A 57671-nucleotide genomic window follows, 5' to 3' on the forward strand; every position below is an offset into this window, starting at 1 on the left:
AAACAACAAATTTAGCGCCTGAAACTTCCTGTAACGGCATTCCAAACTTCCTTTTACGATGGGGAGAATACTGGCCAGTGTACACATACGCATCCTGGTAGGATTTGGCGAGATCTGCAACACCATTAAAATCTGAATAATAACCTTCTTTTACCTGCCCGGTACAAACCCGGAGCGCGTGGTGGAATTCATCTACCCACTGGGCGTCCATGCCATAACCGTATTCACTTTGATGCCTGATATAACGCTCATCATTCAAATCAAGCTCAGCAATTAATTGATATGGCCTACCGGTAGTTTGTGAAAGTTTCTCAGTATAGTTTTTAATGTCTGCCAGAATATGGACCGGACTAAAATCTTTAATGGCATGTACCGCATCCAGCCTAAGCACGTCGATATGAAAATCTCTAAACCACATTAAGGCATTTTCGATAAAAAAATTACGCACGGCATCGCAGCCGGCATCGTCAAAGTTAATAGCCTTTCCCCAGGGCGTTTGATATTTATCGGTAAAATATTCGCCAAAATCGGAGAAATAATTCCCTTCAGGCCCAACATGATTATAAACAACATCTAAAATAATGGCCAAACCTTTAGCATGGCAGGCATTAACCAAATGCTGCAAGGATGATGGCCCGCCATAAGTATTTTGCACGGCAAAGGGAAATACACCATCGTAACCCCAGTTTCTATTGCCCGAAAATTGTGCAACGGGCATAATTTCGATAGCTGTAATGCCTAGTTCAATCAGATAATCGAGTTTGGTTTCGATAGCGGCAAAATCTCCATTTGGTGTAAATGTTCCGGTGTGAAGTTCATAGATGACCAGATCATTGAGGTTTACTCCTTGCCAATCGGCATCTGTCCACGAAAAAGCATTTAGATCGAAAGTAGTAGATGACCCGTTTGGTCCTTCTTTCTGCAATAAAGAAGCCGGGTCTGCCCGGTATAACGTTTCTCCATCGGTTAAGGATGTAATTTTGAAGCGATATTGATCATGTTTTCTGATCTGGTCTGTTTGCAAATACCAATAACCATAGCCTTCATCAAATAGCTGTAAAGTCAATTCGCCCACTTCTATTAAAATAGAAACCTGCGCTGCGAATGGTGCCCAAAGCCTGATTTCGGCTGCCCCGTCTTCATTAAAGTTTAATCCTATTTTTCGCTTTTGTATATCTATTTCCATTGAAGAACTTTAGAAAAAAAACAAGAAAAATGCGCTAAAAGTTTTAGAAGTGGCCAGCTCATTTATTAAAGTTCAAATAAGCCAAACCATCTAAAATTTTATCTGGTTATATCTATACCTATTAAAAACATCATTATGGACGGAAAAAAAAATGTTACACGACGTGAGGCAATTGGAGGTCTCGGAATTGGATTGGCTAGTATGGCCATTGCACCCGCACTATCTGCCGCAGAAGTAAGCCAACACCATTACTCACCTATTGTCGCGCTCGAAGACCCCACCACTAAATATCCGCGACCACCTTTTAACCATCAAAACCAGCCCTGGCCGGCATTGGCCAGCAAAATGGTACCCCGACCCGATCATGGCGAAACCAGTTATAAAGGCTCAGGGAGATTAGCGGGAAGAAAGGCGTTAATTACGGGTGGCGATTCTGGTATGGGTAGAGCGGCAGCCATTGCCTATGCCAGAGAAGGTGCAGATGTTGCCATTAATTATTTACCACAGGAAGAACCAGACGCTAAAGAAGTTATTGAATTGATTAAAAAGGCTGGTCGCAAAGCAGTTGCCATTCCTGGCGATATCAGAGATGAAGCCTTTTGCAAAAAGCTGGTCGATACGGCTGTAAGTCAGCTGGGTGGCCTGGATATATTGGTTAGCAACGCTGCAAGACAACAGAGTACACCTTCGCTTGCTGATTTAACAAGCGATCAGTTTGACTGGACCATAAAAACCAATATATATGCGCCATTCTGGATTATTAAAGCAGCCTTACCTCATTTAAAACCAGGCTCATCTATTATTGGAACCACCTCTGTACAGGCAACCGATCCTTCGCCTGATCTTTATGATTATGCACAAACAAAAGCCGCTACCACCAACTTTGTAAAATCACTTGCCAAGCAACTTGGCCCTAAAGGGATCAGGGTGAACGGTGTTGCTCCTGGCCCGATATGGACGCCATTACAGATGGGTGGTGGTTCAACCCCTGAGAAACTTAAAGAATTTGGTAAAGATACTGCATTGGGCAGACCAGGCCAACCTGCTGAGCTGGCATCTATTTATGTTCAGCTTGCTGCAAATGATGCCAGTTTTTCTACCGGCCAGGTATATGGCGCTGCCGGAGGAAACGGACAACCTTAGGGGTAATTTTGATTGGAAGTTAAGAATCAATCATTGCGAGAAGACTTTTTCAGCCGACGAAGCCTGCCTGTAGCAGGCTTCGTCGTTTCTTCTCGCAATGACGATCACGCTGGTGGATTTTGTCAATGGTAGCGTAGTGGAGATTTTGTTAGATACATCGAAAGATTTCTCCCCGCCTGTACGGACAGGCGCTACGCTTGCTTCGGTAGAGATGTCGAAATCTATCTGAAATCTAATTTTGATAAGGGGATAATATTATGACTTATCCACCGGCTCCTGTTGCTTACCGGTCTGCTCTGCCAACATACTATCAGGCGTTACATTCCCCATGGCTACCTGGAATTTATTCTTAAATCCAGAGATGACCATATCTTTCCCGGCAATCATCGCCTCGTAACCATCTTTGGCCACATCTGCAGGATCTGCAAGTTCACCTTCCTGTACCGCTTTAGAATCGAGCATATCCGCTTTCCTGAAAAAATCGGTATCTGTAGGACCAGGCAATAAAGAGGTTATGGTAACGGGTGTATCTTTAATTTCAGCACGGACAGCCTCATTAAATGAATGCACAAATGCTTTTGTTCCATGGTAAACTGCCTGATAAGGTCCCGGAACTTTTCCTGCAATAGAGGCAACGTTTAAGATCTTACCAGTTCCACGGGCTACCATCTCCCGTACATACAATTTGGTTAAGGTTACCAAAGCCGAAATGTTGAGTTGGATAATGTTGAGTTCCTTACTCAGATCGGTATCTAAAAACTTGCCATAAACACCCTGGCCCGCATCATTCACCAATACATCGATCTGTATATTTTTTGCCTGTATTTGTTCATACAGATCAACCGCTGCATTAGGTTCAAAAAGATCCGCAGTAATAGTTATCACCTCAACCCCCTGTTCTTCAAGCACAACTGCAGCCCGTTGTAGGCTGGCCTCTTCCCTGCCTACAATAACCAGATTAAAGTGATCTTTTGCAAAAAGCTTTGCCAGTTCATAACCAATACCGCTACTTGCTCCTGTAATCAGGGCAAAATGTTTTGTATTTTCCATAATATCTGTTCTTCAGGTTAATCATCCCTTATTCAATCGACTGTCTTTTAATCAGTATTGCTTTTATCAGTCTGTTCATCACTATCCGAATCAGACTTTGTAGCTTGTTCGGCCTGTTCCGCTGCTGCATCATCATCCTGGTGAGCAGTATCGGCATCACTTCCCTCTAGTTGAGAGACCGGAATAACGCCTATTTTATCCTCTTTATTCGTTTCGAGATCTGTTTTCTTGTTTTCCATAATTTTAAGCTTATTTTAAATTGATATTTAGCTGGCAGATGAATTTGCCTTAATGGCTATAAATGATATTCCGGCCAAAATGCCTTCTTAACTATAGAACCTGTTAAAACCTTTGGCAGTTTGGTTTATTTCAAAAAAAACAACCAGGCTAATGATAACCTGGTTGAAATGATATTAAGAATACGATAGAATTATTAGTCTATGCCGGAATTTTTCTTGGCACCTCCCGATCCCAGAATCTGTGCTGGGCAATCATGCTGATAAATAATTCTACCAATGAAGAAAGATCATCAGAAACCATAATACCTTCGCGCAGAACGGTTTCCTCCGAATATTCGTCCGGAAGTTTCTTATAGAAATAGGTGGCCTCCAAAACCTGTATTGCAGTAGCATCCGCAGCTATTGCCTTACAGTGCTTAAAGGCTTCATTCAGAAAATGTACGGCATTAGCTTCTGCTTCTAACGTTGCAGAACTGTTTGTTCCTCCCGGAAGATAAACGGCATCATAAAGTACAGATGCGGCCGTTAGGAAACTTTCATCTACATCGATCTGCTGATCATCCTCCGAAAGAATAGTACCCAGCTTTGGTGCAATAATATGCACAATTGCACCCTGGGCAACCAGTGCATCTTTTACAGTACTTAAGGATTTACCATCCACACCATCTGCTGCAAGGATGGCGATTTTTCTGGTAGCGATCGAATCCTTAAGTGTACCAGCCATACTCAATGCTTCCGATTTTGCAAGTTCTCCTTCTTTCTGTTCTGGGGTATAATCTGCCGGATCAGCATCTGCAGGTATACTTCCATTCAATTCTGCTAAAGGAATAGTTGGAACATGAAGACCAAGTGCATAAGCTACAGCTGCTGCAAGTCCTTTATCCACATGATTAAGCAAGCCAAGCATACGTTCTCTTACCGCAACCATTTTTACCTTGCCCAGCTCAAAACTAAAGGCATCAATCAAGTGGTTTTTTTCGGCTTCAGACTGACTGTTAAAGAATAATCTGGCCTGCGAGAAGTGGTCGAAAAAACTTCTGCTTCTTGCGCGGATTTTCTTTGCATCAATACGTTCGTTATAACTAACAAAACCACCTTCAGCTGCTTTAGCCTGTTGAGGATCGTTTGCAGCTATTCCATTAGGACCATAACTGGTTTTGCCACGGTTTATGGTTTGGCGCATATAACCATCGCGCTGGTTATTGTGTATAGGTACCACAGGTCTGTTAATCGGAATCTCATGAAAATTTGGTCCGCCCAACCTGATCAGCTGTGTATCAGTGTAAGAAAACAACCTGCCCTGCAAAAGTGGGTCGTTAGTAAAATCTATTCCTGGCACAACATGCCCAACGTGAAAAGCAACCTGTTCCGTTTCGGCAAAGAAATTATCGGGATTGCGGTTTAAGGTCATTTTTCCGATGCGCTGCACAGGAACCAGTTCTTCGGGAATGAGTTTGGTTGGGTCCAGTAAGTCGAAGCCAAACTTAAATTCATCCTCTTCGGCTACAATCTGTACACCGAGTTCCCATTCCGGGAAAGCACCCGCTTCTATGGCATCCCATAAATCCCGTCTGTGGAAATCGGGATCTTTTCCCGAAATATTCTGTGCTTCATCCCAGGCAACCGAATGTATACCTAACAGTGGTTTCCAGTGGAATTTCACAAAACTGGCCACACCAGACGCATTCACAAAACGGAAAGTATGCACACCAAATCCTTCCATCATGCGGTAACTTCTAGGAACGGCCCTGTCGCTCATCAACCACATAATCATATGTGCAGATTCGGGCATAAAGGAAATGAAATCCCAAAAAGTGTCGTGTGCAGATGCAGCCTGAGGCATTTCATTGTCTGGCTCCGGCTTTACAGCATGCACTAGATCAGGGAATTTAACGGCATCCTGAATAAAAAACACCGGCATATTGTTACCTACGAGGTCGAAATTACCCTCCTGGGTGTAAAACTTTACCGCAAAACCACGAACATCGCGGGCAAGGTCAGTAGAACCTCTTGATCCTGCTACTGTTGAAAACCGAACGAAAACAGGTGTTTCCTGGCCCGGATCGCAAAGGAAAGCTGCTCTGGTGACATCAGACATATCCTCATATACCTTGAACACGCCGTGTGCACCTGACCCTCTGGCATGCACAACCCGTTCAGGGATTCGCTCATGGTCGAAATGGGTAATTTTTTCCCGTAATATAAAATCTTCCAATAATGTGGCACCCCGATCGCCAGCCTTAAGCGAATTCTGATCATCGTTTATTTTAACGCCGTGATTGGTGGTAAGTTTTGTATTGGTATCATCTGCAACAAAGGCCTCCAGCTTTGCTGTTTTATCATTATCCTGTTTTACCGGACTACTATCTTTTACTATTGTTTTTTTTGCCATTTTCTTTCTCCTCTCCTAAGCCTCTTCGGCTGCTTCATAATTAATTTCACTTTCAGCAATATCGGTCAGCTTGGTATCGGCAAGTTTTTCTTCAGCAAGGGTCTGTTCAAGCAAATCTGCGATTTCTGTTAAACCCAATGTTGTAGCCAGTTGAAAAAGTCCACCATAAGAAGCAATTTCATAATGTTCTACCTTTTGGCTAGCCAGTATGATACCTACATCACGTGTCGCTGTTCCGGCTTCTGTTTCCTCAATAATACTTTCACCCTCCTTACTTAATCCTTCCATCGCATCGCATTTTTTTGCAATTGGCTTTTCGCCAAGCAGTTCAAATACCTGTTCAAGCCTGGCTACATGCCCTTTAGTTTCAGTAAGATGAGATTCGATTGCACCTTTAAGTGCTGGTGACGTGGCGCTAGCCATCATTTTAGGCAAATTTTTAACCAAATGATTTTCGGCCCAGTAAAGATCACATATTCCATCTTTAAAGAGTTCTTTCAATGCTGGAGAAGCCGCTACAGTGGTTTTAGCGCTAAGTTTTGGATTACTGCCGCTGTCTTGTTTTTTCATGGTATGTTTTGTTTAAGGATGTTTCTTTGTTAACCATCATCTATTATAACCCTGTATTTCACTATATAGTTTCAGTAATTTATCCGTGTTTAAATACGCATTCTTAAAGAAGCCACTTTGTACGGAAAACCATTTGTAAAAACACCGTGTTCTTAGCGTACAAGCCCTTTAATCAAATGTTAAAAGCGCTACTAGCCAGATTAAGCATATGAATAGTGACAAAATGGATGCCCTGGGCAAAATGCTCATCAGTCAAAACTTAACAATTGCTTTGCAGAAAGTGCAACCGCAGGCCGGCTTTCTGCAGAATTTTCAATGATCGATCATGCTGGAGAATTTCTTAAAGGTGGCATTGCCTGTTATGATGCTCAATTAAAGGAAGATCTTTTACAGGTTGACCACGCACTTATTAAAACCTATACCCCCGAATCAATGGAAGTAACCCGCGCAATCAGCATTGGGCTTTCAAAACTGATTCCCGCCGATATTCATATCGGTATTACCGGACTTACCGCTCCGGGAGGAAGCGAAACCAAAGAAAAACCAGTAGGTACCGTGTTCATTTATGCCACCAATAAAGGAGCGCTGGCATTTTCGGAAAGATTTAATTTTACCGGAGAACGCGAGGAAATCGTTTCCGCTACGGTTGAAGCCTGTGCAACCCTACTCCTCGATTATCTTCATTCCATTTAAATACGTAACCGCATCATGAAAACTAAAAAAGTATTTCCTAAAAAACCCTGGTTATATCGAAACGGACTATCTCTTGTCTTCATCAGCCTTTTTTTATTAACCCTTTTGGCGCAGGCACTTACCGGATGGAATGAACACAACAACGAACTCAATGAACAAGGCGCACACAGCCTGGATTTTGGTAGTTACCTGCAGTCGGGTCATTTTATCTCCGCTACGTTTGAAAATTTTGAAAGCGAGTTTTTACAAATGATGCTTTATGTTTTGTTGACGGTAAAACTACGCCAGATCGGTTCTGCAGAATCAAAAAAGATTGACGAGGAGGAAGAAGTAGATCGGGAACCCATCCCCTCCAAAGATGCGCCATGGGCCGTACGCCAGGGTGGGTGGATTTTAAAACTATATTCCAATTCACTTTCCATTGCCTTTATCATTCTTTTTTTCCTTAGCTGGTACCTGCATCTTTATGGAAGCTGGCAAGACCACAACATAGAACAGGCATTAAAAGGAAAGCCTGAAGATACAATGTTTGCATATCTGGGGCAGGCCAATTTCTGGTTTGAAACCTTCCAAAATTGGCAAAGCGAATTTATGTCTGTTGCGGCTATTGTCATATTCACCATTTTTTTAAGGCAAAAGGGTTCACCTGAATCAAAACCTGTTGATGCACCACATATGGAAACAGGGAAATAAGCTGAGGGGCTGAAACCGCCAGTTTCTAACAAAAGACATAAACAATAAAAAAAAGTCAAAACTATCATAAATTTCACCCTGTTCTATACATAAAGAACCTATAAAAATATAATTATGGCAACTACAAAAAAAACCGAAAAGAAAAACGCAAAACCTACAGGAAAAACAGGAAAAATGGAGAATTCAGAATTCCATGAGTTTTTTATTGATGAATTAAAAGATATTTATTGGGCAGAGAAACACCTTGCAAAGGCGCTTCCGAAAATGAAGAAAGCAGCTACAAGCCCAGAATTGGCTGCCGCTTTTGAAAAGCATGCCGAAGAAACGGAGCAACACATCAGTACGCTTGAAGAAGTGTTTAGCCTTTTAGGTGAAAAAGCGACAGCTAAAAAATGTGATGCAATGGCTGGTTTACTGGAAGAGGCTGATGGAATTATCGCTGATACCGACAAAGGTACTATGATCCGTGACGCCGGACTTATTCTTGCTGCCCAAAAAGTAGAGCACTATGAAATTGCAACCTATGGAACTTTAAGGGTATTTGCAGAGAATATGGGCCACAATGATGTAGCCGAGCTTCTTACACAAACTCTTGAAAATGAAAAGGCAACAGATGTGGCCTTAACAGAACTAGCGGTTAACACCGTTAACGCGGAAGCGGTAGCAGAATAAATAACAAAAAAGGCTCTTCGGAGCCTTTTTTGTTATCCTGTTTTATTCCCTTATCGTCACCCTGAAATAAATCCGATAGCTAGCTATCGGATTTATTTCAGGGTCTTTTTTTTTGCAAAAAGATAATTCAGCAGATCTAACTTCAGCAGAACTAACTAATGTGCAACTAAAATACTGATTGAAATAATCGTTGAAATTACGGCCAAAAAATAAAAATTCTTCATTCATTCACAATGATAATTGAAAACCAGAATGACATAGTGAAAACCTTTTATCTACAAGCACAGTTATATTTACATGGAAAATTTAGACCTATTAATCATACCCGCAGCAAGACAGGGAGAAACCGAAGTATTAAAAGAACTGATCAGCAGGGGTGCCAATGTAAATTTCAGGGATGAAAAGGGATATACGCCACTAATCATCGCCTGTTACAATAACCGTTTATCGTGTGCAGAAATACTCTTAGAAGCAGGCGCAGACATAAACGCGGCAGATTATGGTGGCAACACAGCACTAATGGGTGTTTGTTTTAAAGGTTACCTGCCCATTGCAGAACTACTGATTGCCGAAGGTGCAAAACTAGATCTTCAGCACGGAAACGGAGGAACTGCCCTAATGTTTGCAGCCATGTTCGGCAGAAACGATCTGCTGAAACTCTTACTGGAAAACGGTGCAGATAGTTCTATCACCGATATGCGCGGACAGCGAGCTGCAGAACTTGCAGCCATGCAGGGCAATGAAGAAGGACTTGCCATGTTACAACCTTAAGGTCTGCCGTCAAGTAGTCCTTTTACCAGCAACTTCCATTGCGGATAGGATAAACCCAGCTTTGCACTAACGCCAACAACCAGGTTTCGTGTCCTATCAATCAAATTCCCATCATTAACATTTGCCTGCTCATTCCTGCCATGTTCTTCTGCCCGTACCGTAATCCGATCCCTGCGGATAATAAAGGTAGAAGTAGCATGGTCTTTTAAAAAATGAGCAACCTCTTTATCCTGATTTAAGGGCGAAGAACAAGGACGTACACACATACTGATCATTTCATAATTACCTTCATGCACTCTTTTAATTTCTTCAACCAGCACCCAATCAAAACCATCACCAGATAATGGACCGGGACCGGGGATATCAATTCTGATAAAATCTCCTTTTTGAACTGAACGCATCGCTTCTTTTCCATCAGGCGAAAAAATTTTAAAGTCCGATAGTCCAGAGATTTTGCCCCACTCATTCACTGCAAGCAACCTTTTTTCAGCTGCTGCGAAAAATTCCTGAGCCTGAATCAGGCTGCTTAATTTACGTTCTTCAACTGCATCCATCTGGCTTCCAACAAGCTGTTGGGGAACCAAATCGTTCGTTATTTTTTCCATAGGTCTTTTTCTATAAAAACCATGTGTCTCTCTGCTTAGTTTCGTTATTTATCAAACAGAATGAAATCGCTAAAAAAAACTACCTCAAATCTGTCGAAACTAGCGTTTTGATATCCACGAAGCAGTTAAAATGAAATTCTAAAACCTTTAGGTTTGATAACTGGTTATTTATTTATCAAACTAATTGAAAATGAAAAACACCGGAACAGAGACAAATATGAGGGATGGAGCCAATGCCAGTATCTGGCAATCTGCTTTAGTAGACCATACAGCAACTAACCATTCTGATTACCAAGAGGTATACGATGCATTGATTATCGGAGGTGGAATTACAGGATTAACTACCGCATTGTTGCTGCAAAAACAGGGAAAGAAATGTGTATTGGTAGAAGCCAAAAATCTTGGTTTCGGTACTACTGGAGGCACCACGGCACACTTAAATACTTTTCTCGATACCACTTATCCCGAAATAGATAGCGATTTTAGCAAAGAAACTTCCAGCCTAATAGCCGAGGGCACAAAGAAGATGATCGAAATGATCAGGACAAACATACAGGACTTGGAAATTGATGCCGATTTTGAGTTTAAAATGGCCTATCTTTTTTCGCAGAATGAGAAAGAAACCAAAGAGCTTCAATCTATCCTGGAATCATCGCAAGCTGCTGGCGTAACCGTAACTGAAGCTAGTGAAAACGGTGTTCCTATCCCTTTTGAGCGTGTGGTGCGTTTTGACAATCAGGCACAGTTTCATCCGTTAAAATATATTCACGGGCTTGCAAAGGAATTTGAAAAACTGGGTGGTCAAATTATCGAACAAACATTTATCGAGCGTACCGAATTGCATGAAGACATCCACCACGCAAAAAGCGATCAGCTTATACTAAAGGCAAAAAATATTGTTTATGCAACCCATATTCCGCCCGGTATAAATATCCTTTCGTTACGCAACGCACCTTACCGTAGTTATGTGCTTGCTGTAAAACTGAACAGCGGCGCGTATCCCGATTGCCTGGCATACGATATGCAAGAACCCTATCACTATTTCAGGAGCCATGAAATTGATGGACAGAAATACCTGATTATTGGCGGTGCTGATCATAAAACCGGACATGAAGATCCCTTAAAAGCATTTGAAGCACTCGAAGAGTATGCTAAAAAATATTTCGACATCAGCGAGGTTAGTTACCAATGGTCTTCACAATACTATGTACCTGTTGATGGACTTCCTTACACTGGCCATTTACCCGGTGGTGATAAAGGGATTTATGTGGCAACCGGTTTTAATGGAAATGGCATGATACTGGGTAGTCTTTCGGCACTACTGATCAGCGATCTTATCCTGGGAAAAGAAAACCCTTATGAAAAATTATTTAGTCCTTCAAGGTTAAAACCTATAGCTGGATTTAACGAATTTGTAAAGGAAAATGCTGATGTTGCTTACCATTTTGTCGCAGACCGATTTGGCGCAGAAATCATTAAATCTACCCATGAACTGGCGAAAAATGACGGCAAAATAGTGGAATTTGACGGAGAAAAACTGGCCTTATATAAAGATGAAACGGGAAAAGTAACAGCCCTTAACCCCGTATGTACACATGCTGGTTGCATTGTAAACTGGAACCCTGCTGAAAAAACATGGGATTGTCCATGCCACGGAGGACGATTTTCCATTACAGGAAAAGTACTTAATGGGCCGCCGCAAAAAGACCTTGAGTCTGTTTCATTGCATGAGATAGCATCGGGCAATAAATAAGAAGTAGCCATGATTTAAGTATCAGTTTACTTATACGAAGACATAAAAACACAAATATGAACGATATACCTATGAATACCCCGAAAGAAGATTTAAATAAATTAAAGGAAAGGTTTGACGACGGGCTAATAGAATCTTTATGGAGTGAAAATGGCGAATTGATGTACATCATTAAAGATGGGCTCGACCTAAATGAATACGCTTTGCTTGCCAAAAAAATTCTTGAAAGCGAAGGTGATATTGCACATGATTTTACCGGCAAGGTGACCAATAAATCTAAAACCGAATTCGCTCGCTTTGAGTATAGATCCGGGTGGTTTTTAGATGGATTGGCTGAGGGTGAGATAGAATAGCCTATAAACTAGCGGAAGGTATTTAAATTATAATGGCAAATGAAATTAGGTAAAGCTTATATTGGTACATCAGGATGGAAATACCGCCATTGGGAGGGTACTTTCTATCCATCAGATCTTAAAAAGAAAGATCAATTGCAATATTTTACGGCAAATTTTGATACTGTAGAACTCAACAATTCTTTTTACCGCCAGCCAACGCTACAAAATTTCGAAACCTGGCAGGAACAAGCTCCTGAAAATTTTATTTACGCCGTTAAGGCCAACCGCTATTTTACCCATTTAAAAAAACTGAATGTTACGCAAAACGAAATCGTAGAATTTTTAAATGCGAGCCTCGGGCTGGGAAAGAAATTGGGACCAATTCTTTTTCAGCTGCCCCCAAAATGGAACATTAATATTGAGCGCCTGGAAAGATTTTTAAAAATGCTTCCACCGGAATACCGTTACACGTTTGAATTTAGAAATCCAGGCTGGTATCAGGAAGAAGTATTTGGGCTTTTAAAAAAATACAATTGTGCTTTTTGCATTTATGATTTAGCCGGCCATCAATCACCTATTATTGCCACCGCCGATTTTATATACATCAGGCTGCATGGACCTGGAGATAAATACCAGGGATCTTACAGCCACAATGCTTTAACAAAATGGGCTGAAATGTGTAATGACTGGATGAATGAAAAAAATGATGTTTACATCTATTTTGATAATGACCAGGAAGGTTATGCAGCTTTTAATGCGATTGAACTAAAGAAAATGATTTAAGGAAGTTAATATTAATTATGCCTTTTAAGGTGAGTTAAATTCAAACTCATCACGCTGATCCGATAGCTAGCTATCGGATTCATTTCACAAGTGAAAATAGTATTTTCAAATGCCTTGTAGCTCCTTTGTGGTCAGCATCTTTTTTGCACAAAAGACCTGAAATAAATGCGATAGCTATCGGATCTCAGGGTGACGACCGTCTTAAACAAATCATCAAAAAACAAAATTAGGCATCAACTTCTCTTAATTAAGCAGGGCATTAACGGAATCTAAAATATTGTTTAAATCAAAAGGTTTGGCTATAAATTGATTGGCTCCTGCGTCATTGGCGATCTGTTCTCCATCCCTACTGGCTGAAATTACAATAACCTTCAATTGATTATGGGCGGAGTGAGTTCTTAAATGCTTCAATACCTCCTGCCCGGAAAGCCTCGGCATCCACAAATCAAGGATCAATAAATCTGGATGCTCCTTATCAATAGCTGCCTGTACCTTTAAACTGTCATTTACCGAAATCACTGTATGTCCAACATCGTCCAGAATCATTTCCAACACATCAATAATCCCCTCATCATCATCACAGATCATGACTTTCTTTTTATCCATTCATTTCCTTTCCAGCCTTCGGTAAAGTAAAACTAAATATAGAACCTTTGCCTATTTTGCTCTCTACCCAAAGAGTACCATTATGGTTTTTTATAATTTGGTCGCAAATATAAAGCCCTATCCCCATCCCTGGAAACTTCTTTTGAATTTCTACACCACGGTAAAAGCGTTCAAAAACTTTTTTCCTGTCTTCGGGACTCATTCCCAAACCAAAATCCTTAACCGATACCTTTACATAATCACTTACATTGGCAATATTCACTTCTATTTTCTCCGAATCAGGTGCATATTTAATGGCATTTGACAGCAGGTTGCTCACGACCTGGGCAATATGCGACTCATCTGCAACTACTTTAGCTCCTGTTTGGCCACTCAATATAATTTGATGACCGGGAACCGTCGTGCGCATGCCTTCAACAGCTTCAGTAATCATGGCATCAAAATCAAACTTTGCCATGTGCAATTCCATGTTACCACTTTGGATCCGTGAAACGTCGAGCAATTCACTAATTAACGAGTTTAACCGCTCTACATATACAGATACTTTACCAAAAGTTGATAAAAATTTATCACTCGCATTTTCTGGCATTGCACGTTCCAGTAGTTGTACATAACCTTTTATTGTGGTTAACGGCGTACGGAGTTCGTGACTGGCAATTGATAAGAAATCATCTTTTCTGGTCTCTACTTCGCGCTTTTCAGTAATATCTTCGATAGCAAGTAATATCTGGTCTTTAAATTGTCCTTCAAACTCTACCCTGTAAGCATTCAGCAACATCAGTTTCTTTCCGATGTGTGGAAAATCATGTTCAACCTCAAAATCTACAACCGGATTATTAGTTGGCAGAATTTTAACGAGCAGCTCTCGTAGTTTTGGAATATCCCACTGATGATTACCTAAATCATATAACTGACGGCCAACTGTTTCTTCCTTGCTTACCTTAAAAGTCCTTAAAAAATGATAGTTAGCGCTTAACACATTAAAATCAGGATCGAGCACTAAAAGTCCTTCGCGCACCGTTTCAATAATACTCGATAGGAATGCTTCGCTTTCCCGAAGTTCGCTTGTGCGCTCCCTAATACGCTTTTCCATCACCAACTTTTGTTGACGCAGGTCTTGCTCCGCATTCTTTCTAGCGGTTACATCATTCTGTACCCCTATAAAATGGGTTACTTCTCCATCCTCATTTTTAACCGGCGACATATAGAGTTCATTCCAAAATAGATCGCCATTCTTTTTATAGTTTCTAATTTCTACCCGGCATTCTTCACCTTCGGTAATACATTTGGCCAAAATTGCCCGCTCTTTTTGGTTTCGGTCTTGTGCTTGCAGAAATCTGCAGTTGTGGCCAATAATTTCCTTTCTGGAGTATCCGGTAATATTTTCAAAAGCTTTATTACAATAGATAATCGGATTATCCGGCTGAGTATGATCAGTGATGATAATGCCAGAAATAGAGGCGTCCAATGCCATCGTCATCAGCTGGAAATTAGTGGCGCCCGCATTTCCTGAAAGTTCAAATTTTCGATTGTTAGATGTTTCCAATTGATCTGTATAATATTGTGAGTGGCTGACTTATATTTTAATAGTGATTTTAATTATCTAATTTCCTTTTAATGAATAAAATTCATCATATAACCCCTTAAGCAATAATTTGTTTTATTTCTTTACAACTAAAATGTGGCAACATTGCGAAAGTGTAGACGATTGTTTGAGATCATGACTGGTTTAAATATCATACGAAAATAGCTTTTTTTAAAACAATTCTGATTAAAACAATTCTGAAACTGCAGCTGTTACCACACCACATCTACCTAAAAAACTATATAATCGGTTAGTTGAAATCGATCCAGGCTGCCAGTAAATCTGGCAGCTTTTTAATTTCCGGGCAAAGATATATTCCACATCAAATCCTCTGAAGCCTTTGTTTGCCGGTTTGGCACGGTAAAACCGGTTAAAAACGTGGGCTTGTCTTTTTTAACTGCCCGTTATAACACTGAAAAACATTGAGTTAGCCTAATCATTATTTTTTTTATCCTCACTTCAGGAGGAGCTAAAACATTTTCCAAAAAAATGATGTTTATCTGCAAATACTCCCGCTCGAGGAGAAGCAAACACTATTATCACGCACAGATTGGAAAAAATAATCAACAAACCTGCAACAGGAAAACTTATTTACCGGATTTTGCTGATCCTTGCATTGGGCATACTGCTTGTTGCCGAAGGCTTTTTTGGTTTAAGGCTCCATGAATTATCGGAAAAACAGGAACAGATTAAACACGATTATTCCAGGGTAAATAACATCACTTATGGGCTTTTTTCTGTACAACAATGGAAAGACAAAGTTGCAGATATTGTTCACCACCAGGTTTCGGGTCTCAAAATAACCCGCAAACAAAAAAAGGTACTGCAGGGTGAAGTTGAACAGGTACTATTAGCACTTATTGATAAGGCAGAAGCCCTGGTGAATAAACCCAAAAAAACCATCAGTGGGAAGATTCAAAAATTTGCCATCAAAAACTTTGTTAATTCAGATAGTATCCGTGCTGAAGTGCCCACCTTTGCCAGAAAAATAATTGCTGAAATAGATAATCCAAAAAATAAAAAGCAACTGGGCAAAATGGCCTTAGGCGAATTTAACGAGATAGCCAAAGAAGAAAGTCAGGATACGGCATTTGTTGCCAATAACGCCCTAATGAAAAAAATTTACAATCGTTATGGCGTATCGAACAATCAACAGTTAAACCAAAAGCTAACGGGTTCATTAAGAACCATTCGGCAACAAACCTACTATTACTGCTTTGGCATGTTAAGTTGCGTAATTGTTGTATTGGCATTCTGGTGGCTATTACGCAAACGTACTGATCTGCACACCACGCTTTTTATCCTATCGTTACTTTTCGCCTTCATCCTCCTAGCTGTGGGCCTAACTGCATCTATGATTGAAGTAGATGCCCGAATCCGCTCTTTAGATTTTGTTTTACTTGGAGAACATGTAGTTTTTAGCGATCAGGTACTTTTTTTCCAGAGCAAGAGTATTATGGATGTTGTTCGGGTATTAATCAGCCAATCGGCAATAGATTCTGTGCTGGTTGGTGTACTGATCCTGGCCTTTAGTATCCTGTTCCCGGTAGTTAAGTTAACTTCAACAGGCATTCACCTGCTGGGCGGCAAAAAGTGGGCAGAAAACGCCATCATTCGGTATTTTGCTTTTCAATCAGGCAAATGGAGTATGGCCGATGTAATTGTGATTGCTATTTTAATGGCATACATTGGTCTTAACGGACTTCTTGAAAATCAGCTGCGCGCACTGAACATCAATAATGATTCGCTTACGATCCTTACAACCAACAACACTGCCCTGCAACCGGGCTACATTATTTTTATCTGTTTTGTACTTTATGGATTGATCCTTTCGACCATCCTTAAATCTATTACTCCGCACAAAGTGCATTAAATCCGAAAATGAATGAGCGAATTGCAAAAAGATAACATCCATACGAATAATCGGATTAGACCAAAACAATCCAGATCGGCATCTTTTATCCTGATTGCCGCGCTTTCATTGTTATTGGTCGCTGCAGCCTATTGTGGATACCGTTTCCGTGACCTTGCTTATGAGCAAAAGCATATTAAGGAAGATTATAGCCTTTCGAACAACATTACTTTTGGTATATTTTCGGTAGACCGCTGGGGAGATAAAATATCAGCAGTGGTTGATCGAAAGGTAAAGGAATTTAACCTTACCAAAAGCCAAAAAGCAGATATGCAACAAGAGGTTGAAAAACAGCTGCACGGTATGGTTAACAAAGCTGTGGCTGAAGTAACGAGGCCTCAGAAAGGACTTGGTGCAAAACTCAAAAAACTTGCCTTCAACACATTTGTAGATGTAAAAGAAATCCACGCATTGGTTCCATCTTTCTCCCGTACCATTGTTACCAAAATAACCAGTCCTAAAAGCCTGAAAAAGTTAAAATCTGTAGCCACTGGAAAACTTGATGAACTGGAAGCACAGACTTACGACCGAAGCAATGAGACCATTTCATCGGTTGAGCATAGCATCTTTCAAAAGTACAAAGTAGACAATGCAAATGCTTTTGAAAAGGTTATCAATTCAAAGCTCGACAGGATTAAGGATTTAAGCTACCAATATGCGATTGGGATGACTGCCTGTATCCTTATTGCCCTAATGCTCTGGCTATTATTGCGCAAGCGGGTAGATAGTGAGGTGACCCTTTTTGTAATCTCCTTACTTTTTGCTTTTATTTTACTTGCAGTTGGTGTATCTTCTCCTATTATTGAGGTAGATGCCCGTATTAAAACGCTTGAATTTGCGTTGCTGGGCGAAAAGCTTGTATTTACAAATCAGGTACTCTTTTTCCAGAGCCAAAGTATATTAGGTATTATTGGCACCCTGATAGAACAGCCTAAACCAGATGCCATATTGGTAGGCATACTGCTGATGCTATTTGTGGTTATACTGCCTTTATTACGTCTTATTGCCCGGGGATTGCTCGTATCATGCGGTACATTACTGGGCAATTCGAAATTTATCCGTTTTTTAGCGTTCGACCTGAGCAAGTGGGACATGGCGGATGTGATGGTAGTTGGTATAGCCATGACATACATTGGTCTTAACGGGATCTTGAAAAGTCAGCTATCGGGGCTAAATATCGATACCGAAGCCCTGAAAGTGGTTACTGTAAATAATTCTGCGCTACAGCTGGGTTTCTTCATATTTGTAGCCTATGTGGCTTACAACATTATTTTATCTTCTATTTTAAAACGCATAGACGAACAAAATGGCCCCTGCTAATAGTGGTTATTGAGGTGTTGGTATAAGATTAAACATCACACCAACACCTTTTATTGGCTCTTATTTTATCCACCAAACACTAAGACACTCCACGCAAAGTTTTAAAAATATTGTTACGCCGGTAAATTATCAAAATGATTACTTTTGTATTAACGGAATATCATCAATGCTAACTCCAACCCATACGTCCAATTTTATAGGCCTTGCACCGATACCAATATTTACGATTGATCCTGATTCTCTGCAACTGGAATATGCAAATGCGCGATTTTTAGCTGTAATGAATAAAAGTCTGGATGAAATACTGAAACTGAATTTTCATGATATTTTTGGTCAAAATCTATCTTCAGTTACCTCTGATTTCCTGCTGCAGCTGAAGAATACTTCAAACCATGATACCATACCCGTACAGATTCCTGATTTAGAAAGCAGTATAGCACCATTTTCAAATTATAGTTATTTTGCCAATAGATTAGTTGAGGCAACGGGTAAGCTAAAAATTGCCGTTTGGTTAATTGCTAAAAACGTCCCTGCTACGAAGCAGGATACATCCATAGCTAGTCCAACTCCAGCATACCAGGAGCCTGGGAAAGAAATGCCATCAACGATGGAACCTGCAGTAAAGCCCCCTACAATAGAATATGTACAAGTTACCGAAGAAAGCCCGGAGATAACAACTGAGCCTTTACCCATTGCTAAAGAAGATGTTCAAAAAAGCGAAGCGGAAGGAAAACAGCAAACTTTAGCAGAAACCTGGACACAACTGGAAGCAAGCCGTGAATGGTTTAAAAATATGGTTCGCTCTTCTCCTGTTCCTATGTTGATTACTAAGGGTGAAGACATGGTTTTTGATGTGATTAATAATGCCATGCTTCATTTAATTGGTAGAGATAGCTCCGTTTTGGGTAAGCCCTGGTTTGAGGCTATTCCCGAATTGGTTGGACAACCCGTAATAGATGAACTGTTTTACGCCTACCGCACGGGGCTCACCCATCATGTACCAGGCGTTGCTATATCACTAATCAAAAATGGCGAACCTGCGCTAGGCTATTACGACCTGACCTATACCCCTTTGAAAATAAATGGAAAGGTAATCGGGCTGATGCAAACAGCCACCGACATTACTGAGCATGTAACTTCAAAAGAAAAGCTTTTAAAGGCATATGAACAGATCAGGCTATCTAAAGAGGCTGCGCAGTTAGGTACTTTTGACATGGATATGGTTACCGGCCATTTACAATGGGACGACCGGTGCAGGCTGTTATTCGGGATAAGCCATTCAAATGAAGTTGATTTTGAGCGGGATTTTTTACAGAACCTCCATCCGGAAGATTTAGACAGGATTAATGCAGTTTTAGCCTACGTTTTTGACAAAAAGGCTAGCAACGGTATTTATGATGTAAAATATCGCACCATTGGATCTGAAGATAAACGCCTGCGTTGGATAAGAGCCAAGGGGCAGGTTTATTTTGATGCCAACGATAAACCATTGCGTTTTATCGGTTCAGTACTGGATATTACCGAACAAAAGGAAGATGAACAGCGCAAAAATGATTTTATTGGCATGGCAAGCCACGAGCTGAAAACACCCCTTACTTCTATAAATAGCTATCTGCAACTTTTGCAATACCTCGCCAGTCTGCAAAGCGAAGACAAAATGCTTACTGCAATTGATAAATCGCTAAACCAGGTGAAGCGGATGATCCGGATGATTGATGGATTTTTGAATGTTTCCCGTTTGGAATCGGGAAAGATAGCGATTGATAAACAACAATTTGAAATTACCGGTTTATTAAAAGAGGTTTGCGAAGAAACCTTAATGTTAACCACAGGTTATGATGTAAAACTACGCCTTGCCGATGAGGTAATGGTTTATGCCGACCGTAGCAAATTAAACCAGGTACTTCAAAACCTGATTGGTAATGCCATTAAGTACTCTATTTTAGGGAGTGAGGTTAATATACAATATGTAGTTGATCAAAGCCATATCACGATTAGTGTTATTGATAAGGGCATTGGCATTAAACCAGAGCATCAACAAAAACTTTTCGACCGGTATTACCGGGTTGAAAATGACAGCACCATAGCCGGTTTCGGAATAGGGTTATATCTCTGTGCAGAAATTGTAACCCGCCATCAGGGTAAGATATGGGTGGAGAGTGAATTTGGAAAAGGCAGTACGTTTTCATTCAGTATTCCACTGAGCACTGCCAGCTAAATACCAGAAGTCATCTATTCAAAACGATCAAATCGCTAACAGATTAAGATAAATTGTCATTTCAACCGCAGTGGAGAACCCGAAGGCTCTGCGAAGCAAAATCTTTTTACATAGTTCAAAGATTTCTCCGTTTCGCTATGCTTCAGTCGAAATGACGCCCGATTTATAATAACGATCATTTTGATTCTTATTTTTTTCCTGCTTCAAGATACTCCATTGCATTTGCCACATACACCAATGGGGCATTCCAATTAATGGCAATTTCATTACTTGCATAAGAATTAACATCATCCAGGTATGACAATTCCGGTTCAGAATCATATTTCAATCCATCTTGTTTTTCCCGGTTCGGCCCACCAACCAGCAAGCCTGGAATGGGTTCAGTAATACCATCTGCGAAAGACAGGCGATGATGCGGATGCATAGGTGATTTATGGCCAATACCTGTTACAAAACAATAACCGGTGGCATTTTTTCCCAAAACGTAATCCAGGTTGCTAACCGCAGCATTCAGATAGGCATCATTTTTGGAAAATAAATAAGCATTTATCAGTAATATGCTTTGATTCATTGCTGAAGAATTACTCCCCCACGCAAAATCATAAAGCGAAGCACCGATCACCGTATGATATGGGCCTGTTTTAAAATCAGTTAATAAACGGTCTGCCAGCGTCAGTATTTTCTTCTTCAAAATACTGCTCACGCTTTTGTAACGCTCAGAAAGTTGCCCCTCGCACCTAATTAACGTATAATAGCCCAATATGCCCACATTGCTCCAGCTCGGTAAGCTTACCGGGGCATTTAAACGGGCAAAAAAAGCATCAAAATAGGTTTGTTCTCCTGTTGAGGCCAAAAGTTCTGCCGAGGCCCAGATCCATTCATCTTCAAAGTTCTTATCGCCGTAAGCGCCTGTGTTTACTTTAAGGTTATACGTTTTGTTGAGCAGATCCTGATCGTAAACAACGTTCGGATTATTTACCGACCAACGCCAGGCATTTCTGGATGCTAACAGGCAACTATCTGCCAACCCGGGATATTGCTCAGGAAAGTGTTTAAAAATGCGATAAGCTTGCGCCGCAACAGCCGCTAAGTTAAGTGTAGCTGCAGTGCCTTTCGCCACCACGTAACGTTTTGATAAGGCTTTATCTGGCATCACCATTCCGTCGAAATCCAGGTTGGTACATTTATGATACACGCCGCCATCACCAGTATCCTGCATTTTAAGCATCCATCGCAAATTGTAAAGGGCTTCTGTTAATATATCCGGAATTTTATTTTTCGCATGGGGAATATGCACTTCCTGAGTTAGGAAATATTCAGAAAAATCTTCATAAGCAGAAAGTAAAGTTGAGGTGGAAATTCCGCTATTCACCACATATTTATTATAATCTCCGGCATCATACCATCCACCCGAAACGTTAATCTTACTATCTACCTTTCGGTTTTTAGAAGTGGCTGATGGATGAATATAAACTGCAGTATCCGGATGCCCGGCAACACGATTCCATTTTCCGGCGTAGTTCACATCCAGCGCAGATGAAGCCCGCTGATAATAGAATGCTTTTAATGCGGCCACTGCTAAATTGTGGTACACACCATCTGCAATCTTAAAAACAGGAGAATCAGGAACTCCGGCAATTCGGATGATATATTCGCCTGATTGATTGAAAGCACTAAAATCTGCTATTCTGGTTGTAATTTTTGAATAGCCTGTCGTTTTTGGCTCCGATAATACACCGGTGTACACCACCTTTCGGCCTGGCATAGCTAACAATTCGAACTTGCTTTCTGAAACGGGATTGAGTAAAACCGCACTTTTTTCGAGCTTTGGATAATAACCCGACTGGTTCAGCACAACTTGAGGAGCCGCTATTTGCTGCGCATTAACTGCGGTTGTAATCAGTGACAAACCCATGAAGAATAACTTATATACCATGCGATTCATCATAAATATTTTTCAAACTCAGCTTGAGTGATCACTTTTAAACTTACCTCATCTATGAACATGGTGCCCGTAACATAGCCCAATGCAAATAACAATTTTATTTTCGTTATGCCCGGTGGAATAATGTATGCTTTTTCATATAACTTCCAATCTTCATTTCCGGTAACAGAGGCAATGTTGATTCCCTCACCTATTTTAGTTTTCTGTTTGTTAAGTGTTTCGAAAAGAAATAATGCCCCATTCCAGGAATCTTTTCCAGTACTCACTGCATCTGCTTTAATCTTCGCGCTCATGAGTATGTACTGGGTATTTTTTGGCAAAGAAACAATCTGGTGCATACCGGTCCATTTGGAAGAATCTGAAGAAAATAGCGCAGCGCTCATTTTCCCGGCGCTATACAGGTATGGCGTCACTTTCGCCGAATATTCAACCCAGCTCTCTAACTCATTTTCGAAACCACCATTAAGCACCAGGTTTTTTTGTGCAAAAACAGTAGAACTGGCTACCAGCATGATCATACCGGCAACAATATATTTTATCACTCTCATTAATATTTACTTTAAATCATAAATTGGGAAGAGGCTGTGTCCGCTACCATTGATAGATTTCCAATAAAAAGTATCGTCATCTCGATCCGATAGCTATCGGATGAATTACAGCGAAACGGAGAGATCTTTCTAGACAGATTTTTCGGCTGCGCTGCACTCCGCTCGAAATGACGATAACTCGGGGGGAACTACCTCATTAAAACTAAAATTTATTCAATTAAACTAATACACCCCAATATCATCCAGGTAAATGGTTTCCGGTGCATTGCCACTCAACTCCTGAAAACCGATCCAGTTTACACTTGTAGGTTTACCCGGCTGACTGGCGCTCTGGAAACGATCTATTGGAACCACATAGTTGGTCCACTTTCCTGCATGCAGTACCACACTTACATTACGGTTATCAAAATCACCTAATGCAACCTTTACCACTTTACCTTCTGTACCTGTTGTACCATAAATAGAAAACTTAACATAGGTTTTGTCAATTAAATCAACAGGCGTGTTACTGCCAACGGCATATCCTGCATAACTTCCGGTATAGGTAAGCTTAATTGAATGGTTACCGCGTTTTACCATCTCTGTATTATTCACATCTGCATCAGCACCTCCAAAATTGAAATCGTAACCCGCTGTGATCTGATCATCATAAAATAAATGCCTGAATCCAAATGGCAACAATATCGGAACCACAACGCCATCATAAGATACATATGGACCAGTACCCGTGCCGCCCGGAGTAGTAACACTTACTGCACCTAGCGCACCTGTTGGAACCGTTACTTTCAATTCTGTGCTTGTTGAAGAAACGACCCGGGCTTCTGTTGTACCGAATTTAACGCTCGACACCTGATCAAAACGTAAGCCGGTAATGGTAATTACATCGCCAGGGTTACCAGCAAACTGACTCAGATCACTAATTACCGGAGCCGGTTGTTTAATACTAAAGCTAAAGGAAGTACTACCGTATGAATTGGTTAGTGTTAATTTTCCTGTTTGATTGATCCATGTAGCGGTTGTAGGGATCATCACGATAATGCTGTTATCACTAAAAAGTGCAGTATTAAGATAAGCAGAAGCCCCATTGAATTCTACTTTATTGGTCGATTTTAAATTTACCCCTTCAATCACATACGTTACACCAACATCGCCAGAAGTAACTGTTGAATCTAGCGGGGTAACGTTAGTATCTCCCGGCCTAACCAAAGTACGAACGCGGGTAATGCTTGGCGCCCCTTGTCCTTCTTTTTCCTTTTTGCAGGAGGTTGCAAAGATCAGCATGCAACATACGCCAATCAGATAAAGGGATATAGTATTTTTATATAACGTTTTCATATTAGCTTATTTAAAATTGTAAGGCACGGGAGCCAATAGTAATTTTGGATTTAGAATGGTTTCTGTTGTAGGATAAGGCAAACGGAAATTGGCATCGGTTGGGGTATACTTTTGTCCCCAGATGACAACAGGTGTGGTATTGCTGTAAATTCCTCTTTCCTGATTGGAAATAATAGCAATTGCTTTAGGATGCGAGGTCACATTGAACCCATCTAACCTACCCAGATCAAACCAATAATCAGCCTCAAAAACAAATTCCATACGGCGTTCCTGATAAATATCCTGGATAGTGATTGATGTTTTAGGAATGAGGCCAGCCCTTTTTCTGATTTTGTTAAAAGGTATAAGCGCCGCATCATCAGAAGTACGGTCGGCACCGGCCAGCACCGCCTCAGCTTCAATTAATAATACATCGGCATAGCGCATTAAATAAGTATTATTGCCTGTCGAAAATGATGCGCCTTTACCCCCATTATCTGCAGGAGTGCCCACTACATATTTTTTAATAAATGCCGGCATCCCCTGGGCAACGGCTCCGGCAGGTAAAGTGTAACCACCTTTGGCCTGGTTAATTTCCGGGTAAACATCTCCCTGCATCATCACTGTCGGTTTTCTCCTCAAATCGCCGGGCTCGAAAGCGGTAAGCAGATCGATAGAAGGCGTAACGCTTCCATAACCGTCTCCTGTACCCGTAATTTCAGAGTTAAAGGCAAGGAAAGATTGTAGTGCATTACCATGGCCATAGGCAGATCCACCCAGCCATTGGATAGCGGCAACACTTTCTTCGTTGTTATTATTTGCCGTTTTAAACAAGTCAGCGTATGTTTTGCCCGAAATGTCTACTCCATACAATTTAAATTCGCCACTGTTGATTACCTGCTCCGCTTTTAACCGGGCGTTAGGATAGTCGCGCATGTACAAATAAACTTTAGATAATAATGCAGATGCTGATCCGCTGGATACTTTGCCTTGAGAAACAGAACCCGTTCTGATCATTTTATCGCAATTATCTTCTGCAAATTTGAGGTCGTTGATGATGAATTTGTAAACATCAGTTACCGGATTGGTATTAATCTGATAATTGCTCACATTATCCAGGCTATTTTCGATAATAGGCACGTTTCCCCATGTTCTTACCAAATAGAAATAAGCCATAGCCCGCATAAACCTGGCTTCGCCAATTGCATTATTCACGATTGGTGCAGGTACGCTGGCTGGCACTTTGGCTTTCAGGTTATTGATCAATGCATTAGATTGTGCAATTACGCTGTATAACGAATTCCACGCTGATGCCAATTGGGTATTATCTCCTGTTACAGAAAAATTCCCGAAGTTGATTACATCCGGAGAATACGTGTGCGCATTGCCGCTTAACAATTCTGAAATACACCAGGAAGCTTTGGCATTCCAATCGAACCACGGAGAGTTGTACAGCGCAATGGTACTGGCCTGCACCTGTTCGGTGTTTTGGTAAAAATTATCAGCACTGAGCGAATCCTGTGGAGGAATATTAAAAAATTCTTTTTTACAGCCCGCGCTAACAATGGCTATAAAAATAAAGCTATATATGATATATGATTTCATTTTGTTCAATAATTGTAGGTCACTAAAATTGTGCATTTATCCCAAAAGTGATGGTCCTGGCAATTGGATATCTTCCCAGGTCGATATTATTTAAAATGGCACTCTGGTTCATCGCTCCGATTTCCGGATCATAACCCTTATATTTTGTAAAGGTGTAAAGGTTTTGTACGCTTGAGTAGACTTTTAAATTGGAGAATTTAAATTTCCTGATCCATGAAGCTGGTACCCTATAACCTAAACTCAAATTTTGTATCCGTAAGAAAGATCCGCTTTCCACATAACGGTCAGATACAAACAAATTGGGATTATCAATACCGATTTTAGGTGCAGGAATATTGGAATCGGGATTTTGTGGTGACCAGAAATTACTATATGCCGCATATTGATTCTGATATACAGCGGCCAGGTTACCCATGGTATTGTTTAACAGATTCATAATTTTGGAGCCATAAGATCCGTTCAGGAACAGGGTAAAATCAAAAGCTTTATAACTAAACGTATTGGTAATACCGTAGGTAAATTTAGGATTTGGGTTTCCGATCTCGGTACGGTCTTTTTCGTTTATTACGCCATCACCATTTACATCTTCATATTGCACATCGCCCAACCAGGTGCTACTGCTGTTGTTGGCAATGCCACGGCCAAATTGAACCGGAGCAGATTGAAGTTGATCTTGTGTTTTGAATATTCCCTTTACTTTATAACCATAAAATTCACCTACCGATCTGCCTACCACCGTACGGGTAACCGGCGTTTGAAGGTAAGCGTTGGTTACTGTGCCAAACAGTTCGGTAAGGCCGTTACCAAGCTCTTTAACTTCATTATTATAATGTGATAGCACTACACTTGTATTCCATTTGAAATCGCCTTTTTCAAAATTGCGCGAGTTGATGTTCAAGTCAAAACCTACGTTGTCAATTTTTCCAAGATTTACATACGGCGGGTTAATACCGCCCAAATAATCAGGCCCACCCACTAAATAGGCTGGAAGCGTAAGCTGAAATAAAAAGTCTTTTGAAGTTTTTTTGTAAACATCTATGCTGCTGCTAATCCTGCCGTTTAAAAAACTCATATCAACACCACCGTTATATTGGATAGAGGTTTGCCACTTTAATGATTTATTATCAATCCTTCCGGCAAGAAAACCAGTTCCCAAACCTGTTTGTGAAGATCTTAGTAAAGAGCTGTATAGATAATTAGGAACATCCTGGTTACCCACCTCTCCATAACCCAAGCGAATCTTAAGTCCGTTTACGACCTTATTGATCCCTTTCATAAATGGTTCTTCAGACAATTTCCATGAAGCTGCAAATGATGGAAAATACCCAGATTGCGAGCCTTCGGCAAACTTGGAAGTCTTGTCTCTTCTGATTGTAGAAGTAAGGCTATATTTAGCATTGTAAGTATAAATGGCACGCGCGTAAATTGATTCCTGGCGTTGTGTACCAATATATTCATCATTGGTAGCGGTGATGGCCTGTCCTAAATTCAACGATTGTACATCATTGCTATAAAATCCCTGACGTGTTCCTTCAATCCCTCTCCAGTTTGACTGCTGAACCTCGTAACCTAAAATGGCGCTAAGGTTATGTTTTTCACCAAAAGTCTGGTTATAGTTAAGGTATTCTTTCCAGATCAAAAATGTACTTTGCTGATATCTTTCTTTTAAAGAAGCAGTAGGATTGGTAAAACGGCCCCAGGAATAACTCGGCGTAAATACATTATTATCTGAGAAATTAAAATCACCTCCAAGTTCTGATCTCAGCGATAATGGTTTAAGAAACTTAATCTCGTTATAAATATTAGTGTTAATATTAGTCCTGTTCAGTTTGTTTTTGATTTGCTGCGCCTGGGCCACCGGATTTAATGCCGCTGCGGCAGCTAGTGGATCGGTAACAGGAGGGCCAGTATACGAACCATCAAGATTGGTTACGGCTAAATCGGGCGCTTGCAATAAAGCATTGTAAATAATACCGTTATTATCACTGGTTACCACGTTTTCTGCAGACCGGCTTCCGGTTAAGGTAATACCAAGTTTAAACCATTCTTTCACCTGGGCATCAGCATTTACGCGAAGGCTATAGCGGCGAAAATCGGAACCGATAACGGTACCATCCTGACCAAGATATCCACCAGAAATATAATAAGTTAAGCCCTCTTTTCCGCCGGAAACAGCTACCTGATGACTTTCTTGTGGTGCAGTTCTAAATATTTCTTTTTGCCAGTTAGTACCCTCTCCCAATATGGAAGGATCTGCAAATTCAACCCTTCTACCAGTACCATAAATATCGCCAAGCGAGTTCTGAAGTATCGCATACTGGCGAAGATTCATCACATCCATGTATTTTGCCACACGCTGGAAACCATAATAACCGTCATAATTGATAGATGAATTTCCGCTTCTCCCCCTTTTGGTGGTGATGATAATCACACCGTTTGAAGCCCGGTTTCCGTATATTGCTGTTGCAGATGCATCTTTTAGTACATCAATCGATTCAATATCATTTGGATTGATCAAAGATAACGGGCTCACGGTAGTCTGCGAATTGGCGTTGGAAGATGAAGCTTGTAAAGGCGACCTTCCGCTGGTACTCTGATTACCTGCATCGCCGGAAATTGGCACACCATCGATTACATATAATGGCTCATTGCTCCCGCTTAAAGAAGTTACACCACGTACCCGCACAGAGGTATTGCTACCAGGTGCACCTGAGTTTTGCGTAATTGTTAATCCCGAAGCCCTGCCCTGCAGCATCTGATCGATACTGGTTTGAGGTACATTGGCAATATCGGCCGCTTTTACAGATGAAATAGAGCCATTAAGATCTGTCCGTTTTTGTGTGCCGTAACCAATCACCACCACGTCAGAAAGTGATGTAGTTTGTGCCTTAAGTACCACATTTAGGATGCTTTTATTGCCAGGATTAACTTCCTGGGGTTCCATCCCAACAAAAGAAAACACAAGGGTGGTTGATCCCGAAGGCAGCGAAATTTTAAACTTACCATTGATATCGGTTACCGTTGATTGTTTTGTACCCTTTACATTAACAACTACTCCGGGCAGCGTTACGCCTTTTTCGTCGCTTACCGTACCAGAAATTTCTATGTCACGAACAGAAATGGCAGCAAATGGCGAATAGGCATTCTTTTTAAGAACAATGGTTTTCTTAATGATTTTGAAATCGAGGTTGGTATTTTTCAACACTATGCCCATTACCTGCTCAAGGGGCATATTCGTTACATTAAGGTTTATTTTATATTTATCGTCTATATCAGCACGCCTGAAAAGCAAGTGGTAACCACTCTGTTTTTCGATTTGCTTTAAGATGGAAATGATGTCAGAATTATTCTCTTTAAGGGTTAGATTCTGACTGAAGCTGCTAGCGCTAACCTGCATCAGGGCGAGCGTAAAAAAAAGCACTATGAGTCTCATTGTTAATAAGATTTGGTAAGAATCACGGCGCAATACCTGCCTGATCCTAAAAAATAAATTCATATCTTTATGGAGTTTTGGTTAAATTATAATGTTGTCTAAATCGGGATTGTAAGTAACCTTTACAGTAACCGGATGTGCTGCGAACACTATCCGGTTTTTTTCTTAAAAAGCATGGTTACGCCTTTACCTTATGCAGTGTTGTAGTAGTTTCTCATGTAAAATAATTTATTTGTTTAAATTTATTGTTTATCGATTAATCTCTTTAATCGATGATCGTTAGCTGGTGCCCGTTCAATTCATATTTCAATCCGGTAAACTGAAGCATATTTAACAATTCCGAAAGTTCTACATCTTTAGATATGGTTCCAGTGTATGATATTTTTGAAGGTGTTCCTTTAAATACCACCTGAATATCATACCACCTAACCAATTGCCTGGCAATTTCTTTGATCTCCATATCCTTGAAGATAAAAAGGTCGTTTTTCCAGGCCATCACTGTTTCCAGATCGCAATTGTTATTCACCTTTATACCCGCTGGATCTACCAATGCTTGTTGTCCGGGCTTTAATAGCAGAGAAAATTTACCTGATGATAAGTGGATACTGCCTTCAATTAACGTTGTTTTCTGCCCGGCCTCATCGCCATAAGCCATTACGTTAAAATGCGTACCCAACACCTTAATTTCCGTTCCGCCCGATTGTACTTTAAAGGGCTGATTAGGATTTTTAGCCACTTCGAAATATACTTCACCCGTCATCTGCACCACCCTTTCAGCACCGGCAAAAGCCGTTGGAAACCTTAAGCTCGATTTTGCATTTAACCAGGCTTTGGTTCCATCAGGCAAAACCACGCTGTATTTGCCGCCAATCGGTGTGGCAATCTTATTATAACTTATTTTAGCGGATGCAGATCCCGTATGCATTTTATAGCTGAGTTCTCCTTCGGCTGTTTTTACTACACTCACATTTTGCTGGTCGGCCAGTGCACCAATTTTGACTTCGGTTAATACCACAGACGACCCATCATCCAATGTTAAAACCGCTCTATTGCCACCTGGCTTTATATGAATGGATTGATGGAGTTTTGCATTTTGATTTTGCAGGTTTAGCTGTACATTGTATCTCCAGATCAGCACCGCCCCCAGAACCAGCACAAGCGATGCTGCCGCCCAAAATATTGGACTTATGCGTATTGATTTTTTGGGAACTGATATGATCTTTTGTTGTTCTTTAGTTTCGATATTGAACAGGATGCGTTCAAAAATTTTATCTTCTACAAGCTTGCGCTGGTCATCAGAAAGGCCAGCAAGATCTTCAGGTACGGCATCCATACTGTCAAACCATTGGTCTACTTCTTTTACCTCAGCAATAGTACAATCACCAGAAAGATATTTTTTAAGTAAGGAAACGGCTATTGATTTGCCCATGTTGGTATGTAGTTATATTTGGTTCGTTAATAGTATAGTCGGGGAACATGGGCCTTCCCCCCAAAAAAAAAATAAAAAAAATTTAAAATAGGGCTAAATGATCAGTTTAAATAGAGAACGAAAAAGTTAAGGGATGTTAATCTACTCATTAAATTCCGGGATATCGTCACCCTGAACTCGTTTCAGGGTCTTAAGCATAGAGAGGTCTCTCCCCGCCTAAGATTAGTGAAATCCGCATTTGTAATGCGAAATATGTGCTTGGCGATACAATCGCCTTTGTCCTTCATCCTCGTTTCAAACGAGGACGATGACAGGTATGTTAAATCTGCTCATTAAATTTCCGGGATATCGTTACCCTGAACCCGTTTCAAGGTCTTAAGCATAGAGGTCTCTCCCCGCCTAAGATTAGTGAAATCCGCATTTGTAATGCGAAATATGTGCTTGGCGATACAATCGCCTTTGCCCTTCATCCTCGTTTCAAACGAGGACGATCACAGGATGTTAAATCTGCTCATTAAATTTCCGGGATATCGTCACCCTGAACTCGTTTCAGGGCCTTAAGTATAGAAAGGGTCTCTCCCCACCCAAGATTAGTGAATCCGCATTTCTAATGCGAAATATGTGCCTGGCGATAAAATCGCCTTTGCCCTTCATCCTCTTTTCAAACGAGGACGATGACAGGTCTGCTCATTAAATTCCGGGATATCGTCACCCTGAACCCGTTTCAGGGTCTTAAGCATAGAAAGGTCTCTCCTCGCCTAAGATTAGTGAAATCCGCATTTTTAATGCGAAATATGTGCTTGGCGATACAATCGCCTTTGCCCTTCATCCTCGTTTCAAACGAGGACGATGACAGGGATGTTAAATCTGCTCATTAAATTTCCGGGATATCGTCACCCTGAACTCGTTTCAAGGTCTTAAGCATAGAGGTCTCTCCCCGCCTAAGATTAGTGAAATCCGCATTTCTAATGCGAAATATGTGCTTGGCGATACAATCGCCTTTGCCCTTCATCCTCGTTTCAAACGAGGACGATCACAGGATGTTAAATCTGCTCATTAAATTTCCGGGATATCGTCACCCTGAACTCGTTTCAAGGTCTTAGGCATAGAAAGGTCTCTCCCCGCTGACGATTTTTATTGAATTTGTTAATTTACCGAAGTAACCAGGCAAAACCAGAAGCAATTAAAACCACCTTATAATGTACCCTAAAGTACTTTAGTGCATTGGTAATATGGTTTTCAACTGTCTTTTCAGATAAGCCCAGCAATTCGGCAATTTCCTTATTGGATTTATGTTCTTTCCTGCTAAGTTCAAATACCCTTCTGCATTTGGTGGGCAACTTCGAAATTACGCCGTTGATTCCTTTTTCCAACTCTTTTATAAATATGGCCTCTTCAGTGTTGTTCGAAGCCTCTTCGTAACTAAAAGAAAGTAATTCGAGGTAATTGTTCCTAGTAGCCTCTTTAGCCAGATAATCGATAATAGAATAGCGGATAGCAGAATGGAGATAAGCCTTTAAAGAGCCTTTGATGTTTATTTTTGCCCGATTGGTCCAGAATGTGGTGAAGAAATTCTGAATAATCTCTTCTGCAGCTTCTTTAGACCTTAATCTTTTATTGGTCATGAGATACAAATCATACCAATACTTTGTATAAATTTTCTTGAAAGCAACCACCTCGTCCTCCCTCAACATTACGATCAGTTCCTCATCAGTAAGATTGTGCTGGTTGCTCATAGCCAGTAAAATTATAAAAAAAATTGAATCCGGAACTATGAAGATAATACCAAACCTGGTGAGCTTTTAAATGCTGATATTTATGGAATTTGCGTTGATGATTCTAAAAAAGTAGGATGTGTTAAATACAGAATTGTAATCCTGAGGGGATAATTTATTTTATAACAATCAATATAAATCACAGTAGAATTTAATGAAATAAATCTCCCATAGGTATCGTCATTGCTTCGTCGTTCCTCCTCGCAATTGACGATCTTTCTATTGGGCTGTCAATGATAGAACCACGATTGCTTAGCATAGCTAAATCTATCCGGATAGATCTCTATATTTCGTTCCGCTACAGTCGATAGCTATCGGATCGGGACGATCATTTATTGAAAAATGTAAGGAGTTGGGATGACAGACCGAGATAAATCGTCATTTCGACCGAAGTGGAGAAATCTTTTAACATAGTTCAAAGATCTCTCTATTTCGCTGCGCTACAGTCGAGATGACGAGCATTCTATTAGACTGGATGGGACTCCAGACTCTGTCAATTATTCGTGGTGTCAGATGTTTCCATCTTACACTGGCTAAATTAAAATTTAGGATCAAAATTGAAATAGATCGGATTTGATATGGCTACCATTTTTCCGCTTAAACTGGCAGATTTTGGCACTTGAGGGTAATCCGTATTTTTGCCTTCTACCGTAACCCGGTAATAAGTACGGCCTTTTAAATCAGGGGTATCAGTAAATTGAATAGCAGGAATTTTACCGCTAACCTTAAAGCTATCCAGCTTTGCCCCATTCTTGATTACGGTAATGGTATATTGCTCGTTAGTTAATTTATTGCCCATCAATTGCACCTGGAATTTTACCGGTTTACCAGTTGAAACCGCATTATCGCCCATCATCATTTCAAACTTCCCGTTACCATGATAATCCGCATAAAATTCAACTCTTGGCGCGAAAGGGTTTGAACTTACGGCAACCGTCCCATGATCTAAAGCATCTATAATTGCCTTAAGGCTACGTTGTTTTGCAAAAACCCAGGTTGTTGGGGTGCCTACATAGTTATATTCGGCCTGATAAGTATTGGCACCAGGTTTTTCAGCTGCGGTGGGTACGCCATGATGCGCATCACTTCCACCCCTGCCCGTCATCATTCTGCCTGAAGAAAGCATGTCATCCCAAATCATAATCGCATTTGCATTTTTTGACCATATGGCCGAATTCCAAATCTCGATAGACTCAACCAAATCGTAAGAAAAGCCAAAATTATCTTTCCCGCTAGGATGATTTGCCGATAAATGAATGCCCAGTGATTCCTTAACTTTTCCAATATTAACGTCGCGGGCATCCCTGATATCATATAGCCTCTGGTGGTTGTACGGTTTATCAGAAAACACATTTCCATGCCCTCTGGTTGTAGTCCATTCGGCACCATATAATAACAGTAACGAATCTGACTTAAATTCCGGATCGGCCCAGGTATGGTGAGCAACATCGCCATTAACATGATTATCGTGATCGGTTATGCACACAAGATCCATCCCTACTGATTTTGAAAAATTTATGATTTTCGAAATCGAATTGTTTGATGATTCGGTACTGTGCCTTGAGTGCACATGTAATTCACCTTTTAACCAAATGCCTGATGCATTTATAACTGCCGGAGGATTTACAGTTTCCTGCCCCTGGAGATAATCCGCAGCAAGCATTAAAATAAGACAAGTTAAAAAACGAAAATATTTTGATTGAAGGGTCATAACTTGATTTAAAACTAGGGATTAAAGAAGAAGCGGTATGCTGAAGGGATAATTTATAGTATAAAAGATTTCTCGACTGCGTTGCACTCCGCTCGAAATGACGGTAACTCGGGGAATCTTTAGGTGTAGATTAATACCGTCATTTATATTGGTTTTGAAATAAATTAACCCTCAAGGATGACATTTTGCATTTATGATATACCCTCCAGTTTACTTGTTTGCTATGTAATTAAAATTAAGCTTTTACTAAAAATGATTCCGGCATTTCTGCAGCTTTAAGCATAAAATTATGCAGCTCGTAATTTTTAACAAAAGATTTTAAATTTTCAGATCCCGGTCCAAACATGGTTAATTCTACGTAGTCACCAGTATGGTTCATTCCCGCCCACTGCACATCGGTATATTTGCCCAAAATCTTGCCGTACTCATAAAATGGCAGGTTCGATTCATTATAAAGCTGCCCTGGTACGATATCCTTAAAATGAACCAATAATGATTTTACATCTTCTGATTTCATTTCAAAACCTTGATTTTCTTTGATCAGATCAATTATTTTCTGCTCACTGAACGATTGATTTAATTGCGCTAAAAGCCAGGTGTTACTGTGTTTGAAGTTTTGAAGGCTATCGAACTTTTTGTTGGCTTCATCTGCATAAAATAAACCAGGGTTCGAATTGCCATGATCTGTGGTGATGATTACCAATGTTTCTCCATCGTTTTCAGCAAATTCTAATACTTTTCCAACAGCTTCATCAAAAGCAAGCTGATCGAAAATTAAACCGCTCAGATCATTTGCATGCGCGGCCCAATCTACTTTACCGGCTTCAACCTGTAAAGCAAAACCATCTTTATGATCTTTCATCAGCTCAATGGCTTTCATGGTCATCTCGGTCAAAGTTGGTGTTGACTTGATGAGTTCCTGGTCGTGCAACCGATCTACCTCGTAAGGCATTCCATCTTCTGCAAACAAGCCTAAAACTGGTTTAGATTTGTCTAAGGCTAACATTTCAGTCCTGTTTTCAGCAACTTTGTAGCCCTGCGTTAAATATTTCGGAATCAGATTTCCACCTGTCCTTTTCTCCCCGAAATATTTATGTCCGCCGCCCATCATCACATCGAATTTCAAGCCTAAATACATTTCTGCAATAATATCCTGGCCACCCCGGTTATCAATATTTACACAAAAACCTGCCGGCGTTGCATGGGTAATCGGCACAGTAGTTACACAACCAACTTTCTTACCTTTTTCTTTAAACTTTTGAAGAATTGGCTGCGGCTTTTCGCCATTCATCCCTACATTTAGCGAACCGTTTCTAACGCGCATGCCCCCACCCCAAGATGAACTGGCTGCAGCAGAATCTGTAACCAAAGAACTTGCAGAAGCGGTATCCATTAGTGCTCTTACCGCTTTATTATCCCGGTAAAGTCCTAACCATTTACTGCTTCTGCCAAATATGCGGTTAGCATAGATATCGGCCATATTCAGCGTTCCGATACTCATCCCATCACTCACCATCATAATGATGTTTTTCGCTTTTTTTCGGCCAGCTACAGGCGAAGCGATTACATCTTTCATACCCACAAAAGGCAAACCTAAACCGGTTAATAAACCTCCTTTTAATAACGATCTTCTATTCATACCTATTCTTAATTTTTAAACAAAGGGTTGGCTCTAAAGTATTTTCCATCAGTAAAACTGATGGCATAATCTGATTTAAAATGTGTGCTTTTTTGATAATAATCAGTTGTAATAATTTGGGCGCCCGCTTTACAGGCTGCTTCGAAATCCCTCCAGTCATTGTTTCTGGCTTGCTTCGTATCGGCATCTGCCCTGGTTCTGATGATATAACCTTTCTTCACTAATTCGGGAATCTGTTCATCCTTCGGATTATTCCGGATCATTAAAGCGGCCTCCGGCGTTCCTGGCTCTGCATTGGCAAAGAGTACACGGCCTTTAAGTGATGGATGCCCCTGAATGTAGGTAGCGCGTTTTCGGTCCTTAGCATCCAGAACGAAAAGGAACTTACCTTTCGCCTGACTAAGTTTAGGCCAGTTTTTGGCCAGAACAGCTTCTTCCAAAGTGTTGTATTGACCTCGCACCCTATCCGGATTTATGATATGTTCCTTTCCTAAATTTTCAATAATTACCGCATCCAGTTCATCAAAAGTTTTACTGGTAAACACTTCTGGCTGTGTAAATCCTTTACGTTTTATCGAATCGTCTTTAACTTCTAATGTGATAAAAACAGGTGTGTGGTCTGGATGAGCTTCCGACCATTTCTTTAACTGCTGCAAAGCAACTACAAAAGTTAATGCTGATGACCTGAAATCTAAATCAGGAACATGGAATACCTTAAATCCGGGTTTATTCATTTCACCGTTTTTATCGAATGCTGGCTGACCTTTAACCTGTTCAAAACCTCTCGGGTGAGCATATTTACCACCTTTCTCATCAGCATAAACATCGATTTCCAGATTCCTTAAACCCAGATCCAATTGCGCAGGCATAGGAATATGTTCATAATCCAGCCTGTTCGCAGCTACCGGATCCTGTGATTTTATTACATTGAACAAAGCCGGATCTATGGCCTGCTTATAACTGTTATGCGAACCGATTACCTGTATCTGATTGATTGGCAAATCGTCCTTTTTATTAATTAAGGCAATTGCGGGCAGCACCAGCAATAAACCAACACAGGTAACCAATTTCATATTTTAATTTTAGTAGCCCGGATTCTGTTTTAAATTGCTGTTAAGCTTTAGTTCGTTGGCAGGAATCGGATAAATTCTTCTGGTGACATCTTTATTCATTTTTAAGACATCGTTTGGTAAAGGGTATTCTGTTTCGAACTGCCCAAAACGGATCAGATCGTTTCTTCTCCAGGCCTCCCAACTTAATTCGCGTGCACGCTCATCAAGCAAATCCTGCAAACTTACTGCGCTAGCTGTTTCTGCACCCGCACGGGCCCTTATTTTATTTAATAATAAAAGTGGTGTTTGTAATTCGCCGTTCACAGTAGTAGCTGTGGCACCTCTTAATATTGCTTCGGCTTTCATTAACATCGCATCGGCCAGACGTAATAAAGGCATATCATTTCCATTAAGACGGGTGGCCTGAATGGCATTTGGATCTGGCCAGTATTTTACTGAGCGGACACCTTTTGCCTGATCGGCAACTGTATTACCTAAATCCATTGGTTTACCTGGTTTTAAAATTAAATCCGGTGTAATTTCAATTTGTGTAGTTGTTCCTGCTACAAAAATTGGCTTGGTTAAATCTGGCTTACGGTTTGCATCGGGTGCATATTGTTTTCCAATTAACCAGAAGCTGTTGCGAATATCGTTTGTTAAATTGAAGCGGTTGTAATATTCTGGCGTGGTACTCATCGAAATACTGAAACCTACATTTATTCCATAAGCTGCCGCTAAAGCAGGATAAAAACCAAACCTTGTCATCTGATTACCGGGAATTTGCTGATCGTAAGGAATTGCAAAAATGGTTTCGTTAATCTGCGGACCGTTATTTACATCAAAAATATCGCTATATTTTGCATCTAAGCTATAATTACTGTTTTTCAAAATATTATCGGCCATAGTTACCGCATCATTATATCTTGGCTTTCCGGTGTATACTTCTGCGTTCAAATACATTTTTTCCAATAAGGCATAAACCATTGCCTGTGTTGGACGCCCATAAACGGCCACACGGTTAGTGTTATCCTTTACCGGTAACTGAGGAATTACTGCTAAAAGTTCTTTTTCTATGAATTCGAATACTTTTTCGCGGGTTTGGTTTCCAGGAGGTGTACTCACCGGAAAAGTATCTATTATGGGTACGTTTCCATACAAATCCATCATAAAGTAATAATACAAAGCTCTCATTGCTTTTACTTCAGCTATACTTTTAGCTTTTGAAGCATCAGATGCAACTGATTCGGTGGTAAGATTAATTAAGCGGTTACAATTGTTAATGCCACCGAAACCCCATTGCCAGATATCCCTTACATTGGTGTGATCAATAGTCCAGGTATGGTAATGCAACTGGCGGTACTGGCCTCCATCATCAAAGTTTCCATCACGTGCAGGCAGGATAGCCGCATCAGTAGAAAGTTCCTGCATTCTCCAGTAAGGCACGCCATACTGTGATGATAAGTTAGAATACACGGTGCCAAAAAGCGCCGTATAATCTGCATTGGTAGTGGGAAAATTGTCCTTAACGTATTGTGATTCTACATCGACATCGAGCTTGCTGCATGATTCCAACACCATCAAACAGGCAAACATATTAAACAGGATGATAAACTTTTTCATTTTCTTATTTTTTTAGAATGATGCACTTACACCAAAACTATAGGTTCTTGTTTTTGGATAATAATTGTTGTTGTCTATACCCGGCGTTACACCACCCATATTAATCTCAGGATCAATACCACTATAGTTTGTGATGACGAAAACATTATTTGCTGTTGCGTATAATCTAATGGCTTTGATAGCAGGATTTTTAGGTCTTATGGTATAACCGATTGTAGCATTATCTAAGCGCAGGTAAGAACCATTTTCCACAAAACGATCAGAGATCAGGTATGCATTCGCATCGTTGAAAGATTCGCCTAAAGTAAATCTTGGAATATTTTGCAGCTTGGCATCAGCCGGATTGTTTAATGATGCCATTGTTGCATTTAATATTTTATTACCCAATACTCCACGAACAAGGAAGTTCAAATCCCAATTTTTATAGTTGAAGGTATTTGCCCAGCCGTAAATTAATTTTGGTTGTGCATCGCCTGCAATTTTAGCATCTGTTGTTAAGGGTTGTGTAGCAATGGTTTGTCCGGCGGCATTAATATAGGTACTTACGCCAGCCGCATTTTTACCCGCATAGTTCCATAAATTGAACGTACCTAAGGCATAGCCTGGCTGAATCAGCTGACTGAAATTTCCAGATTGTCCTTTACCACCGAGTTGGGCAGTTTGGATGTATGAAATTTTATAGAAATCATCAGATAAAGTTTCTACAACGTTTTTATTGTGTGCAATGTTTGGAGAGGTTGTCCATTTGAAATTGTCTGTTTTAACCGCAATTGCGTTTAAAGAGAACTCAACACCTGTATTTTTGATTTTACCAACGTTGGCCGTTATGGTTGGCAGGAAAAACTGCGTGGTTGAAACCTGATAATATTCATAAATTAAATCAGAAGTTTTCTTCACATAAAAATCAACTGAACCTGTAATTCTGTCTTTAAATAGGCCAAAATCTAAACCAATATTGGTAGTAGCTGTACTTTCCCATTTCAAATCCGGATTAGGATTTCGTACCGGCCCAATGGCATTGCTGATATTGCCATTATTTAAAAACTTACTATTTCCGGCAGGCGTACCATAAACCAGTAGTGCAGCAAAGGCATCAAAGCCTAAACTGTTACCCGAAACGCCATAACCTGCACGGAGTTTTAAATCACTTACTACAGGAACAGCTGTCATAAAATCCTCGCTGATAATCCTCCATCCGGCAGATACCGCAGGGAATAAACCCCAACGGTTATTTCTTCCGAAAGCAGATGAACCGTCATCTCTTAATGAGGCCTGTAATAAATATTTTTCGTTGTAATTGTATTGAGCCCTTCCATAGTATGAAATTAACCTTAAGGTAGATATCGGGGCGTTATTGAATGCAATTTGCGAAAGCAACGTTGGGTTTGAAAGGAAAAGGTTGTTATAACCCAAATTATCATTTGAGAAATTCTGTGTGGTTACACCAAAACCATCGTTGGTTCTGTCTTCCTGCCACGAATAGCCACCAAGTAATTTCAAACTGTGCTTACCAAAGGTCTTATCGTAGTTAAAATAACCTTCAAGCACCTCACTTTTATTTAAAATATCAATTTTCTGCGCTTGTCCGTTAACACCCCTGGCTAATCCCGATTGGCTGTTGAGGTAAGTGCTGTAATTATTCTGATCCCTTTGCGAAGAAACACTGGCTGTAAACCTTAAACCATCAATAATATTAACCTGTGCCATCCCGTTAATCAGCGTTTTGTTGTTCAGGTTATTAATAATGTTATTATCTACAATTGATAAAGGGTTTCTGGTTCCGCTTCCGGTGCGGTTATAGTTTTCCTTGTAAGTTCCATCTGTATTAAAAGGATTTACTGTTGGCAAATAAAACAACATGTTTGGTAATGCCTGAGATTGATAAATATCTGAGCTTTTTGAATTGCTATTCGTAACGGTTAAACCCAATTTTAACCTGTCGTTAAAAAATTTCTGGTTAATATATGCTCTTACAATAGTCCTTTTCAAAGAAGTATTTTTTAGTATTCCTTTGTTATCCAGGTAGTTTACGCTTGCTCCGTAATCTGATGCCTGACCTGAACCGCCAAAAGAAACATTATGATTCTGTAAAAAGCCTCTTCTTTCTAATAATGACTGCCAGTTGGTATCAGAACCATCATCATCAATAGGGTTTAACGCTTGCTTATTATCCGCAAGATATTGTCTTAGCTCAGGTGCGGAAAGCATATCATATTTTTTCGATACGTTTTCAACTGCAGCATATCCATTATAGGATAAACGTGCCTGCCCACTTTTAGAATGCTTTGTAGTAACCATAATTACGCCATTTGATGCTCTCGAGCCATAAATTGCTGTTGAGGATGCATCCTTTAAGATATCTATACTTTCAATATCGGCAGGCGCAAGTAAATCAATTGATGCACCGGGAACACCATCAATAACATAAAAGGGTTCTTGTGCTGCACCTTCTCTAAATGAAGAAGGCCCACGCAGCGTAATTGATGGTTTAGCATTAGGGTCGCCACTTTTGGTTACGTTTAAACCAGCAACCTTACCTTGTAAAAGTTGTGCCGGATTAACCATAACACCCTGATTAAATTCTTCCGATTTTATCGAAGTCACCGCACCAGTTACATCTTTTTTATTCGCGGTACCATAACCGATTACCACAACATCTTTCAAATTTTGATTATCTGGCATAAGCGTTACATTAATCCGCGTTTGATTGCCAACAGGTACTTCTTTTGATATACTGCCCAGCATGGAAAAGACTACTACGTTAGATGATTTTGCAGAAATGTTATAGTTTCCGTCAAGATTTGTAGAAGTTCCGCCTGTCGAGCCCTTTATTCTTATCGTTACACCAGGAATAGGCTGATTCGTTTCATCAACAACTCTACCGCTAATGTTCTGGGTATTTTGCGCCATTACATTTATAGAGAATAACATCAGCATAATCAATACACCCTGCAGCCTGCGTACCTCAGTAAAGTAAATCAGTTTGTAAATTTTTTTCATGAATGAATAATTTATAGTTTGTTTGCATTAGCCAGAACGGCACCTCATTTTGGCCAAACCTAACGACTAATTTGCCACAAAGATGAGCTTGTTTGGTTAGGGATTTATGATGTAAAAAATACTGAATTGTTAAATTCGGAAAGGAAAAAGCATCGGAATGTTAAGAAAACCCCTATTAAATTTAATATTAAGCTTTTTAATTTAACATGAAATATAATAATGCTCCAATCAAAATATCGGGGTTATTTTAATTAAATGAACAAAATATTTGTGCTGGCAGATGTTTCCATGTGCCACAACAGCTAAGGAAAAAGCAATATCTTAGCGCTATAAAATATGACTAACATACTCATCTGGATTATTTCTTTCCTCGCGATAGCAGGTGTGATCATCAGGCCTTTTAAAGTTACCGAAGCGGTATACGCCATAAGTGGAGCTGCCTTATTATTGCTGTTCGAGTTGATTACCTTTTCTGATGCCTTTTCTGGAATCGCAAAAGGTCTGGATGTTTATTTATTTCTTACGGGCATGATGTTACTGGCTGAAACCGCCCGGGAAGAAAAACTATTTGATTGGCTGGCCGCCCATGCCACTTTAAGGGCCGGGGGATCTTCGGGAAGATTGTTTTTGCTAATCTATCTGGTTGGCGTGGTGGTAACCACATTCCTCTCCAATGATGCTACTGCTGTTGTATTAACGCCGGCTGTGGCCGCAGCGGTTAAAGCAGCGAAAGTAGAAAAACCACTGCCCTATTTATTAATATGTGCATTCATTGCCAATGCAGCTTCTTTTATGCTGCCCATTTCTAACCCTGCCAATTTGGTGATTTATGGCACGCACATGCCATCGTTAATGCACTGGCTCGGCCTGTATCTCATCCCATCCATATGTGCTATTACCGTAACTTATTTTATGCTCCGATTCTCTCAACGGGCTTGTTTAAAACAAAAAATCAGAACGGAGATTGATTTACCTGAATTAAGCCGCGGCGGTAAGACAGCTTTAGTCGGAATCGGTGGAACTGCAGCGGTTTTATTGGCCGCTTCGGCTTTGAATATTGAACTTGGATTGCCTACCTTGATTACTGGTGTTGCCACTAGTGCCGTCGTATTGGCCAGCGCAAGAAAAAATCCTGTGAACGTGATTAAAGGGATATCATGGGCGGTGCTTCCCTTAGTAGCAGGTTTATTTATAGTGGTTGAAGCGCTAAATAAAACCGGGATGATCCAGCATTTAAGTACATGGTTAAATGATGCGATAGCACAGTCTGAAACGGCAGCCGTGTGGCTTAGTGGTGCTGTAACCGCAATAGCCTGTAATTTAATGAATAATTTGCCTGCCGGATTAATAGCGGGCAGTGTATTGCAAAATGCGCATACACCGGATATGGTTAAAAGTGCGGTATTGATCGGCGTAGATCTTGGTCCCAACCTCTCTATAACCGGTTCGCTGGCTACCATATTGTGGCTGGTGGCTTTAAGAAGAGAGGGACAGGAAGTAAGTTCCTGGACATTTTTAAAACTGGGAAGCATAATTATGACAGCGGCGCTAGTAGTTGCCCTACTCTCCTTGTGGATTTGATCTGGTGATCTGAAAATCAATATGAGTGACAGCTTTTTTTCTCAGAGTTGTAAGTTATAGGGGATCGTCATTCCAACCCGATCCGATGGTTCTCGGATGAGAACCGAAGTGCTTAAGAATAGTCATGAATAAAAAACACTTATGAACCTCAGTTCGATTATTAATACCCCTTTAAAAGTATATTACAGACATTTCATTCCTAGCGTAACCCTGAATTTATTTCAGGGTCTATCTATCAGGAAAGATGCTGACCACCAAGTAGCTACAGGGCAATTAAAATACCATCTCTACTGGTAAAATAAATCCGATAGATATCTGATCAGCATGACGATCGCGGTAGTTCAAAGGGCTTAAAATTAGCCAGTTTATTATGAATATTAATCGAATTGAGGTTATGAATAATCGTAATGCAAGCGTTTTAAGATTAGCTTCGCTGAGCACTTCGTGGTTCCCGCCTGCGCGAGAATGACGACTTCACTTTAATAACAAAAAATGCAGGCGACATCCATCAACCTGCATTAGTCATCATTAACTATAAGATGTTTTACTTAGTGCGTCCGTCAAATATTTCTTTGATTTTCGCTTCTAAGGCTTCACCTCTAAGCTCTTTAGCGATAATTTTTCCACTTGGATCAATTAAAAAATTCATAGGGATCGCTTTAACCTCGTATTTGGCTGCTGCATCGTTTTCCCATCCTTTTAAATCTCCAACCTGTCTCCAGGTCAGTTTATCATCAGCGATGGCTTTAAGCCATTTTGCTTTATCAGCTGCCTTATCCATTGATACGCCTAGAATTTCGAATCCTTTTGATTTATATTGTTCGTAAATCTTAACAAGATTTGGATTTTCTCTTCGGCATGGTGCACACCATGATGCCCAGAAGTCGACCAACACATATTTTCCTTTGTAATCAGAAAGTTTAACCATTTTACCGTCTACATCGGGTTGGGTAAAATCTTGCGCGTCTACACCTTCCTGTGTTTTTTTATAGTGAGCAATACGCTCAGCTACTTGCTTTCCAAAAAAAGAAGACTTCAGTTCAGGAGAAATATTGGCGAAGATTTTTTCCATCTCTATGGCATCGAAACCCGGACCTAAGGTTGAATTAAGTGCCATCAAAGCCATATACTTATTCGGATTTTGCTTCACATAATTAATTTTTGCATCAAAAATCTCTTTCTCTATCACTCTTGCCCGTTTTTCCAGATCCATGATGTAGGTTTTATCCTGTTTTTTCGCTTCTGGCTGATCAGCAAATTCTTTTTCCAGGGCTTTCAGTTTTCCATAAATAGGCGCTAAAAGAGCATCCACTTTTTTGCTCTCATCTGTTAAAGTGGAACCTTTGATTGTAGCCGTTTTAATGGAATCTTTTCCGGTAATGGTGATATTCTCGTTTCCAAGAATGATCGCCATGCCATCAATTTTAATGCGTCGTCCGGGTGTATCAATGGATTTGTCGTGTTTCAAACGAAGCGTAGCCTCCATTGGTGATGGAACTGAACCTTTAAATGTGAAAGCCCCGTTAACCAGTTCTACTGAATCTAGTTTTTCCTTCCCTTCCAGTCTAATTAAGAGAAAGGCTTTTGCGGGCTTGCCCAGTTTGCCGATCTGACCTTTGATCACATAGCCTGTCTGTGCCGAGGCAACAAAAGCACTTATTACTAATGTTGCTACCAATAATGTCTTTTTCATGGTTTATAGATTATTTTTTCGTGATTTTGGTTGGAGCGCTTGTATTTTTAGAAGGTTTAGCTTCCAGGAATTGATTATAGATTTTTTGGTTATTTAGGATATCCAATGCGGTACTAAAAGCGGTACTCGCTTCATTTCGAATGCGAAGTGCATAGCCTTTACCTAAGTAGAGCATATCGGCCATTTCTGCCTTTAATTCTACAGCAATGGTTTTTCTCGCTACCTGATCTGTTACCGGTGGTAGTTTAAGTCCCTGTTTAATCGCGCTGGTCATGATCTGATCAATCATTTGCTCATCTATGATAAAGGAATGATCAAAAGCATCAAAGTCAGCATATCTGTCTGTTAAGTTTTTTCGGTTTTGTTGTACATAATTGAAAGCCGCCTGGGTTACCCGTCCGCTGTTCATCAATTTATTTAACCATGCGCTGTATAGTGCCGTATCGATTGGTATGAACTTATCTGGCATAATCCCGCCCCCACCATAAACCGTTCTTTTATTCAGGAGGGTGGTGTGTTTCAAAGAATCCGGAAAGTTCACATGTCCTCCTTCAGTAAGTTCACCAGAAGCCATACGCCGGTTAAAATCTTCAAAGTAATCCGTTTTACCCTTAGCATAGGGCTTTTGAATCGATCTGCCAGATGGCGTGTAGTAGCGTGCTGCTGTCAATTTGATTACAGAACTATCGCTCAGTTCAAGACCTTTTTGCATGATACCTTTACCAAAGCTTCTTCTGCCAACTACCACAGCCCTGTCCCAATCCTGTAATGCACCAGTCAATATTTCGCTTGATGAAGCCGTTGACTCATCAATCAACACGACAAGATCCCCTGTCATAAACTGGCCAAAACCACCAGTCATATAATTATCTTTTACACCGGAGTTGGTTACTGAATAGAAAACCAGTTTATCCTTGGCCAGGAATTCATCCGCCACACCAATAGCAGCTTCAACAAGTCCGCCACCGTTAGATTGTAAATCCAGGATTAATTTGGTCATACCTAAAGTCTTTAACTTCTTTAGTGCTGCATCCATTTCCCTTCTGGTCGACTGGCTAAATATAGCCAGCGAAATATAGCCTACATTTTTGCTCACCATATAGCTCGTATTGATGGAGAGATCGGCAATCTGTTCCCTCATCACATTAAATTCGAGCGGTGTAGTTTGCGACTTGCGAACAACACCTAACTTAACGGCTTTTCCTTTTTCACCCCGCAACATCCGCATCACATCCTGGTTTTTTAAACCTTTGCCATAAATAGAGGCTCCGTCAACCAATTTAATCTGGTCACCTACCTGCAAACCTGCCCTTGCTGCCGGCCCATCAGGATTAATACCCGTTATAAAGGTACTATCAGCCACCATTGCAAATGAGATACCGATGCCTGCAAAACTGCCGGTCATTTGCTCATTCATGGCTTCGATTTCTTCGCGGCTAATGTAGCTGGAATGCGGATCGAGGCTGCTTAACATCGCTTTGATTGCCGCGTCAACAACCTGTTCGTCATTTACCGGATCTACATAGTTATCCTGAATGAGTTTAAGTGCATCCTGCAGTTTTATTTTCGGATTCATTTGTGCATGGGCATTATAGCTAATCAATAGCACAAGTATGCTCCACAATATTTTCGATCTCTTCATTTTATTTATTTCTCTGCCCTTAATATTTCTATTGCTGTAGACAACTCATCTCTTAACTGGCTCGGACTACCTGAATAACCCTCTGAGCTATACCGAACCACACCATTTTTGATGATGATTTTACGTGGAATCGCCGAAGACTTAAACAATGGTGTCAGGCTTCTAAAAACCTGATCCTGTTCGCCTTTCGGTCCCACCGCATCATGTAAAAGATTGAAACGGTAATTATTGTCACGTACATACTTAACAGACTTTGTTTTATAATCGCCAAACTGCATGGTACCGATCATATATACGGCAACTTTCGGATCTTTCGCATACTGGTCTATCAAAAGTTGCATACCCGGAAAAGCTTCAATGCATGGTCTGCACCATGTTGCCCAAAAGTCGATGACCACAATTTGGTCTGCCCAATCTTTGGAATTAACCATTTTACCTTCAGCATTTTCTAAGCTAAATGGTGTAAGCGGGTAATTAACCATGTTTGCCATTACATGTGCCCTCATTTCACTTTTCTTATCCGAGGGCGTTAAACCAGCAAGGTATTGCTCATATCCTTCGTCCTTACCGTCATGCTCAATTTTATAAAGTTCTTTAAGTTTCGTAAACATGATTGGCGTTACTGCATTAGCAGCCACACTTGATTCCAAAAATGGCTTAATGGCTTTAGTATCGTTCAATTTTTCCAGGATATTGACATGCATTGCATTTAAATCAGCGTTTCCGATGGCTCCTTTTTTTGATAAATATTTGAAGTACTGGTTTGCCCCGGCATAATCACCTTGCGCATTTGCAAGGGCGATGTGCGTAAACAACCGATCGTCCATTTGATTATTCGCATTTTCCTGTGCTTTTTCCGCATCATTACCAAAATCTGCTAAGTAAGATTTGTCCTTTTGTCTCTCCAAAAGATAAGGCATAATTATGCGGCTATCTTCATAAAGCCGTTTCTGATCGCCTCGTCCCGACATTTGATTGCGGGTGATGTTCCATCGGTAGATTTCGTTGGCAGTTTTAAAATCAATGTCCTTAAACAGCCCTAAAAATTTATCGTTTTGTCCGCTTTCAATATATTGTATTGCGAGGTTTCTAAACACCGTATAATATATATATGACTGGTTGTCCGGTGATTTCTTCCATTCCAGATATGGAAAAGCCTTCAGAAATTCTTCAGCGCCTGTTTCTAAATCCTTTCCGTATTTTCCCTGCGTATATTTTCTGAAGGCTAAAAATCTTGCTGTGCTGCTTTTAGGATAATCTTTGAAAATAATTGATTCTACTGTAGCTGAACCACTTGCATTTTTCAATTTTTCGTAATAACGTTGTGCCTGTGCCAAAAACTGTTCGTTAAGATTCCCCTTTTTAAGTTCGCTTTTTAACAGATTATCAGCCATTGCGTTGAACTCAGAAGCAGTTAAGGTGAGTTGTTTAAGATCCAGATAATCGAACAAAAGTGTTCTTGGTATACGCTTAGAAAGCTTTTCTTCCTTTTGCAACAAAGAATCAATCATCTTTTGATCTTTGGAAGGACTAATAAAACTGTTGATCGTCCAATCGCCGGTTGCACCTGCTTTCAAACCAGCTTCTGCCAGGTAGGTACCCGGGACTATTTTTCCTTTGGTATCTACAATCTCATGATAATAGCCTTTGCCATTTTGAATGTCGAGAGCTTCAGGATTCTGAAGGTCACCTTGATAAAATTTCAAAGCGATTAATACCGCGTGTTTGGGAAGTTGATAACTCCCGGTCCATAGGTCGTTTTTTTTCTCTAACTGAACAGGAACAGTGTTCCATTTGCTACCGCTGTACACGGCCGCTAGTGCTTTAGGACCGTCACTAAATTCGAGATCGCCACCTTTCGGCTGGTATTGAAAGCTGATTTTCTGGTTTTGTTTTAGTGGTTCGGGCTGCCAGGTTACCGTTTGTGCAGCTAACTGCTGCCCGAAAAACGGGCAAAGCAGTAGCATACATTTTCTAAAAAAATGTTTTTTCATGGGTTGATTTTCTATCTCGGGTTTTGTTGCAATTCAGGGTTTAGCAGAATGTACTTATCTCCTATAGGATATAAATAAAGGTTACTATTTGGCTGTAAAGTATAATTAACCCCCTTAAAACTGCGGGTTTTTGTTACGGCGAAATCGTTATCCAGATTTAAACGCTTCTGATCAAACCAGCGCATACCTGTTCCAAAAAACTCTCTTCTTTTCTCTTCAACAACGATACGAAGTGCATCACTGGCACTTGCTGCTGTTAACGGAATATAATTGGCCGTTGTAAAGCGCTTAATTCTCAAATTATTGACCAAAGTTATCGCATCTGCAGTTTTTCCAGCCCTGGCTAAACACTCTGCTTTAATCAGCATCATCTCCGGCACAGTAGGGCCGTTATTCAGGATGTTAAACTCATTACCCATATATTTGGTAGATGCCCTTCCGGTGAAAGAAGCGCTAAACTGGCCTCTAAACCGACTTCCAACATCTGTAAAAAGCTTGTATCGTAAATCTGTTGTTCCAAGCGAAGTCAGTAAATCACTACTTAGGGATGTAGCAGCATAAGCCACACCTGCAACCTTTGAAAACATGATCTCAGGGTTTGACAATCTTACCGGAATGGTCCCTGCGGCATTTTCGTAAGTTTTCAGGTCGAGTAAGCCACTTTGCAAAGCCAGGGCGCTATCCGCATACAAGGCTGCATTGTTAAAATCGCGCATATTCAAATAGGTCTTGGCAAATATGGCATAACTTGATACTTTCGCCGGACGTACGTTGTACTCCGCAAGCGCAGGTAAACGGCTTATGGATGTCCTTAAATCACCTAATATAAGCTTATAAACATCAGCAACAGGGGCTCTATCTAATTTGGTAAATAAATTTGACGTGGTGAGTAGCGGGACGCCCAAATCGGTTGATGCAGTTGCCGCATTATATTGCTTGCCATACAGGTTTACCAATATCAGATAAGTATAGGCCCGGTGAACCAGGGCCTCCGCATAAATTCGCTGCTTCTCTGCCTCTGTTCCATCCTGAGAGGTTAAAACACCATCCAAAACCTGGTTACACACATAAATGGTTCTATACAGCTTATCCCAATCGGAGTCGCTTTGGCTTTCAGAAGTATACTTTGGAGCCCAGGTGTACACATTACCTAAAATGTCCCCAAGGGAGTTTTGCCTTGTCGCATCTGAGATGTCTATATCATCACCTGACAGAATCGGGTAAGAATAAGTTCCTTCCAGAACACCATTATTATTCATGGTATTTCTATAGTCGGAAGTATATTTTAATGTCCTGACTGAAAGCTGATCAATCTCCACATATTTTCTGCAGCTTGCCAAAGTAATTGCTAAGGCAAACAATATAATTGAATATCTATTTTTCATGTTGGTTAAAGCGTTGCGTTGATTCCAAAAACATAACTTGGCGTAGGTGTTGTACTACCAAAATTTCCTGTATTGATATATTCAGGGTCAAGACCATCCTTGTTTGCGCGCCAGACAATTCCCAGGTTTTGCACATTTGCCGATAGTGACAAAGATTTCACAAAGTTGCGGGGCAGGAAGCGTTGCGGAACGATATAAGCAAGTGAAATCTGCTGAAAACGGATGTTATCCGCTTTACGAACCAATGCATCTGAGAAACGGTAGCGGTTAATGCTGTTAAAGTTTACGTCTGTTAATCCCGGAATGACATCTGGTTTGGCTTCATCACCTGGTTGTCTCCAGCGATTATCCAGTTCTTCCTGACGACCAAGAACGCCCGAATATGTGCCTGCAAAATTTGGATAATTGGTCACTGCATTTTTTAAGAAAATGTGACCAAAATAGCCTGTAAACCTCACTCCTAATTCTAACTGGCCGTAGCTGAAGTTATGGTTGAAACCTGCTGTATAAGGCGCGTACCTTCTACCTACATAAACCAAATCTTCTTTCGTAAATGCATTGGTAAGGTTGGTTGTGTTGTTGATGATTTTGTTGTTGCGATCATAAATTTGAGATTGTCCCTTATTGTCAAGCCCTGCAAAACGGTAAACATAGGTTGCCCCCAGAGGCATTCCCTCAATCGTTGCAGCTGTTCCTGCTATACTACTGGCATTATTGGCATATCGTTGATCAGTAACCTTATTGTTATTATAGCCAAAATTCAATATAGATTTCCAGCTAAACTTTCCAGCCCTGATAATTTCACCGTTTAAACTGAATTCATAACCATTGCCATTTAAGGTTCCACTATTGAAATTAAGGTTCGACCATCCGTATGTTGGGTTGAAGGCAAAGTTCCCTAAAATGCGTGTTGTTCTTTTTAAATATACATCAAAGCTTCCATTCAACCTGCCCTTAAAAAATCCAAAGTCCACGCCCAGGTTGGCCATTTTTGTGGTTTCCCAACCCAAATCAGAATTGGCAGGTAAATCAATATTGCCTACTGGCTGGTTGGTTCGTGGATCGGTACCTGTTATTGCTAGTATAGGCACATTTGTACCAGTCAATGGTGCTACACCAGCTGTACCTAAGGTTGCACGAACGCTAAGTACATTCAGCCAATCTGTATTCTTTATAAATTCTTCTTTGTTCGCATTCCACCTCAGACCAACTGACCAAAATGGCACGGCTCTTTTACGCCTGTCAACTCCCAGCAATGTGGCATCGTCAAACCGGACGCTACCTGTAACAAAGTATTTCTCGTGATAACTGTATGATGCATTACTATAATAAGATAAATAACGCTTACGGTAAGCAATTAGGCTACTTAAATTAGAACCCAAAGACTGGCCATACCCATAAATATCCGGATATTGTTGCGTTGGATTAACGGTTGCAACTGTACGTGTATCTGCGTTAAATCCGTACCTGGTTTCAGATGTATTATCCGAATTGGTTTCCCTGATTTCGGCACCTGCAATTACATTGAACTGGTGTTTACCGCCAATATTAAAGTCGGAGTTTAGCTGACCTCTTATAGACGTTTCTGTTGACGTATTCCCATAGGTAATGTAGCGTCCACCCGCAAAAGATGGTGGAACTGCCCGACCATTAACAAGCGGGGTAAAGTTATTTGTAAGCAGTCTGCCTGCATAACTATTTGCATCATCCAGCGTATAGGAGCTACCAAACTGCCGCTGATTGGATATGGAAACATCAGCGTTTAACCATTTTGCAATTTTACCGTTTAAACCTGCACTCATCCTGAGCACATTATTTTTCGCGATAGAATTTGAAAGATTCAACTCATCTAATGTATTGTAAGTAAAGGGCAGATAGCCCTGGCCTACTAATTTATTTGCCAAAGCATCGGTAATGGTAACATTTCTGCCAATACTATTGCCATTTGCATCCTGCAATAAATCATACGGGCGTAATGCTGTAGTGCTAATGGATAGCGCATTTGTTGCAGCTGCATTGTATTGCGATTTGGAGTATTGGTAATTAAACAATGCCCTCAGGGTAACTTTTTTATTAAAAAGATCGGTTGAGGTATTCGCATTTACGAAAGCATTTTCACCATAATTGCTTTTAAAAACCGGTATATCTTTTGTATAGTTTCCTGATATGTAGTAGGTACTCGATTCCGATCCCCCTGAATAAGAAAGATTATACTGATGATTAACTGCATTTTGCAATAATTTATCTTCAATCTGTTTCATACCATCTCTTGATGCAATTTCGGCTAATGCGGCATCGCGCTGTGCCACAGTCGCCGTACCACGTTTAACCCTGAACATCCACTCCGTTGCTTCACTGTTGTTGGGGGTGTAAATGGCATTACTCGGATCTTGTGCGATTGTTGCAACGGGATCAACTAGTATTCCTTTATCCACCATTTCCTGCTCTAAATTGATGTATTGCGCACTGTTCATCCAATGTAAATCGGCAATGGATGGATTTTTTGAAATGCCAAAAGTATAACCGACGTTCAATGAAGGCGCAATTTTTTTTCCTTTCTTAGTCTCTATAACAATCACGCCATTTGCTGCTCTCGAACCCCATATAGAAGCTGCTGAAGCATCTTTAAGGAAGGTAATCTGCTCAATATCTGCGATGTTTATGTTACTGATAATTGAATTACCAAAAGTATTGCCGGCCACCTGTTTGGTGAGGGTCGCGGCATCACTTGGATTCATCAAAGGAAACCCGTCTACCACGATCAATGGAACACCGTTGCCCCCTGAATAATTATTTACACCGCGAATCTGTACACTGTTATTTTTAACATCAAATTTAACACCGGCAACCTGACCTTCCAGGCGAGCCATTATGTTTACAGCGGGGTTAGCTGCCAGTTCTTTAGCAGTAATGACTGCATAAGCGCCTGCTGCACGCTCCTTGCTTATTTTTTGATATCCGTTGGAAACCACCGACACTTCCTCCAGCGCGGATGAAGATTGTTTGAGCGTAATATAATAAGTAACCGTTTTCCGGTCAACGAAAATCTCCTCGCCCTTAAAGCCGAGGTAACTAATTTGCAGGATATAACCATTGGCAGGCACATCGTTAATCACCAGGTCTCCGTTTTTGTCGGTGGTGTACATCTTATTGATGGTTTTGTTATAAATGTTCGCTCCCGGAAGTGGCCTGCCTGAGGAATCCCTTACCGAAACCTTTACATCAACGGCTTTTATAATGTCAACCAATTTTTCCGTCACACTTTTTTCTTTAATTACGATGGTTTTACCATCCAGCGAAAAAGTAAGGGCCTGGTTATTTAATGATTTTTGTACAGCCTCGAATACACTAACCTGATTTACATTGATGGAAACAGGCTTGGCATCGAGAACGATACTGAGGTCGTAAATGATATTGTAACCGCTTTGTTTACGTATCTCTTTAAGTACACGTTCCAATGGTACATTTTTCTCAACAATGGAGACTTTTTGTGCCCTGGTTGATGCACTGATTTGCATAAACGTTAACAAAAGAATCGCAGCAGTTAGTCGCATAACGAGTAGCAGTTTTCGGAGCTGCCGGTTAAGCAACCCTTGTGAAGTAAAATTTTTATACATTTGTTTGTTTGGTTATTGCATTCGGCCCGGGCTTCTAAATCAGGACCTTATGCGGTTATTAGTTGATTATTTGTAGTCGACTGCCAATTAGCCAGGGGTGCCGCCAAGCACTTCTGGTTTTTTTTGGAATCGTTTTTAATTTATTTAGAAACGATTACCCTCCTTCCTTCAAGTTTAAAGTGTACTTTTCCTGTTAACTGAATATGATTGAGGACTTCAGATATATTGGTGCCTCTCGACATCCAACCGCCAAGCATTAAATGTTCTGGTGCAGTTTCTTCATATACGATTTCCACATCATACCATCTAGCTACCTTTCTCATCGCACTATGTAAATCTTCTCTAAATACAAACTCTCCATTTTTCCAGGCAACTGCCATTTCGGTATCTGCCTGTTGTACCTGGATGTTTTCATTACTTAACCTCGCCAGTTGCCCGGGTTTAAGTAATGTAGTTTTGTTGTTATTCAATGCAACCTTTACACTCCCCATTAATAAAGTAGTATTAATAAATGGTTCATCAGCGTAGGCATTGATATTGAAATGCGTACCCAATACCTCCACTTTTTCTGATGGTGTTTGGTTTTTGACTACGGTTACGGAGAATGGTACTCGTCCTTTAGGTCCTTCCAAATGCGCAATTTCAAAATACCCCTCACCTGTTAAGGTCACGCTTCTGCCATTTGAAGCAAAAACTGTCGGATATTTTAAAGACGACCCCGCATTTAACCAAACTTTTGACCCATCAGGCAGGATTACCGTGTATTGCCCGCCAATAGGCGTATTAATGGTATTAAAACCAATACTTTTACCTTTTGTATTTAAAGCCTTATAAACCAAAGTTCCATCTGCAGCTTTGGTAATTTCAATGCCAGCTTCAGTAGCAATTTTTCCAACAGCATCTTTATTTAAATCGATTACCCTACCATCAGATAAAGTTAATATCGCCTTATCAGTACCAGCAGGCAGATCATACTTTTTTGCAATCACAAACCGATCTGGACTGGTGTTGTTATTTTTAAGCATCAGGTAACCTATGCCAGCTATCAATAATACGCTTGCAGCAATCCCTATCGAAATTATTCTTTTATATGGTCTCTTCAGCTTTTGAACTTTAGGTAATTCCGCTTCAGTTTGCGAAACATCGGAAATAATCTTATTCCAGATTTTCGCTCCTAACTTTTCGTATTCTATTGGCAGATCAACCGGGTTATTTTCTTCAGCTTTTAACAAATACCAGGTTTCGAGCTGGGCTTTTTGTTTTTCATTAAGTTTATTATGCAGATAGTCTCTGATAAATCCACTTATAGTTTGTTTGTTCATGTTTATTATAGGAAGTATAATAGTATGACAGGTAGCTCAGGGCAATGTTGTATTCAATATTAAAAAAAAGTTACTTTTTTATTAAATTTTCTGGGAGAAGCGCTAAAATGCGATAAAAAAGAACGGCAAATGATGACCAAATTTAGTTCGCAACGTAGTAATAGCTTTATTCATCTGCGTTTTAACAGTAAGTTCAGAAATATCCATAATGCCTGCAATTTCTTTATAGGAAAGGTTTTGTTTTCGCTTTAATTCGAAAACTTCGCGCATTCTGGGAGGAAGTTTTTCAATTTCCTCTTCAATAAGTTTGGCTAAAATCTTTTCTCTGATGAGGTGGTCGGTAATTTCCTGCGCCTGATCCAAAAATTGGCCAAGATCTGTCAAATAAGCATGGTGTACCTGGTTTTTACTGAAAAAATTCAGAATCGCATTTCTGGTAGAAACATAAAGATAGGCACCAATTGAAGTGTCAGACGGTAAGTGAGGCGCTTTCTGCCAAAGCCTGGTAAATACTTCCTGAACTACATCCTCACTCTCGTTCTCATCTTTGAGCATCCGTAAGGCATGTTTATAGAGTAATGGCCAGTATCTGCTGTAAATTTCTGAAAAAGCCCTGTTATCCCGATCTATTAATAGCGAAAGTAACTTGTCGTCATCATATGTGGCATAGTCCTGGTCCATTGATGAGTAAAAATAGAACTTATTTATTGTAAATAGAAATGGGTAAAGCACACCAATAACAATATAATAATGATTCGGATAATCTTGTTTCTTAATTGAATATTATTCTGAATAAATAGCCCAGTTTGTTCAACTTTAAGCATCCGCATTTATCCATTGAAATATTTAATGTGAGGTGAGTGTGGGTCTTTTTAATCTGGAAATAATAATGTTATGGAGGAATACTAAAAGAAACCCTCTTTTACCCTATAAGTTTAAGGATTCTTACATTTAGTGCAATTTTGTAAGGTTTATTTGTTAATAGAGAATTGTTATGCAAACAACACTATCTCCCGGGACAATAAAATAAGCATATAGATATACGATTGATATAAGCAGCTTAACAAATGAAAATTATTGTTAACATTAAATCATTGTAAGAACATCCTTTATTTAATATTAAAAATTTATTATAGTCTGCTTTCTATAAATAATAATGAAACTTTTAATATCAATTACGTTTCAATTGACGTTAATGGGTTATGAAACTTCAAAAAATTTTACTCGTCACCTTACTCATCATTGGCAGCGACCGCCTGTTTGCACAATCAACTTTTCCATCCTCTACCATGAACCCATTGGAAAGTAATAGAAAAAAAATAGATTCCTTAGATCAGCAACTCATTGAATTATTGGGACAGCGCGAACTTATAGTGAAAGAAATAGGGATTTATAAAGCAAAGAACCACATCCCACCCTTACAGGCCGCACGTTTTCAGCAGGTGCTGGATAGAAATATAGCAGCGGGTAAAAAGCATGATTTATCGCCGGATTTTGTAACTGAAGTTTTCAATGCCATTCACAAAGAAAGTTTAAGAAAAGAAGAGGAAATAAAATCAGGCCATTCCGGATAATAAGTGCGTTCAGCTTCATGATTTTATTGAATATCATGGTTTGTTCCTCAGGAATTTCCGGTCTAAACCATCCTAGATCCAGATACTACCGCAGATGGTTGAACGCTTACAAAGAGAAAATCGATATATTGAAAACTGCTGTTCTAAGGTTTGGAAATCTTCTAATGCGGATTCAATATTCTGGATAGGCGAATGGAACTTTTTCCAGGCGTTAAGTATTTTACAATAAATCGGACACCCTGGAAAGGCGAGAGTTATAGATCTGCTGCTTGATTTTTAAAAATAACAAATTAAAAATGAGACAGTTAAACCTTGTTATAATAAAAAAGGGAGAATTTTTCAATTCTCCCTTTTCAGTGCACTTGTAGGGATTCGAACCCCAAACCTTCTCATCCGTAGTGAGATGCTCTATCCAATTGAGCTACAAATGCGTTTCCGTATCGTTAACGGACTGCAAAGGTATAATTTGATATTTTAATTTCCAACTAAATTTTAAAAAAATCTCAAAATAATTCTTTGCAAATTTTCCCTTATGCCTTTAAAGCATCATTAATTGCTTTGAAATCAGGCAAATCCTTTGCATTTTCCAAAACTTCGGCATAAGCAATTTTTCCTTCTGCATCAATCACAAAGGCTGCCCGCTTAGAAACACCTTTTAATCCGAACGCAAATTCATCATAAAAAGCACCATATGCTGCTGATACTTCTTTGTTGAAATCAGATAATAATGGGAACTGGTAACTTTGCTCTTCTTTAAATTTACCTAACGAGAAAGGAGAATCTACAGAAATACCGATTACCTGTGCATCTATTCCCTCATAATAACTGAAATTATCACGCATGGTACATAACTGTTCTGTACAGGTTCCGGTAAAAGCCATCGGAAAAAAGTGAATAATTACTTTTTTGCCTTTAAAGCCAGAAAGCGAAACTTCTGTTAAATCAGAACTGTATAATTTAAAATCTGGGGCGGTATCGCCAACTTGTAATGCCATTGTATTTTTTATTTAAGGTATAATGTAAAGTATTTTATTGTTTAATGATGTTAAGACTCCCGACTTAAGACTGCCGACCCAGGACTACCCCGCCATCTGTTGTTCCAAAACTAACAATCCTTCCTCAAAAGAATGCGGATTGTATCCTAAATCTTTTATGGCCTTATCCAGCACAAATCCTGTTTTTTCAGGTCGTTTAGCCGGTTGGTTTAAACTGGCTGAACTGATTTCATTAATAAACGAATGATCCAGTTTCCAATAATCGGCAACT

The 57671-nt window shown here is 40.2% G+C and carries 41 protein-coding genes, 1 tRNA gene and 1 pseudogene (2 of these 43 cut by a window edge); 13 read left to right on the forward strand and 30 right to left on the reverse strand.

The window, feature by feature from the left end; translation table 11 throughout:
• Window positions 1–1186: the 5' portion of a malto-oligosyltrehalose trehalohydrolase gene (gene treZ, locus BLR60_RS08165; protein ID WP_090498650.1), read on the reverse strand. It extends 674 nt beyond the left edge of the window; only the first 1186 of its 1860 coding nucleotides appear in the window; it begins with the start codon at window positions 1184–1186; its stop codon lies off the left edge, out of view.
• 135 nt (window positions 1187–1321) lie between these two features.
• On the opposite strand from treZ, the gene BLR60_RS08170 reads away from it, so the two are divergent.
• Window positions 1322–2329, forward strand: a complete 1008-nt coding sequence (locus BLR60_RS08170) for an SDR family oxidoreductase (RefSeq protein WP_090498652.1) — start codon at window positions 1322–1324, stop codon at window positions 2327–2329.
• Between the two features lie 255 nt (window positions 2330–2584).
• Here BLR60_RS08170 and BLR60_RS08175 read toward each other — a convergent pair whose 3' ends face one another.
• The 4 genes from BLR60_RS08175 to BLR60_RS08190 all read right to left on the reverse strand — a co-directional run bounded on the left by BLR60_RS08175 (window position 2585) and on the right by BLR60_RS08190 (window position 6580).
• Window positions 2585–3379, reverse strand: a complete 795-nt coding sequence (locus BLR60_RS08175) for an SDR family NAD(P)-dependent oxidoreductase (RefSeq protein ID WP_090498654.1) — start codon at window positions 3377–3379, stop codon at window positions 2585–2587.
• Window positions 3380–3426: 47 nt separating this feature from the next.
• The gene (locus tag BLR60_RS08180; RefSeq protein ID WP_090498656.1) at window positions 3427–3618 is read right to left on the reverse strand and encodes a hypothetical protein; all 192 of its coding nucleotides are present in this window, start codon (window positions 3616–3618) and stop codon (window positions 3427–3429) included.
• A gap of 199 nt (window positions 3619–3817) precedes the next feature.
• Entirely contained in the window at window positions 3818–6010 is a 2193-nt protein-coding gene (locus BLR60_RS08185) for a catalase (protein WP_090498658.1), read from the reverse strand.
• 15 nt (window positions 6011–6025) lie between these two features.
• Window positions 6026–6580, reverse strand: a complete 555-nt coding sequence (locus BLR60_RS08190; protein ID WP_090498660.1) for a YciE/YciF ferroxidase family protein — start codon at window positions 6578–6580, stop codon at window positions 6026–6028.
• A gap of 303 nt (window positions 6581–6883) precedes the next feature.
• Here BLR60_RS08190 and BLR60_RS08195 point away from each other — a divergent pair.
• From BLR60_RS08195 to BLR60_RS08215, 4 genes and pseudogenes are all read left to right on the forward strand, one after another.
• Window positions 6884–7273: pseudogene (locus tag BLR60_RS08195) on the forward strand (CinA family protein); the annotation flags it as partial.
• Between the two features lie 15 nt (window positions 7274–7288).
• Window positions 7289–7966, forward strand: coding sequence for a DUF6766 family protein (locus BLR60_RS08200; RefSeq protein ID WP_090498662.1), 678 nt, complete (start codon window positions 7289–7291; stop codon window positions 7964–7966).
• A 114-nt stretch (window positions 7967–8080) separates the two neighbouring features.
• Entirely contained in the window at window positions 8081–8638 is a 558-nt protein-coding gene (locus tag BLR60_RS08205) for a YciE/YciF ferroxidase family protein (RefSeq protein WP_090498664.1), read from the forward strand.
• 297 nt (window positions 8639–8935) lie between these two features.
• Window positions 8936–9409, forward strand: a complete 474-nt coding sequence (locus tag BLR60_RS08215) for an ankyrin repeat domain-containing protein (RefSeq protein WP_090498667.1) — start codon at window positions 8936–8938, stop codon at window positions 9407–9409.
• Here BLR60_RS08215 and BLR60_RS08220 read toward each other — a convergent pair.
• Window positions 9406–10014: a hypothetical protein gene (locus tag BLR60_RS08220; RefSeq protein WP_090498669.1), complete on the reverse strand. Its 609-nt coding sequence runs from the start codon at window positions 10012–10014 to the stop codon at window positions 9406–9408. The genes BLR60_RS08215 and BLR60_RS08220 overlap by 4 nt on opposite strands.
• A 190-nt stretch (window positions 10015–10204) precedes the next feature.
• On the opposite strand from BLR60_RS08220, the gene BLR60_RS08225 reads away from it, so the two are divergent.
• The 3 genes from BLR60_RS08225 to BLR60_RS08235 are packed head-to-tail and all read left to right on the forward strand — an operon-like array spanning window position 10205 to window position 12885.
• Window positions 10205–11767: an FAD-dependent oxidoreductase gene (locus tag BLR60_RS08225; protein WP_244155617.1), complete on the forward strand. Its 1563-nt coding sequence runs from the start codon at window positions 10205–10207 to the stop codon at window positions 11765–11767.
• Window positions 11768–11823: 56 nt separating this feature from the next.
• Window positions 11824–12120 (forward strand): hypothetical protein, encoded by a 297-nt coding sequence (locus BLR60_RS08230; protein WP_090498671.1) that lies wholly within the window; start codon window positions 11824–11826, stop codon window positions 12118–12120.
• 39 nt (window positions 12121–12159) lie between these two features.
• Window positions 12160–12885, forward strand: a complete 726-nt coding sequence (locus BLR60_RS08235; protein ID WP_090498673.1) for a DUF72 domain-containing protein — start codon at window positions 12160–12162, stop codon at window positions 12883–12885.
• Window positions 12886–13128: 243 nt separating this feature from the next.
• On the opposite strand, the gene BLR60_RS08240 is transcribed toward BLR60_RS08235, so the two are convergent.
• Together BLR60_RS08240 and BLR60_RS08245 are read right to left on the reverse strand one after the other, a co-directional pair.
• Window positions 13129–13491 carry a response regulator gene (locus tag BLR60_RS08240; protein WP_090498675.1) on the reverse strand — a complete coding sequence of 121 codons (363 nt, stop codon included), beginning with the start codon at window positions 13489–13491 and terminating at the stop codon, window positions 13129–13131.
• Window positions 13484–15037 carry a PAS domain-containing protein gene (locus BLR60_RS08245; protein ID WP_244155618.1) on the reverse strand — a complete coding sequence of 518 codons (1554 nt, stop codon included), beginning with the start codon at window positions 15035–15037 and terminating at the stop codon, window positions 13484–13486. Before BLR60_RS08245 ends, BLR60_RS08240 begins: the two co-directional genes overlap by 8 nt.
• 589 nt (window positions 15038–15626) lie before the next feature.
• On the opposite strand from BLR60_RS08245, the gene BLR60_RS08250 reads away from it, so the two are divergent.
• The 3 genes from BLR60_RS08250 to BLR60_RS08260 all read left to right on the forward strand — a co-directional run bounded on the left by BLR60_RS08250 (window position 15627) and on the right by BLR60_RS08260 (window position 20526).
• A complete protein-coding gene (locus BLR60_RS08250; protein ID WP_244155619.1) occupies window positions 15627–16949 on the forward strand; it encodes a paraquat-inducible protein A in 1323 nt (440 codons plus the stop codon).
• 12 nt (window positions 16950–16961) lie between these two features.
• Window positions 16962–18308 carry a paraquat-inducible protein A gene (locus tag BLR60_RS08255; protein WP_090498677.1) on the forward strand — a complete coding sequence of 449 codons (1347 nt, stop codon included), beginning with the start codon at window positions 16962–16964 and terminating at the stop codon, window positions 18306–18308.
• Between the two features lie 166 nt (window positions 18309–18474).
• Window positions 18475–20526, forward strand: coding sequence for a PAS domain-containing sensor histidine kinase (locus BLR60_RS08260; protein WP_090498679.1), 2052 nt, complete (start codon window positions 18475–18477; stop codon window positions 20524–20526).
• A 187-nt stretch (window positions 20527–20713) separates the two neighbouring features.
• Here BLR60_RS08260 and BLR60_RS08265 read toward each other — a convergent pair whose 3' ends face one another.
• From BLR60_RS08265 to BLR60_RS08325, 12 genes are all read right to left on the reverse strand, one after another.
• Window positions 20714–22474 (reverse strand): glycoside hydrolase family 9 protein, encoded by a 1761-nt coding sequence (locus tag BLR60_RS08265; protein WP_208600599.1) that lies wholly within the window; start codon window positions 22472–22474, stop codon window positions 20714–20716.
• A complete protein-coding gene (locus BLR60_RS08270) occupies window positions 22471–23019 on the reverse strand; it encodes a carbohydrate binding domain-containing protein (RefSeq protein WP_090498681.1) in 549 nt (182 codons plus the stop codon). Before BLR60_RS08270 ends, BLR60_RS08265 begins: the two co-directional genes overlap by 4 nt.
• Before the next feature lie 222 nt (window positions 23020–23241).
• Complete coding sequence (locus BLR60_RS08275; RefSeq protein ID WP_143009043.1) at window positions 23242–24354, reverse strand: IPT/TIG domain-containing protein; 1113 nt, start codon at window positions 24352–24354, stop codon at window positions 23242–23244.
• Between the two features lie 6 nt (window positions 24355–24360).
• Window positions 24361–25938: a RagB/SusD family nutrient uptake outer membrane protein gene (locus BLR60_RS08280; protein WP_090498997.1), complete on the reverse strand. Its 1578-nt coding sequence runs from the start codon at window positions 25936–25938 to the stop codon at window positions 24361–24363.
• 22 nt (window positions 25939–25960) lie between these two features.
• Window positions 25961–29371, reverse strand: coding sequence for a TonB-dependent receptor (locus tag BLR60_RS08285; protein WP_208600600.1), 3411 nt, complete (start codon window positions 29369–29371; stop codon window positions 25961–25963).
• A 265-nt stretch (window positions 29372–29636) separates the two neighbouring features.
• Entirely contained in the window at window positions 29637–30800 is a 1164-nt protein-coding gene (locus BLR60_RS08290) for a FecR family protein (protein WP_090498686.1), read from the reverse strand.
• A gap of 1151 nt (window positions 30801–31951) precedes the next feature.
• Window positions 31952–32536 carry an RNA polymerase sigma-70 factor gene (locus BLR60_RS08300; protein WP_090498690.1) on the reverse strand — a complete coding sequence of 195 codons (585 nt, stop codon included), beginning with the start codon at window positions 32534–32536 and terminating at the stop codon, window positions 31952–31954.
• A 577-nt stretch (window positions 32537–33113) separates the two neighbouring features.
• On the reverse strand, window positions 33114–34238 hold the full coding sequence (locus tag BLR60_RS08305) for a CehA/McbA family metallohydrolase (RefSeq protein WP_244155620.1): 1125 nt from the start codon (window positions 34236–34238) through the stop codon (window positions 33114–33116).
• Window positions 34239–34521: 283 nt separating this feature from the next.
• The gene (locus tag BLR60_RS08310; RefSeq protein ID WP_090498694.1) at window positions 34522–35925 is read right to left on the reverse strand and encodes an alkaline phosphatase; all 1404 of its coding nucleotides are present in this window, start codon (window positions 35923–35925) and stop codon (window positions 34522–34524) included.
• A gap of 8 nt (window positions 35926–35933) precedes the next feature.
• Complete coding sequence (locus BLR60_RS08315; RefSeq protein ID WP_090498696.1) at window positions 35934–36998, reverse strand: phosphatidylinositol-specific phospholipase C1-like protein; 1065 nt, start codon at window positions 36996–36998, stop codon at window positions 35934–35936.
• A gap of 9 nt (window positions 36999–37007) precedes the next feature.
• Complete coding sequence (locus BLR60_RS08320) at window positions 37008–38597, reverse strand: RagB/SusD family nutrient uptake outer membrane protein (RefSeq protein WP_090498698.1); 1590 nt, start codon at window positions 38595–38597, stop codon at window positions 37008–37010.
• 12 nt (window positions 38598–38609) lie between these two features.
• Complete coding sequence (locus BLR60_RS08325) at window positions 38610–41597, reverse strand: SusC/RagA family TonB-linked outer membrane protein (RefSeq protein WP_090498700.1); 2988 nt, start codon at window positions 41595–41597, stop codon at window positions 38610–38612.
• 336 nt (window positions 41598–41933) lie between these two features.
• Here BLR60_RS08325 and BLR60_RS08330 point away from each other — a divergent pair, with 336 nt between their 5' ends.
• A complete protein-coding gene (locus BLR60_RS08330) occupies window positions 41934–43178 on the forward strand; it encodes an arsenic transporter (RefSeq protein ID WP_090498702.1) in 1245 nt (414 codons plus the stop codon).
• Window positions 43179–43722: 544 nt separating this feature from the next.
• On the opposite strand, the gene BLR60_RS08335 is transcribed toward BLR60_RS08330, so the two are convergent.
• The 7 genes from BLR60_RS08335 to BLR60_RS08365 all read right to left on the reverse strand — a co-directional run bounded on the left by BLR60_RS08335 (window position 43723) and on the right by BLR60_RS08365 (window position 55512).
• Window positions 43723–44871, reverse strand: coding sequence for an AhpC/TSA family protein (locus BLR60_RS08335; protein ID WP_090498704.1), 1149 nt, complete (start codon window positions 44869–44871; stop codon window positions 43723–43725).
• A 10-nt stretch (window positions 44872–44881) separates the two neighbouring features.
• Window positions 44882–46513: a S41 family peptidase gene (locus BLR60_RS08340; RefSeq protein WP_090498706.1), complete on the reverse strand. Its 1632-nt coding sequence runs from the start codon at window positions 46511–46513 to the stop codon at window positions 44882–44884.
• Window positions 46514–46518: 5 nt separating this feature from the next.
• On the reverse strand, window positions 46519–48507 hold the full coding sequence (locus BLR60_RS08345; RefSeq protein ID WP_143009044.1) for a TlpA family protein disulfide reductase: 1989 nt from the start codon (window positions 48505–48507) through the stop codon (window positions 46519–46521).
• An 11-nt stretch (window positions 48508–48518) separates the two neighbouring features.
• Complete coding sequence (locus BLR60_RS08350; RefSeq protein WP_090498708.1) at window positions 48519–49892, reverse strand: RagB/SusD family nutrient uptake outer membrane protein; 1374 nt, start codon at window positions 49890–49892, stop codon at window positions 48519–48521.
• 5 nt (window positions 49893–49897) lie between these two features.
• Entirely contained in the window at window positions 49898–53410 is a 3513-nt protein-coding gene (locus BLR60_RS08355) for a SusC/RagA family TonB-linked outer membrane protein (RefSeq protein ID WP_167354704.1), read from the reverse strand.
• 239 nt (window positions 53411–53649) lie between these two features.
• A complete protein-coding gene (locus BLR60_RS08360) occupies window positions 53650–54831 on the reverse strand; it encodes a FecR family protein (RefSeq protein ID WP_090498711.1) in 1182 nt (393 codons plus the stop codon).
• A 102-nt stretch (window positions 54832–54933) separates the two neighbouring features.
• Complete coding sequence (locus tag BLR60_RS08365) at window positions 54934–55512, reverse strand: RNA polymerase sigma factor (RefSeq protein ID WP_090498713.1); 579 nt, start codon at window positions 55510–55512, stop codon at window positions 54934–54936.
• Between the two features lie 521 nt (window positions 55513–56033).
• Here BLR60_RS08365 and BLR60_RS08370 point away from each other — a divergent pair.
• Entirely contained in the window at window positions 56034–56405 is a 372-nt protein-coding gene (locus BLR60_RS08370; protein ID WP_090498714.1) for a chorismate mutase, read from the forward strand.
• 357 nt (window positions 56406–56762) lie between these two features.
• Here the strand turns inward: BLR60_RS08370 and BLR60_RS08375 are convergent.
• The 3 genes from BLR60_RS08375 to BLR60_RS08385 form a co-directional block, all read right to left on the reverse strand.
• A tRNA-Arg gene (locus BLR60_RS08375) sits at window positions 56763–56836 on the reverse strand.
• Between the two features lie 99 nt (window positions 56837–56935).
• The gene (locus BLR60_RS08380) at window positions 56936–57400 is read right to left on the reverse strand and encodes a redoxin domain-containing protein (RefSeq protein ID WP_090498716.1); all 465 of its coding nucleotides are present in this window, start codon (window positions 57398–57400) and stop codon (window positions 56936–56938) included.
• Between the two features lie 84 nt (window positions 57401–57484).
• On the reverse strand, window positions 57485–57671 hold the final stretch of the coding sequence (locus BLR60_RS08385) for an SDR family oxidoreductase (RefSeq protein ID WP_090498718.1). It continues 716 nt past the right edge of the window; only the last 187 of its 903 coding nucleotides appear in the window; its start codon lies beyond the right edge, outside the window — the gene reads right to left on this strand; its stop codon occupies window positions 57485–57487.

This window comes from Pedobacter terrae (assembly GCF_900100705.1).
Lineage (GTDB): Bacteria > Bacteroidota > Bacteroidia > Sphingobacteriales > Sphingobacteriaceae > Pedobacter > Pedobacter terrae.

Coding starts and splice junctions, on each gene's coding strand:
- BLR60_RS08315 (WP_090498696.1), bottom strand. CDS start 36,998: ATGAAATTGGTTACCTGTGTTGGTTTATTGCTGGTGCTGCCCGCAATT.
- BLR60_RS08290 (WP_090498686.1), bottom strand. CDS start 30,800: ATGGGCAAATCAATAGCCGTTTCCTTACTTAAAAAATATCTTTCTGGT.
- BLR60_RS08360 (WP_090498711.1), bottom strand. CDS start 54,831: ATGAACAAACAAACTATAAGTGGATTTATCAGAGACTATCTGCATAAT.
- BLR60_RS08370 (WP_090498714.1), top strand. CDS start 56,034: ATGAAACTTCAAAAAATTTTACTCGTCACCTTACTCATCATTGGCAGC.
- BLR60_RS08285 (WP_208600600.1), bottom strand. CDS start 29,371: ATGAGACTCATAGTGCTTTTTTTTACGCTCGCCCTGATGCAGGTTAGC.
- BLR60_RS08265 (WP_208600599.1), bottom strand. CDS start 22,474: ATGATGAATCGCATGGTATATAAGTTATTCTTCATGGGTTTGTCACTG.
- BLR60_RS08170 (WP_090498652.1), top strand. CDS start 1,322: ATGGACGGAAAAAAAAATGTTACACGACGTGAGGCAATTGGAGGTCTC.
- BLR60_RS08275 (WP_143009043.1), bottom strand. CDS start 24,354: ATGAAAACGTTATATAAAAATACTATATCCCTTTATCTGATTGGCGTA.
- BLR60_RS08310 (WP_090498694.1), bottom strand. CDS start 35,925: ATGAATAGAAGATCGTTATTAAAAGGAGGTTTATTAACCGGTTTAGGT.
- BLR60_RS08235 (WP_090498673.1), top strand. CDS start 12,160: ATGAAATTAGGTAAAGCTTATATTGGTACATCAGGATGGAAATACCGC.
- BLR60_RS08205 (WP_090498664.1), top strand. CDS start 8,081: ATGGCAACTACAAAAAAAACCGAAAAGAAAAACGCAAAACCTACAGGA.
- BLR60_RS08180 (WP_090498656.1), bottom strand. CDS start 3,618: ATGGAAAACAAGAAAACAGATCTCGAAACGAATAAAGAGGATAAAATA.
- BLR60_RS08325 (WP_090498700.1), bottom strand. CDS start 41,597: ATGAAAAAAATTTACAAACTGATTTACTTTACTGAGGTACGCAGGCTG.
- BLR60_RS08255 (WP_090498677.1), top strand. CDS start 16,962: ATGAGCGAATTGCAAAAAGATAACATCCATACGAATAATCGGATTAGA.
- BLR60_RS08335 (WP_090498704.1), bottom strand. CDS start 44,871: ATGAAAAAGACATTATTGGTAGCAACATTAGTAATAAGTGCTTTTGTT.
- BLR60_RS08300 (WP_090498690.1), bottom strand. CDS start 32,536: ATGAGCAACCAGCACAATCTTACTGATGAGGAACTGATCGTAATGTTG.
- BLR60_RS08225 (WP_244155617.1), top strand. CDS start 10,205: ATGAAAAACACCGGAACAGAGACAAATATGAGGGATGGAGCCAATGCC.
- BLR60_RS08230 (WP_090498671.1), top strand. CDS start 11,824: ATGAACGATATACCTATGAATACCCCGAAAGAAGATTTAAATAAATTA.
- BLR60_RS08200 (WP_090498662.1), top strand. CDS start 7,289: ATGAAAACTAAAAAAGTATTTCCTAAAAAACCCTGGTTATATCGAAAC.
- BLR60_RS08380 (WP_090498716.1), bottom strand. CDS start 57,400: ATGGCATTACAAGTTGGCGATACCGCCCCAGATTTTAAATTATACAGT.
- BLR60_RS08320 (WP_090498698.1), bottom strand. CDS start 38,597: ATGAAAAAGTTTATCATCCTGTTTAATATGTTTGCCTGTTTGATGGTG.
- BLR60_RS08305 (WP_244155620.1), bottom strand. CDS start 34,238: ATGCTTGCTGCGGATTATCTCCAGGGGCAGGAAACTGTAAATCCTCCG.
- BLR60_RS08345 (WP_143009044.1), bottom strand. CDS start 48,507: ATGAAAAAACATTTTTTTAGAAAATGTATGCTACTGCTTTGCCCGTTT.
- BLR60_RS08175 (WP_090498654.1), bottom strand. CDS start 3,379: ATGGAAAATACAAAACATTTTGCCCTGATTACAGGAGCAAGTAGCGGT.
- BLR60_RS08330 (WP_090498702.1), top strand. CDS start 41,934: ATGACTAACATACTCATCTGGATTATTTCTTTCCTCGCGATAGCAGGT.
- BLR60_RS08185 (WP_090498658.1), bottom strand. CDS start 6,010: ATGGCAAAAAAAACAATAGTAAAAGATAGTAGTCCGGTAAAACAGGAT.
- BLR60_RS08190 (WP_090498660.1), bottom strand. CDS start 6,580: ATGAAAAAACAAGACAGCGGCAGTAATCCAAAACTTAGCGCTAAAACC.
- BLR60_RS08340 (WP_090498706.1), bottom strand. CDS start 46,513: ATGAAGAGATCGAAAATATTGTGGAGCATACTTGTGCTATTGATTAGC.
- BLR60_RS08355 (WP_167354704.1), bottom strand. CDS start 53,410: ATGCAAATCAGTGCATCAACCAGGGCACAAAAAGTCTCCATTGTTGAG.
- BLR60_RS08350 (WP_090498708.1), bottom strand. CDS start 49,892: ATGAAAAATAGATATTCAATTATATTGTTTGCCTTAGCAATTACTTTG.
- BLR60_RS08270 (WP_090498681.1), bottom strand. CDS start 23,019: ATGAGAGTGATAAAATATATTGTTGCCGGTATGATCATGCTGGTAGCC.
- BLR60_RS08280 (WP_090498997.1), bottom strand. CDS start 25,938: ATGAAATCATATATCATATATAGCTTTATTTTTATAGCCATTGTTAGC.
- BLR60_RS08260 (WP_090498679.1), top strand. CDS start 18,475: ATGCTAACTCCAACCCATACGTCCAATTTTATAGGCCTTGCACCGATA.
- BLR60_RS08220 (WP_090498669.1), bottom strand. CDS start 10,014: ATGGAAAAAATAACGAACGATTTGGTTCCCCAACAGCTTGTTGGAAGC.
- BLR60_RS08240 (WP_090498675.1), bottom strand. CDS start 13,491: ATGGATAAAAAGAAAGTCATGATCTGTGATGATGATGAGGGGATTATT.
- BLR60_RS08365 (WP_090498713.1), bottom strand. CDS start 55,512: ATGGACCAGGACTATGCCACATATGATGACGACAAGTTACTTTCGCTA.
- BLR60_RS08215 (WP_090498667.1), top strand. CDS start 8,936: ATGGAAAATTTAGACCTATTAATCATACCCGCAGCAAGACAGGGAGAA.